Origin of the sequence: Catenovulum agarivorans YM01, assembly GCF_000281085.1 — a bacterium.
Taxonomy (GTDB): domain Bacteria; phylum Pseudomonadota; class Gammaproteobacteria; order Enterobacterales; family Alteromonadaceae; genus Catenovulum; species Catenovulum agarivorans.
Genome location: NZ_JH767526.1, coordinates 1 through 46941, shown reverse-complemented (window position 1 = coordinate 46941; position 46941 = coordinate 1). Strand labels below are relative to the sequence as shown.

46 protein-coding genes and 1 riboswitch are annotated in these 46941 nt (G+C 39.9%); of the genes, 18 read left to right on the top strand and 28 right to left on the bottom strand.

The window, feature by feature from the left end; translation table 11 throughout:
- Together WSC_RS25250 and WSC_RS0109030 are read left to right on the top strand one after the other, a co-directional pair.
- Positions 1-488 (top strand): DUF444 family protein (locus WSC_RS25250; protein ID WP_040394154.1); only part of this gene is annotated, 488 nt, incomplete at its 5' end.
- 9 nt (positions 489-497) lie between these two features.
- Positions 498-2018, top strand: a complete 1521-nt coding sequence (locus WSC_RS0109030) for a SpoVR family protein (RefSeq protein WP_016955602.1) — start codon at positions 498-500, stop codon at positions 2016-2018.
- Positions 2019-2084: 66 nt separating this feature from the next.
- On the opposite strand, the gene fadR is transcribed toward WSC_RS0109030, so the two are convergent.
- A complete protein-coding gene (fadR, locus tag WSC_RS0109025) occupies positions 2085-2807 on the bottom strand; it encodes a fatty acid metabolism transcriptional regulator FadR (protein ID WP_016955601.1) in 723 nt (240 codons plus the stop codon).
- A gap of 288 nt (positions 2808-3095) precedes the next feature.
- Between fadR and WSC_RS0109015 the strand changes: the two genes are divergently transcribed.
- The 4 genes from WSC_RS0109015 to WSC_RS0109000 all read left to right on the top strand — a co-directional run bounded on the left by WSC_RS0109015 (position 3096) and on the right by WSC_RS0109000 (position 5968).
- On the top strand, positions 3096-3869 hold the full coding sequence (locus tag WSC_RS0109015) for an alpha/beta fold hydrolase (protein ID WP_016955599.1): 774 nt from the start codon (positions 3096-3098) through the stop codon (positions 3867-3869).
- Positions 3870-3937: 68 nt separating this feature from the next.
- Positions 3938-4132, top strand: a complete 195-nt coding sequence (locus WSC_RS0109010; RefSeq protein WP_016955598.1) for a DUF2788 domain-containing protein — start codon at positions 3938-3940, stop codon at positions 4130-4132.
- Positions 4133-4153: 21 nt separating this feature from the next.
- Positions 4154-4675: a flavodoxin FldA gene (gene fldA / locus WSC_RS0109005; protein ID WP_016955597.1), complete on the top strand. Its 522-nt coding sequence runs from the start codon at positions 4154-4156 to the stop codon at positions 4673-4675.
- Between the two features lie 156 nt (positions 4676-4831).
- The gene (locus WSC_RS0109000; protein WP_016955596.1) at positions 4832-5968 is read left to right on the top strand and encodes a patatin-like phospholipase family protein; all 1137 of its coding nucleotides are present in this window, start codon (positions 4832-4834) and stop codon (positions 5966-5968) included.
- Positions 5969-6061: 93 nt separating this feature from the next.
- Here the strand turns inward: WSC_RS0109000 and asd are convergent, their stop codons facing one another.
- The 3 genes from asd to WSC_RS0108985 all read right to left on the bottom strand — a co-directional run bounded on the left by asd (position 6062) and on the right by WSC_RS0108985 (position 8768).
- Positions 6062-7174 (bottom strand): aspartate-semialdehyde dehydrogenase, encoded by a 1113-nt coding sequence (gene asd / locus WSC_RS0108995; protein ID WP_016955595.1) that lies wholly within the window; start codon positions 7172-7174, stop codon positions 6062-6064.
- A 101-nt stretch (positions 7175-7275) separates the two neighbouring features.
- Positions 7276-8124, bottom strand: a complete 849-nt coding sequence (locus WSC_RS0108990) for a pirin family protein (RefSeq protein ID WP_016955594.1) — start codon at positions 8122-8124, stop codon at positions 7276-7278.
- A 35-nt stretch (positions 8125-8159) separates the two neighbouring features.
- On the bottom strand, positions 8160-8768 hold the full coding sequence (locus WSC_RS0108985; RefSeq protein ID WP_016955593.1) for an FMN-dependent NADH-azoreductase: 609 nt from the start codon (positions 8766-8768) through the stop codon (positions 8160-8162).
- A gap of 124 nt (positions 8769-8892) precedes the next feature.
- On the opposite strand from WSC_RS0108985, the gene WSC_RS0108980 reads away from it, so the two are divergent.
- A complete protein-coding gene (locus WSC_RS0108980; RefSeq protein ID WP_026016757.1) occupies positions 8893-9780 on the top strand; it encodes a LysR family transcriptional regulator in 888 nt (295 codons plus the stop codon).
- Positions 9781-9795: 15 nt separating this feature from the next.
- Here WSC_RS0108980 and WSC_RS0108975 read toward each other — a convergent pair whose 3' ends face one another.
- Positions 9796-10647 (bottom strand): 23S rRNA (adenine(2030)-N(6))-methyltransferase RlmJ, encoded by an 852-nt coding sequence (locus WSC_RS0108975; protein ID WP_016955591.1) that lies wholly within the window; start codon positions 10645-10647, stop codon positions 9796-9798.
- 217 nt (positions 10648-10864) lie between these two features.
- On the opposite strand from WSC_RS0108975, the gene WSC_RS0108970 reads away from it, so the two are divergent.
- Positions 10865-11416: a DUF6702 family protein gene (locus WSC_RS0108970; protein WP_016955590.1), complete on the top strand. Its 552-nt coding sequence runs from the start codon at positions 10865-10867 to the stop codon at positions 11414-11416.
- Positions 11417-11451: 35 nt separating this feature from the next.
- Here WSC_RS0108970 and lysC read toward each other — a convergent pair whose 3' ends face one another.
- Positions 11452-12804, bottom strand: a complete 1353-nt coding sequence (lysC, locus tag WSC_RS0108965; protein ID WP_016955589.1) for a lysine-sensitive aspartokinase 3 — start codon at positions 12802-12804, stop codon at positions 11452-11454.
- 62 nt (positions 12805-12866) lie between these two features.
- A riboswitch (Lysine riboswitch) is annotated at positions 12867-13041 on the bottom strand.
- Positions 13042-13230: 189 nt separating this feature from the next.
- On the opposite strand from lysC, the gene WSC_RS24080 reads away from it, so the two are divergent.
- Positions 13231-14271 carry a tetratricopeptide repeat protein gene (locus WSC_RS24080; protein ID WP_016955588.1) on the top strand — a complete coding sequence of 347 codons (1041 nt, stop codon included), beginning with the start codon at positions 13231-13233 and terminating at the stop codon, positions 14269-14271.
- Positions 14272-14615: 344 nt separating this feature from the next.
- Here WSC_RS24080 and WSC_RS0108955 read toward each other — a convergent pair whose 3' ends face one another.
- The 16 genes from WSC_RS0108955 to WSC_RS0108875 form a co-directional block, all read right to left on the bottom strand.
- Positions 14616-15443 carry a flagellin N-terminal helical domain-containing protein gene (locus WSC_RS0108955; protein ID WP_016955587.1) on the bottom strand — a complete coding sequence of 276 codons (828 nt, stop codon included), beginning with the start codon at positions 15441-15443 and terminating at the stop codon, positions 14616-14618.
- A gap of 400 nt (positions 15444-15843) precedes the next feature.
- Positions 15844-16668 (bottom strand): flagellin N-terminal helical domain-containing protein, encoded by an 825-nt coding sequence (locus WSC_RS0108950; RefSeq protein ID WP_016955586.1) that lies wholly within the window; start codon positions 16666-16668, stop codon positions 15844-15846.
- Between the two features lie 520 nt (positions 16669-17188).
- The gene (locus WSC_RS0108940) at positions 17189-18013 is read right to left on the bottom strand and encodes a flagellin N-terminal helical domain-containing protein (RefSeq protein WP_016955584.1); all 825 of its coding nucleotides are present in this window, start codon (positions 18011-18013) and stop codon (positions 17189-17191) included.
- A gap of 347 nt (positions 18014-18360) precedes the next feature.
- Positions 18361-19587, bottom strand: coding sequence for a flagellar hook-associated protein FlgL (flgL, locus tag WSC_RS0108935; RefSeq protein ID WP_016955583.1), 1227 nt, complete (start codon positions 19585-19587; stop codon positions 18361-18363).
- Positions 19588-19590: 3 nt separating this feature from the next.
- Positions 19591-21639 (bottom strand): flagellar hook-associated protein FlgK, encoded by a 2049-nt coding sequence (gene flgK, locus WSC_RS0108930; protein WP_016955582.1) that lies wholly within the window; start codon positions 21637-21639, stop codon positions 19591-19593.
- 63 nt (positions 21640-21702) lie between these two features.
- The gene (gene flgJ / locus WSC_RS0108925; RefSeq protein ID WP_016955581.1) at positions 21703-22680 is read right to left on the bottom strand and encodes a flagellar assembly peptidoglycan hydrolase FlgJ; all 978 of its coding nucleotides are present in this window, start codon (positions 22678-22680) and stop codon (positions 21703-21705) included.
- Between the two features lie 11 nt (positions 22681-22691).
- The gene (locus tag WSC_RS0108920; protein ID WP_026016756.1) at positions 22692-23783 is read right to left on the bottom strand and encodes a flagellar basal body P-ring protein FlgI; all 1092 of its coding nucleotides are present in this window, start codon (positions 23781-23783) and stop codon (positions 22692-22694) included.
- A gap of 7 nt (positions 23784-23790) precedes the next feature.
- Entirely contained in the window at positions 23791-24483 is a 693-nt protein-coding gene (gene flgH, locus WSC_RS0108915) for a flagellar basal body L-ring protein FlgH (RefSeq protein WP_016955579.1), read from the bottom strand.
- Between the two features lie 25 nt (positions 24484-24508).
- Positions 24509-25297, bottom strand: coding sequence for a flagellar basal-body rod protein FlgG (gene flgG / locus WSC_RS0108910; RefSeq protein WP_016955578.1), 789 nt, complete (start codon positions 25295-25297; stop codon positions 24509-24511).
- Positions 25298-25325: 28 nt separating this feature from the next.
- Positions 25326-26090: a flagellar basal body rod protein FlgF gene (locus WSC_RS0108905; RefSeq protein WP_016955577.1), complete on the bottom strand. Its 765-nt coding sequence runs from the start codon at positions 26088-26090 to the stop codon at positions 25326-25328.
- 178 nt (positions 26091-26268) lie between these two features.
- Entirely contained in the window at positions 26269-27753 is a 1485-nt protein-coding gene (gene flgE, locus WSC_RS0108900; protein WP_016955576.1) for a flagellar hook protein FlgE, read from the bottom strand.
- A gap of 31 nt (positions 27754-27784) precedes the next feature.
- Entirely contained in the window at positions 27785-28522 is a 738-nt protein-coding gene (locus WSC_RS0108895; RefSeq protein ID WP_016955575.1) for a flagellar hook assembly protein FlgD, read from the bottom strand.
- Between the two features lie 18 nt (positions 28523-28540).
- Positions 28541-28972: a flagellar basal body rod protein FlgC gene (gene flgC, locus WSC_RS0108890; RefSeq protein ID WP_016955574.1), complete on the bottom strand. Its 432-nt coding sequence runs from the start codon at positions 28970-28972 to the stop codon at positions 28541-28543.
- On the bottom strand, positions 28972-29373 hold the full coding sequence (gene flgB, locus WSC_RS0108885; RefSeq protein ID WP_016955573.1) for a flagellar basal body rod protein FlgB: 402 nt from the start codon (positions 29371-29373) through the stop codon (positions 28972-28974). Before flgB ends, flgC begins: the two co-directional genes overlap by 1 nt.
- A 218-nt stretch (positions 29374-29591) precedes the next feature.
- A complete protein-coding gene (locus tag WSC_RS0108880; protein ID WP_016955572.1) occupies positions 29592-30425 on the bottom strand; it encodes a CheR family methyltransferase in 834 nt (277 codons plus the stop codon).
- 15 nt (positions 30426-30440) lie between these two features.
- Positions 30441-31364: a chemotaxis protein CheV gene (locus WSC_RS0108875; protein WP_016955571.1), complete on the bottom strand. Its 924-nt coding sequence runs from the start codon at positions 31362-31364 to the stop codon at positions 30441-30443.
- A gap of 206 nt (positions 31365-31570) precedes the next feature.
- Here WSC_RS0108875 and flgA point away from each other — a divergent pair, with 206 nt between their 5' ends.
- The 3 genes from flgA to flgN all read left to right on the top strand — a co-directional run bounded on the left by flgA (position 31571) and on the right by flgN (position 33093).
- Positions 31571-32260 (top strand): flagellar basal body P-ring formation chaperone FlgA, encoded by a 690-nt coding sequence (flgA, locus tag WSC_RS0108870; protein ID WP_016955570.1) that lies wholly within the window; start codon positions 31571-31573, stop codon positions 32258-32260.
- 76 nt (positions 32261-32336) lie between these two features.
- Positions 32337-32666 (top strand): flagellar biosynthesis anti-sigma factor FlgM, encoded by a 330-nt coding sequence (flgM, locus tag WSC_RS0108865; protein ID WP_016955569.1) that lies wholly within the window; start codon positions 32337-32339, stop codon positions 32664-32666.
- Position 32667: 1 nt separating this feature from the next.
- Entirely contained in the window at positions 32668-33093 is a 426-nt protein-coding gene (gene flgN / locus WSC_RS0108860) for a flagellar export chaperone FlgN (protein WP_016955568.1), read from the top strand.
- A gap of 552 nt (positions 33094-33645) precedes the next feature.
- Here the strand turns inward: flgN and WSC_RS22300 are convergent.
- From WSC_RS22300 to WSC_RS24075, 3 genes are read right to left on the bottom strand one after another with little or no spacing between them, the layout of a single operon-like run.
- The gene (locus tag WSC_RS22300) at positions 33646-34350 is read right to left on the bottom strand and encodes a FlgO family outer membrane protein (protein ID WP_016955567.1); all 705 of its coding nucleotides are present in this window, start codon (positions 34348-34350) and stop codon (positions 33646-33648) included.
- A gap of 32 nt (positions 34351-34382) precedes the next feature.
- On the bottom strand, positions 34383-34853 hold the full coding sequence (locus tag WSC_RS0108850; protein ID WP_016955566.1) for an LPP20 family lipoprotein: 471 nt from the start codon (positions 34851-34853) through the stop codon (positions 34383-34385).
- Positions 34846-35547: a FlgO family outer membrane protein gene (locus tag WSC_RS24075; protein WP_157447243.1), complete on the bottom strand. Its 702-nt coding sequence runs from the start codon at positions 35545-35547 to the stop codon at positions 34846-34848. Before WSC_RS24075 ends, WSC_RS0108850 begins: the two co-directional genes overlap by 8 nt.
- A 250-nt stretch (positions 35548-35797) precedes the next feature.
- Here WSC_RS24075 and WSC_RS0108840 point away from each other — a divergent pair, with 250 nt between their 5' ends.
- Together WSC_RS0108840 and WSC_RS0108835 are read left to right on the top strand one after the other, a co-directional pair.
- Entirely contained in the window at positions 35798-36511 is a 714-nt protein-coding gene (locus WSC_RS0108840) for a flagellar assembly protein T N-terminal domain-containing protein (protein ID WP_016955564.1), read from the top strand.
- A 1-nt stretch (position 36512) separates the two neighbouring features.
- Positions 36513-36992, top strand: a complete 480-nt coding sequence (locus tag WSC_RS0108835) for a FlgT C-terminal domain-containing protein (RefSeq protein WP_016955563.1) — start codon at positions 36513-36515, stop codon at positions 36990-36992.
- Here WSC_RS0108835 and WSC_RS22290 read toward each other — a convergent pair.
- From WSC_RS22290 to lptF, 3 genes are all read right to left on the bottom strand, one after another.
- Positions 36989-37393 (bottom strand): YbaN family protein, encoded by a 405-nt coding sequence (locus WSC_RS22290; protein ID WP_050996143.1) that lies wholly within the window; start codon positions 37391-37393, stop codon positions 36989-36991. The genes WSC_RS0108835 and WSC_RS22290 overlap by 4 nt on opposite strands.
- Before the next feature lie 82 nt (positions 37394-37475).
- Positions 37476-38540 (bottom strand): LPS export ABC transporter permease LptG, encoded by a 1065-nt coding sequence (gene lptG, locus WSC_RS0108825; RefSeq protein WP_016955561.1) that lies wholly within the window; start codon positions 38538-38540, stop codon positions 37476-37478.
- Positions 38537-39649, bottom strand: a complete 1113-nt coding sequence (gene lptF, locus WSC_RS0108820) for an LPS export ABC transporter permease LptF (RefSeq protein ID WP_016955560.1) — start codon at positions 39647-39649, stop codon at positions 38537-38539. Before lptF ends, lptG begins: the two co-directional genes overlap by 4 nt.
- Positions 39650-39964: 315 nt before the next feature.
- On the opposite strand from lptF, the gene pepA reads away from it, so the two are divergent.
- The 4 genes from pepA (at position 39965) to WSC_RS0108800 (ending at position 46696) form a co-directional block, all read left to right on the top strand.
- Positions 39965-41470, top strand: coding sequence for a leucyl aminopeptidase (gene pepA, locus WSC_RS0108815; RefSeq protein ID WP_016955559.1), 1506 nt, complete (start codon positions 39965-39967; stop codon positions 41468-41470).
- The gene (locus WSC_RS0108810; protein WP_016955558.1) at positions 41470-41910 is read left to right on the top strand and encodes a DNA polymerase III subunit chi; all 441 of its coding nucleotides are present in this window, start codon (positions 41470-41472) and stop codon (positions 41908-41910) included. The genes pepA and WSC_RS0108810 overlap by 1 nt, the downstream gene beginning before the upstream one ends.
- Before the next feature lie 26 nt (positions 41911-41936).
- Entirely contained in the window at positions 41937-44783 is a 2847-nt protein-coding gene (locus tag WSC_RS0108805) for a valine--tRNA ligase (RefSeq protein WP_016955557.1), read from the top strand.
- Positions 44784-44857: 74 nt separating this feature from the next.
- Positions 44858-46696, top strand: a complete 1839-nt coding sequence (locus WSC_RS0108800; protein ID WP_016955556.1) for a DEAD/DEAH box helicase — start codon at positions 44858-44860, stop codon at positions 46694-46696.
- Positions 46697-46941 lie beyond the last annotated feature (245 nt).

The window sequence follows — 46941 nt, the reverse complement described above, 5'->3', positions numbered from 1 at the left end:
ACAAAGCCACTAAAGACATGGCTAAGCGTTTTTACATTTTGTTATATTTATTTTTAACACGTACCTATAAAAACGTTGAGGTGGTATATATTCGCCATCATACGCAAGCAAAAGAAGTGGACGAGCAGGAGTTTTTCTACTCACAAGAAACAGGCGGTACCATAGTATCGAGCGCGATAAAACTAATGGAAGAAATTGTCGCCGACCGATACTCTCCACATGAGTGGAATATTTATGCCGCACAAGCGTCAGATGGTGATAATTGGGCAGATGATTCACCATTATGTAAGGAACTACTCAATAACAAAATTATCCCTTTTGTTCGTTATTATGCCTATATAGAAATCACCGCACGCAACCATCAAAGTTTGTGGCGTGAATATGAACAACTAGCTGCCGAACACGAAAACTTCGCCATCCAGCACATCCGTGAAGTTTCAGATATCTATCCAGTGTTTAGAGAACTTTTCAAAAAACAGGTCAAATAAGGTGAGTTTATGGCAAAAGCAAAAAAACCTTTGAGTGATGGGCCAGATTGGACCTTTGAACTGTTAGAAGAATACCATGTTGAAATTAAACGGGTTGCCGAACATTACAAACTATCGACCTACCCTAATCAAATAGAAATTATTACTGCTGAACAAATGATGGATGCTTATTCAAGTGTAGGTATGCCGATAGGCTATACGCATTGGTCATATGGCAAAAAATTTATTCAGACTCAGCAAAACTATAAACGTGGTCACATGGGTTTAGCGTATGAAATAGTTATCAACTCAGACCCATGTATTTCTTATCTAATGGAAGAAAACACCATCACTATGCAAGCATTAGTGATGGCGCATGCGTGTTATGGACATAATTCATTTTTCAAGAATAACTACCTATTTACGACTTGGACTGACGCCAGCTCAATAATTGACTACTTGCTGTTTGCAAAAAACTATATTGCTGAGTGTGAAGAAAAGCACGGCATTGATAAAGTTGAAAAAACCGTGGACGCTTGTCATGCACTTATGAATTTTGGAGTAGATAGATATAAACGCCCACAAAAGATTTCAATTCACGAAGAGCAAAGGCGACAAAAAGAGCGTGAGGCTTACTTGCAATCACAAGTGAACGATTTATGGCGCACTATTCCAAAAAAATTAGTTGAATCAGAACAAAAGAAAATTCGTTTTCCAAAAGAACCGCAAGAAAACTTGCTGTACTTTATCGAGAAAAACGCGCCCATGCTTGAACCTTGGCAACGTGAAATTGTGCGTATTGTTCGTAAAATATCACAGTACTTTTATCCACAAAAGCAAACTCAGGTGATGAATGAAGGTTGGGCAACCTTTTGGCACTATACCATACTAAACCACCTGTATGATGAAGGTTTAGTCACTGATAGATTTATGCTGGAGTTTTTACACAGCCACACCAACGTCGTTTATCAACCACCCTATAACAGCAACTACTATTCGGGCATCAACCCATATGCACTTGGCTTTAATATGATGGTGGATATTCGCAGAATTTGTGAAAATCCAACAGAAGAAGACAAACGTTGGTTTCCAGATATTGCAGGCTCTGATTGGCTAGAAACATTACATTTCGCGATGGAAAACTTTAAAGATGAGAGTTTTATTTCACAATTTTTGTCTCCTAAAGTCATGCGAGATCTCAAGCTATTTCATATTAAAGATGATGATCAACAAAACTATATTAATGTTGAAGCTATTCATAATGAACAAGGCTATAGAGATTTACGTGAGTCCTTATCGCGCCAATACAATTTGAGCAATTTAGAGCCCGACATCCAAGTACATAGTGTGGATGTAAGTGGTGACCGCTCTTTAACTTTGCGATATAAACCACATCATAGAATACCATTGGCAGAGAGCCGTACAGAAGTACTCAAACACTTGTATCAGCTATGGCAATTTGACGTTAAGCTCGAAGAAGAAAAAGCGGATGGATCAGTTGTTACTTTAGAGCGTTGCCCTAGTGTGAGCAAAAAGGTAGAGATAGATTAGTTAAAATTAAAGCCCTTCTTAAAATAAAAATACCGGTGTAATAACCGGTATTTTTATTTCAATTCTTTATTTAACCACTACTGCTTCCGCCAATGTTGGCATTTTATCTCGGTATTGTTGGAATATTTCTCCAGAGTTTATACCGTAGCGGCGAATCAGCTCTGGCGCGCCATTAAAATCCCCTTGCTCAGCGAGCAGTCTAAAATCTTGGTAGAATTTCTTGGCAAGCGCTCTTGCGTCTGGGTGGGAAAAATAAAATACACCTAATTTGTCATAAAGTGTTTTAAAACCATTAATAATCAAAACGTAAATGAGATTGTTCGAGGCCATTGCCAGCGCATGATGAAACTTATAATCATATTCTGAATAAGCTTCACCACTATCTTCTAGATTGTCCAAATTAGCTAAAAAATCTAACACTTGTTGAGGGTTATTTTTAATCGATGCACGCGCATATATAGTTGCAACATTGGTACGAGCAGACAACAAATTATCCACTAATTTATCAGCATTTTGCGTGTCTAACCTGACAACTGTTTCTAAAATATTTAACCCTGAGGTGTACCAAACATCGTTTACCTTAGTTGATTTGCCATGTTGAATGGTCAACCAGCCATCTCTAGCTAATCTTTGTAAAACCTCACGTAAAGTCGTTCTAGTTACACCAATTTCTTCCGATAACTCTCGCTCTGCGGGCAAAATAGTGCCTGGTGCGTATTTACCGTTCCAAATAGATTCAACTAAATACGCTTCTGCAAACGCTGCAGGGCTTTGAGCCTTAATGTACATATGTCTTCCCCAACCGAATTAATACTGCAACTGGTCGAGCGTTAAAACGCCCTTGTTTTAAAAAGTGTAGCAAAGAAATCAGACGGGTCTAATCTCTTGCACGTTTTAATTACAAAACGAAACCAAACCGTCCCTGTTACATCCAACCATAAGTTTTATCAGTAAAATACTCAAGAATCTAGCCTAATTTATGTATGACCATTATAAAATTTTATCATTATGTAAAATAGCTCAACTGCAATGCTCTCGTGTTAACATAGCGCAAATTGCCACTTTTAGTTTGTTTTTATGATTTTAAATTACACTCAATCTGGTACTGGAAGTCATGTTGTACTGTTGCATGGCTTATTCGGCAGCGCCGATAATCTATCCCAATTAGCCAAATACTTATCTGAATTTTTTCTAGTAACAAATATCGACCTACGTAATCATGGTGCTTCACAACATGCCGATAGCCATACATATTACGATATGGCTACAGACTTGCTAGCCACCCTAAAACATCTAAACATTGAAAGGTGCCATTTATTCGGCCATTCAATGGGTGGTAAAACAGCCATGACATTTGCAATGCTTCATCCTGAGAAAGTGGCGAGCTTAGTTGTTGAAGATATTGCCCCTGTAAGGTATGCAAACCGGCACCAAGATGTTTTTACCGCATTAAACCAGCTCGATCTTTCTCAAGTCGAAAATCGTAAGCAAGTCGTCAATCAGCTCAATGAACAAATAAATAGCTTAGGTATCAGCCAATTTTTAGCCAAAAATTTGCAAAAAGATGATGGCAATTGGCGTTGGAAAATGAACTTGGCCGTATTGCAACTGGCCTATCCTGAAATTGCTGCATTTCCTGACGACCTAGCCAAAGCATATGAAGGCGCAACCTTGTTTATTAAAGGAATGAATTCAGATTATCTAATGCCACAGCATCAAAATGATATTTTACAGCGTTTTCCCAAAGCTCAGGTTAAAGTGATTCAAGGTACAGGTCACTGGGTTCATGCAGAAAAGCCAAATATTTTTAATAAAATTGTCGCCGATTTTCTGCAAAAACAAGAGTGTTGATCATTTTTATGATATAGTTCGGCCACTAAAAATGATTCTCAGTTAACCGATTAAGTACAGCCTATCATATGACATTCGAGCAATTTGAAACTTTGAGTTTTTACCTAGGCATTTCTGGCCTATTTTTACTGATTGGGCTCGCTATCAAAGATGTATTGAAAACCGGTGATGTGCCCTTATTTGGAAAAATCATGGTTTGGCTAGTACTGTTTTTAGGATGTGCGGGTTTTCTGGTTAAAGGTTTAATACAAGTATTTTTTTAAGATTTGTAGAGAGAGATTAGCATGGCAGTTGTTGGTTTATTTTTTGGTAGTGACACAGGTAATACTGAGGCCGTTGCCAAAATGATCCAAAAAGAATTGGGTAAAGACATTGTAGCGGTTTACGATATCGCTAAATCAACTAAAGAAGAAATTGAAGCATTTGATTTCTTATTATTTGGCATTCCAACTTGGTATTACGGCGAAGCCCAATGTGATTGGGATGACTTTTTCCCAGATCTTGAGGAAATTGACTTCAATGACAAAATAGTTGCTATCTTTGGCTGTGGCGATCAAGAAGACTATGCTGAATACTTCCTTGATGCTATGGGCATGGTACGTGACATAGTTGAGCGCAAAGGCGCAACTATTGTTGGTCACTGGTCTACCGATGGTTATGATTTTGAAGCATCAAAAGGCTTAGCAGACGACGACCATTTTATCGGTTTAGGTATTGACGAAGACCGTCAACCTGAATTAACCGAAGAGCGTGTTAAAGCTTGGTGTAAACAGATTAAAGACGAAATGTATTTGTCTGAGCTGTAACTACCTTTGTTATAGGGTATTGTTTTCAAAGATAATACCCTAGCTACCTTCCGTCATTCCACAGCAAAAACTTTTCTCATTCCCTCTTATTTGACACTGTCAGCAGGCAGATTTATGTATATACTTATATTTATTACATAATAATGACAGGTGCATATGGCAGATAGATCCCGCTTTAGTTTGTTGTTGCTTGGTGGTGGTGCTAGAGCTGCTTATCAGGTTGGAGTACTTAAAGCGATTGCAGGTGAAGTACCCAGAACACATTGCACGCCATTCCCGGTAATAACAGGTACATCCGCAGGTGCAATCAATGCAACTGCATTAGCTTGTTACGCTCCTTGTTTTCATTTGGGGGTGAAAAAACTTGAGTGGGTATGGAAAAATTTCCGTACCGAAATGGTCTATACCAGTAATTTTTCTACTTTATACCGTAACGTCGTCAAGAACCTAACATCCCGTAATGAACACCCCACACTGAAACAAACCATCAGCTGGTTTGATAATTCGCCGTTACAAGCCTTATTAACTCGTTTATTAGATTTAGAGCGCATTCAACGCAATATAGACAGAGACCAATTAAGAGCTTTGGCCATTACCGCCTCGTCATACCACAGCGGCGACTCAGTGTGTTTATTTCAATCAAAAGATAATATTGAACCGTGGATAAGAGCTAAACGCCGCGGCATTCACAGCCCGATTAAAATCGAACATTTAATGGCCTCGTCAGCTATCCCTATGGTTTTTCCATCAGTTGAATTGCATGGTGAATATTTTGGTGACGGCTCTATCCATCAACTAGCACCACTCAGCCCGTCAATTCACTTAGGTGCAGACAAAATTTTTGTGATAGGCATGGAGCAACCGAAAAACCGTTTTAGCTACCAAGATGATGTTGCTATGCCACCAACTGGTGGTGCTATTATTGGCCACCTGTTGGACACTATATTTACCGAAGCACTGACTTCAGATATAGAACGTATGCAAAGAATTAATCAAACTTTGCATTTTATTCCCACTGAGTCACGCAAAAAATGTGGGTTAAAGCCTATCTCTGTCATGCAGCTCAATCCGTCGAAAAACTTTAATGAAATTGCAGCCCGTCATTACAACAGCATGCCTTTTGCCATTCGGAGCATTCTCAAAATATTAGGCATTAACAACAACACAGCGATTAATTCGAGTTTAATCAGTTACTTATTATTTGAACAAGCTTATTGCCAAGAACTAATCGAATTAGGTTTTCAAGACGCACAAGCGAAAATGGATGAAATTAAGAACTTTCTGCAGCTGTAGCTAAAACTAACTGTGAAAAATTGTTGAAGGGTAAATATTTGAGGGAATAAGCGCTTTGAGGAAAACAAAGCGCTTATTAAAGCAAGATTAGAATTAGTCTTCTAATAATATACGTAACATGCGACGTAAAGGCTCTGCAGCACCCCATAATAATTGGTCACCAACAGAGAAAGCAGACAAGTATTCACCGCCCATTGCTAACTTACGTAAACGGCCAACAGGCACATCTAACGTACCAGTTACTTTAGCTGGTGTTAACTGGTTGATGGTACTTTCTTTGTCATTCGGTACCACTTTAGCCCATTGATTGTGGCTAGCCAACATATCGCTAATTTCATCTAATGGAATGTCTTTATTCAACTTAATAGTGAATGCTTGGCTGTGACAACGCATAGTACCAATACGCACACAGATACCTTCAACTGGGATCTGAATACCTGAATGGCCTAAAATCTTGTTGGTTTCAGCGCCACCTTTCCATTCTTCACGGCTTTGGCCATTACCTAAGTCGCTATCAATCCAAGGGATTAAGCTACCCGCAAGCGGAACAATAAAGTTTTCACTTGGGAACCCTTGATCGTTTAATTGCGCAGTTACTTTGCGATCAATTTCTAAAATTGCACTTGCAGGATCAGCAAGCTCTGCCGCAACAGATTGATTTAACACGCCCATGCCAGCTAACAGCTCGCGCATGTGTTTAGCACCGCCACCAGACGCCGCTTGGTAAGTCATGGATGTGATCCAATCAATCGCTTTATTTTCAAATAAGCCACCTAAGCCCATCATCATTAGCGATACAGTACAGTTACCACCAACAAAAGTTTTAACCCCTTTGCTGATACCGTCTTTAATCACATTTTGGTTAACTGGATCTAAAATAATGATAGCTTCGTCATCCATACGCAATGAAGACGCAGCATCAATCCAATAACCATTCCAACCTGCTTGACGCAGCTTTGGATAAACAGCTTTAGTGTAGTCACCACCTTGACAGGTAATCACTACATCCATTTTCTTTAACTCTTCAATATCAGTTGCGTCTAACAAAACCCCCGCATCTTTGCCAAAATTTGGCGCTGCTTTACCAGCTTGAGATGTTGTAAAAAATACAGGTTCGATTAAATCAAAGTCTTGCTCTTCGACCATGCGGTTCATCAAAACAGAACCTACCATGCCACGCCAACCGACTAGACCAACTTTCTTCATGAAAACTTATCCTCTATGAACTGAAAGAGTTAAAAATTAAAGACTGATCATACATAAAATAGCCGCTTTTAGCTAGTAAACATTGTGTTATCGTCAATATTTTAGTCAGTGAGTACACCATTTTGATAGTCGATAATTGCCTGATTTATCTCATGCTGAGTGTTCATAACAAAGGGGCCATACTGCACTACAGGTTCATTCAAAGGTAAACCTGCAATTAACAAAATTCGGCTATTTTCTGCTACTTGAAATTCAATTGAATCACCAGCAGAAAAACGCGCGAGTTTACTTGCAGCTACCCTAACGTTCTGGGTTGAATGGCTAAACTCAACAACCCCTTCAAACACATACAGCATTAGATTATATTCAGCTGCCAGAGTTAATGAATGTTGGCTGTTAGCAACTAAACTGATGTCAGCAATAACAGGTTGAGTCACAGGATGACTGATAGCGCCTGTTATCGTCTGATTATTCAGCTTAAATTCCCCAGCTAATGCTTTTACAGATGCGCCCTCAACCTGAGTTGTTGAAAAATGACTCGCCGGAAAATCCGTATATTGCGCCGGGGTTAATTTGTCTTTGGCTGGCAAATTCAACCAAAGCTGAAAACCGTTCAATAATCCCGAGGTTTGTTTGGGCATCTCAGAGTGAATCACGCCTTTGCCAGCGCGCATCCATTGCACACCACCATCTTCGATTAAACCAACATTGCCCAAGTGATCTTGATGCTCCATTTTGCCGTTAAGCATATAAGTTATGGTTTCAAACCCTCGATGCGGATGCGGCGGAAAACCCGCTATATAGTCGGCAGATTCATCCGAGCCAAATTCATCTAACATTAAAAATGGATCGAAGCGCTCTAGCCCTCGCCCACCAAACACGCGCTTGAGTTTAACCCCAGCGCCGTCAGAGGTTGGGCGAGCTGGTATTACTTCAACTATATTTCTCATGTCCGCTCCTAAAATTTTGTAAACTTGACAGTTTACTAAACTGTCTCAACCGCTTGTTTAACTTGTTGCTTAGCTTCAACCAAGGCTTTTTCTTTATTGTCTTGCATATTCAAACCTTCAGCATAAATAAACTCAATTTGTGTTAACCCAATGAAATTTAAAAAGGTTCGAATAAACTGCACTTCTGTATCGCGAGACGTGTCTTTGTGCATACCACCACGAGTTGTCACAACAAACACTGGTTTATCTGCAATTAAACCAACAGGACCATTTTCAGTGTACTTAAAAGTCACACCCGCTCTAGCTAAATGGTCAAACCAAGCTTTAAGCATAGAAGGCACGTTAAAGTTGTACATAGGTGCGGCAATTACAAGATAGTCAGCCTCTTTAACCTCTGCAATTAATTTGTCTGAGAATTGTGTTTTAGCAATTTGTTCGTCACTCTTATCTTGCTCTGGCGTCATCAAAGCACCTATCCACTCACCATCGACATGCGGAATAGCTTGAGTCGAAAAGTCTCGAGTAATCACTTCAACGTGAGTTAATTTTGCAGATAATTGCTCAACTAAATTATCAATAATCTGCGTTGAAGCCCCATTGTTACCAAATAAGCTGCTGTTAATACGTAAAATTTTGTTAGCCATAAGTTACCTACCTTTGCTGTTGTTAATTTCTAATCGAACAATCTATGGTATAAATAATACATTCACTTTACTGGCCAAAATCGCTAATATACTGGTTAAATACATCAACTTTTTAAATATATTAATGAAACTACCTAAAACGACACTAGAACAATGGGCAACCCTGATTGCTGTACATGAAGAGCAGAGTTTCGCAGCGGCTGCAGAGCGACTAAATAAAAGCCAGTCGAGTATTAGTTACAACATAAAACGGCTAAACGAATCTTTACCAGTCGCCGTTATCACACTCAAAGGGCGTAAAGCAGAATTAACCGAACAAGGTAAAGTTTTGTTGCGTAAAGCATACTGCCTTCTAGATACAGCCAATGATATTGAAACCAGTGCACACTATTTATCCGCGGGTTGGGAAGCGGAACTGACTGTCGCAGTAGACGCTTTGATTTTTGTACCTGAAGTCTTAAATAAACTTGCGAGCTTTTCCAACCAGTATCCACAAACTCGTTTGCGAATTTTAGAAACAACATTATCAGCAACTGACGAAGCTTTGTTTGAGAAAAAAGCGCAATTGGCCTATGTTGCACGTATTCCGCAAGGTTTTATGGGTACGCCTATTGGTTCGGCGAAAAAACTGATTGTCGCGCATCCAAAACATGCAATATTCGCAAAACAACAAGTGTTAACGGAAAACGAGTTACGCCAATACCGCCAGATTGTCGTGCGTGATTCCGGCATTAAACGCAATCAAGATGCAGGATGGTTAGGCGCAGAACAAAGATGGACTGTGAGCTCATTTTCATCGTTAATTGATGCGGTTAAAAATCAAGTTGGTTTTGCGTCTATTCCTGAAAGATTTATTCGACAGGAACTAGAGAGTGGTGAATTAAAACAAGTGCCATTGCAGCTAGATAATACTCAAGTGCTCACCCTTTACCTTGTTTTGGCAGAGGGTGAAAACGCAGGGCCAGCGGCCAAAGCTCTCTACCAGCATTTGAAAGCATTGCCGCTAAGTTAATCAAGTATAGGTAATTTAAGCAGGCTCAATCAGCCATTCGACTTTAGCAAAGGCTTTATCGTCCTGCGCCAATTTTTGCGCTAGTTGCCTTGCCACCGGCTGCATAATTTTATCTAACTGGTATGGCGCATTGATCACTAACATCCCAGAGCCAAACATACCAAACTCTTGTTGCTGTTGCTCAACGGCTAGCTCTATAGATAACAGATTACTGATTGGTAAATTGGCAACTTTCTTTTTTAAATCACGGCTTCTATCTCTTTGCGCAGCTAAAATTGGATACCAAAGCAAAAAGATCCCATGTGGCCATTTTTTGATTGACTGCTGCAATGCTTTCACTGCATCGGCATAATCTTGTTTAACTTCGTAAGCAGGATCTATCAAGACTAAACCCCGCGCAGGCTCTGGTGGCATGCATGCGTTTAATCCTTCAAAACCATCACGATTATGAATAGCCACTCGCTGGTCTTTGTAAAAATTACCCTTGAGTTTAGAAATTTCATCACTATGTAGTTCCATGAAGATACATTTATCTTGCTCACGCAAAAAATCACAAGCGATTTTGGGTGAACCTGGATAAAACGCAGGTGTTTGATTGATATATTGACTCACATATTCACAATAGTCGGTTACAATCTGTTCACAACCTGCTGAATTATCCAGCAAGCGCTGAATTCCCTGCTCAAACTCAGCAGTTTTGCGTGCTTCAGCGCTAGATAAATCATATAATCCTCGACCACAATGACTGTCGATGTAAACAAAAGGTTTATTCTTTTGCTTGAGCTTTTGAATAACAGCTATCAGGGTAATGTGTTTGATGACATCAGCATGATTACCAGCATGGAAGCTGTGGCGATAACTTAACATAGAAATAATTCTGATATTTTATTTAAGATTAAAGATAACGTTAATTATTGAATTTGAACAGGAAAATAGCTTAAAAAGCAGTCTTATGACAAACAATGTTTACAAAACAACAAAAAAGTTAAAAATAAATTGAACTTTTACACTTGATTAACATCTATAAATAATACAAATTAGAAACAATTAAATAACAATTATGAGTTCTCAAGGTGATTTAGTTATGAAGCTTACATCAAACAAAGTATTAGGTAGTCTTGCCTTGATGTTTTTGCTGCCATTTAATAGTCAAGCGGATGAAAGCGCAACCAATAGTTCATCTGAGTTGTCTGTTGACGATGATACAGTGAAACTTGCGTTAAAAGTTAATCGCAAAATGATAGAGCAGGATTTACAAGAGGCTGAACATATCTCAGCAATTGATTTATCCAAACCTGCAGAATATCAATCGTATATTGACTATTATTTTCAAGAGTATTTGCCAGTTACTAAAGAAGATGGTCAACCGGTTAATTTAGCCATTAAGTCGACCAATATCGAAGGTGATACTGTCGTATTTAACTTAGAGGCTCCATTAGACAATGCCAATACTTTGAGCATTAACAACCGAGTATTATTCCACTCAAATGATGAACAAGTTAACAAAGTACAAGTACGTGACAATAGTTATACATTTACTAGTGCAGTAGACGAGCCATTAATTGTTTGGCAAAAAGATGAAAAGAGTTTAGAAAATTTACACACCTTTTCGCTACAAGATACTAATAAGGCCTAAAGGTTTAGGCCTTATTAATTTGTATCTAGCTGAGGTTAGATAGCGTCAAACAACTCTTCGTGTAAATGTTCAACCACTTTAGCAGCGTCATCAGACTGGGTTAAGAAACAGAAATTATGTGGACTTGCACCTTGGCAAATCATACGTAAATTATAGTTTTCTAACGCCGCAATCAATTTACCACCCACACCTGAATTTGCTTGTAAATGGTTACCGATAACGGCCACTAACGACAAGTTATCTTCTACGCTTACTTCACAGAATTCAGCTAACTCATCTAATACTTCCTGTTTAATACCACGTGTAGTTGTATTATTTGGATTATCAATGGTGATAGCCACAGAGATCTCAGATGTTGTGATTAAATCAACGCTGATCTTATGTTGAGCTAAAATACCAAACACTTTAGCCAAAAAGCCGGTCGCAAATAACATTTTAGGGCTTTTAACCGTTAATAAAATTTGGTCGCGACGTAACGCGATGGCTCTATATGGTGGTTTATTTTCAGCTTTGTTGCGGATCCAAGTACCACCTGCTTTTGGTTCACGACTGCTACCAACAAACACACCAGTGCCTTTACGCACAGCAGGAATTAAAGTTGCTGGATGTAAAATTTTCGCACCAAAGGTCGCCATTTCAGCAGCTTCATCAAAACTCAACTCTGGAATTGGACGCGCTTGTGCTGTTAAACGTGGATCTGTTGTATAAATACCTGTTACATCAGTCCAAATTTGTAAAGTTTCGGCTTCCAATGCTTCAGCCACTAACGCAGCAGAATAATCACTACCGCCACGGCCTAAAGTGGTTGTATTACCTTGGCTATCAGAACCAATAAAACCTTGAGTTACAAATACTGTACCTTCTAATTCAGGTGCAATTAACTTCTCAGCTTGCACACGTGTTTGTTCTACATCTGGTTCAGCTTTACCAAAATTACTATCGGTTTTTAATACTTGTCGAATATCAAAGTTAACCGCGTGCGCACCACGTTGGCGTAATACTTCAGCAAATAATAAAGATGACATTTGTTCGCCAAACGACTGAATTTGGTCTTTTAAGCGCATAGAACCAACTAGGTTATCCGAATAAGCAACCTCTTTTAACTCAGCCAACAAGTTATCTAAAGCTAAAGTGACCCATTCAGGCTTACCTAATTTATCAACAATTGCGTACTCAGTTGCACGAATTTCCGCCAAAATAGTTTCACGCTCTTGTGCAGTGACATCCATATGGGTTAAACGCACTAATTTGTTGGTCACACCTGATTGTGCAGACACACAAACAACACGAATATTTTGATCTTCTAACACTATATCAGCACAACGAGACATAGCTTCGAAGTCTGCAACACTGGTTCCGCCGAATTTGGCAACAATTAGGTTTTTCATGATTTTCCCATTTTAATAAACAAAGGGAAAGCAAGGCTGTGGAATGAAGAAGGCTTCAATTCTAGGCCGAAAGCTCTCCACCGATTCAGGTGACAGTTAGTTGGATTCAACCAAATTAACCGAAAATACTTCCACTAAGACAAGTAGTTTTCTCGGCGTATATCCCCCTGGCTAACATTCAAACAAGGCTTAGTCCTCTAATGTTAGTTACCTGAATAACGCACCTCTTTCGGTCTTGGTAGGAGTAATCACTACTCCTAGGTAAGACGCGCGCGCATTAAATAGTAAATTGCTGTAAAAATCAACATCCAGTGAAAATATTTTTAGCGCAAAACTCAGCTAAATGTTTCTTAATTAGCGGATTTAAACTAAAGTTTTTAAATAGGCGTCAGATAACAGACCAATAGAAAAATTAAGTTAGTTAGCATGCAAAAAAACAAATCAACCGAAGAAGAATTATCCTTAGACACAGACTTAGTTCCAGACAACTGGGATGAATTACCCGATCTTGAAATATTTGATGATGAAGATTTATCTTTTGTAAAACATCAAGACAAAGATCAGCAGCTAGAATCAGATGATGACCTTGTATTAGATGAGCTGGATGAAATTCTCGACGATGATTTACTAGATAATTTGCACGCAGATACTCAGGATGACGCAGCAGAATTATCGCTAGACGACGCACAATTAATCAATGATAATCTCTTAATAGATGAAGACGAGTTGCTCCAAGATAATTTGACTGATTCAACCTCGGGTGATGAATCACTTAGTGACTTCTCGCTTGACGAGGCAAGTATTGAGCAAGTTGAATTGCAAGACATAGAGCTAGACGATATTGAGCTAGCAGAAGATGAACTTGAGTTGAACATACAGCCAGACACTGCTAATGATAATAGTGTTTCACCGTCAACTCGCACTATGGATAAACTTGCCCAGCATCAAAGCGAAAAATCTAGTCCTGTTTCGGCTAACTCCAAAGAGCAACCCGAGCATGTTAATCAGCAACTCATGAACAGCCTAGATTCTTTGGCAGCCCAATTGAATCAATTAACTCAAGTTGTCAGCGACTTACTACAGCAAAAAAGTCACACTGAACCTGAACCTGTCGACGTACAAAAATTGTTTTCCACAGGTGTATATTACGCTAAACATGCAGATTATATTCATGCGGCTAAATGGTTTAGACGTGCGGCTATGGCGTCACATGGTAAAGCCATGTTTTATTTAGGCATGATGTTCATTAAAGGTGAAGGCCTGCCAAAATCTATCATTCATAGTTATGTCTGGATGTCGTTAGCTAACGTTTATGGTGTATCAGAAGCAAAAGCGGCTATGATGGATATTCAACATAGACTGACGGCGCATGAGCTTAATCAAGCACAAAGATTAGCCGCAGAAAAATATGAAGAAATAGAAAATATTCAAGCTAAATTGGCACTTAAGATACCTTCAGCAGATTAGCTAAACCAACAAGGGTTTAATTAAAACCGTTTTAGTTTGTTTTATTTGAATCGATCAAACAAAGGAAAAACCAACCAACTAACAGAAATAGCGCCAGGAGGTAGTGAGGGTTGAGGTGTTAGCCACTATTCCTGTCAGTTGGTATGCGCAAGTTAAACAATCAGGAAAGAGGGGTTTCCGTCAAATAATTGTCTAACTAATGCATTTGGTCGCAAATTGTATTTGCTAAAATGATTAAAGCAATATGCTTGCCAAAAGATCTCACACATTAGTTTAATCGGTTTTTAAATTGAACATCCATGTCCAGTCACTTAATAAACAACCAAAATGAGTTGTTATTCTGCTTAACCACCTAATAAAGATAATGCTGATTGTGGTCTTTGATTTGCTTGGCTTAGTACAGTTGTACTTGCTTGCTGTAAAATTTGGTTTTTAGTTAATGAAGCTGTTTCTGTTGCAAAGTCAGTATCACGGATACGTGAGCGTGCAGCCGAAACGTTTTCCGCAACATTGCTTAAGTTACGAATAGTTGACTGAAAGCGATTTTGCAGCGCACCTAAGTCAGCACGAGCGGCACCGATAGTAGAAATTGCAGTGTCGATTGCGGTTAATGCGGCAGAAGCGTCTCTTTCTGTTTGGACTGACAAACTTCCGATACCTAAGCCTGAAGCACCAAAGCCACCGCTACGCGACATATTTACTGAAATAGATTGCCCACCATTTGCGCCAACTAAGAATGCCGCTGAGTAAGCCCCGGTTAACAACTCAACACCGGCAAATTGCGTAGTTGAGCCAATACGGCTGATTTCAGTTTTAAGTGCCGACACTTCTTTTTGCAGTGCTAAACGGTCAGACGAGCTGTTGATACCATTTTGTGCTTGAATAGATAATTGACGAATACGTTGTAATGCAGTGGTAATTTCTTGCATTGCACCTTCAGCCGTTTGCGTTAACGAAATCGCATCGTTGGCATTACGTACCGCTTGGTTAAGACCCTCAATTTGAGTCGTCATACGGTCAGTAATTTGTAAACCAGCAGCATCGTCTGACGCGCGGTTGATACGAAAACCTGAAGATAATCTTTCAAAAGCAGTATTTAAACCTAAGTTTGAGTTAAATAACTGACGTTGTGCATTTAATGATGAAACATTTGTATTTACGAACATTGACATTTTGGTCTCTCCTAACTGAGTTTATTAAGTGCCTTATTTTTGTTGTTATCATCCGCTGACACTTAATATATCGGAGAGGCCGCGACAATCTTTATAGACTGGCAGCAAAATAATGAGGGAAAGTTTTGCCGTTTTGCGGCAAAACCTCACAACTTTGATCGGCAAATAGGCTATAACCTATTGATTTAACTAGCTCTACAACTACACTGCCCGCCTAAAAAAATTTCCGTTTTTAGAGGAAAAAAGTGCAAAAAAGTTCTAAAGGCAAAAATAAGAGCCGAGATTTACCACTCCTCGGCCCTTATTGGAGTGAGTACAACTCACCCGTTTGGCCTGAAAAACCCGTCGCACTACCTCCTGGCTATTCCCAAACGGGCGGAAGCAGAGCTTAAGTCAATAATTAACCCAATAGCGATAAAGCCGATTGAGGTCTTTGGTTTGCCTGACTTAAGATAGTAGTACTTGCTTGCTGAATAATCTGGTTACGCGTTAACTCAGCAGTTTCAGTCGCAAAATCTGTATCTTTGATACGAGAACGTGCACCAGAAACATTTTCAACAATGTTACTTAAGTTACGAATGGTAGATTGGAAACGATTTTGTAACGCACCCAAGTCCGCTCGCGCACCACCAATAGTAGAAATTGCCGCATCAATTGAAGTTAAAGCTGCAGAAGCATCAGCAGCTGTCGCAACTGACAAACTACCAATACTTAAACCTGATGCACCATAACCACCACTACGAGATAAATTCACAGAAATGGTTTGACCGCCATTTGCGCCAACCAAGAAAGCGGCTGAATAACTACCAGTCAAAAGTTCAACACCGGCAAACTGAGTAGTTTGGCCGATACGGCTGATCTCAGTTTTTAGTGCTGAAACTTCTTTTTGTAAAGCAGTTCGGTCAGCTGAAGTATTAATACCATTTTGTGACTGAACAGCTAACTGGCGAATACGTTGCAATGAAGAAGTAATTTCTTGCATTGCACCTTCAGCAGTTTGAGTTAAAGAAATAGCATCGTTTGCATTACGTACCGCTTGATTCAAACCTTGAATTTGGCTAGACATACGATCGGTAATTTGCAAACCAGCAGCATCGTCTGACGCACGGTTAATGCGGAAACCAGACGACAAACGTTCAAATGAAACGTTCAGCGCAGAGCCAGAATTAAATAACTGGCGCTGAGCATTTAATGAGGACACATTAGTATTTACGAACATACTCATAGTACTCACTCCTATGCAATTAAATGTTCAACAAATGAAGGCAAATGCCTACAATTTACTTATAAAGGGTAAAATAATAAAACTTTACTCTTCTTCATTTTTTATATCGGCATTTAAGAAAGTCTCTTTAGAAATTATTTGAACATTTTTTGATATATTTAACCAATCTAAATAAAAATAATATAAGAATTAAATTAATAATTAAATGAACTTTGTTTTATTTAATATTTTATTCGAAAAGATCAACTGAACAGTTGCAAGAATATGATATGAATAGCAAAACAGCTGGGGAAATACTTCCCCAGCAAGTCGCTACACAAGTTAGGAGAGAGTGCGCGAACTGGTTGACATACATGTGCTTGAACGATGTCGACAAAACATCTCAATCACAAATATGTATTTAAAGCACCCTGTAGCGTTTTACTCTCAAAACAAAGAGCAAAACGCAAATCCACTCGTGAATTACAGATGTATTTGTTTAGCACGAATAAATATTCGCATTAATTTAGCCATTAAATTATTAACCCAACAATGACAAGGCAGATTGAGGTCGCTGATTCGCTTGGCTCAACACTGTAGTGCTTGCTTGTTGTAAAATTTGGTTTTTAGTTAACTCTGCCGTTTCGGTAGCAAAGTCAGTGTCTTTGATTCGAGATCGAGCGCCCGATACGTTTTCAATAATGTTGCTTAAGTTTCGAATAGTCGACTGGAAACGATTTTGCAGCGCACCAAGATCAGCCCGTGCAGAGCCAATAGTAGATATTGCAGCATCGATTGCAGTTAATGCCGCAGATGCATCATTTTCGGTTTGAACCGACAAGGTACCTACTCCCAATCCTGACGCACCATAACCACCTGTTCTCGACAGATTAACTGATATCGTTTGCCCACCATTTGCACCGACCAAAAATGCCGCAGAATAAGTACCAGTTAATAGTTCAACACCAGCAAACTGAGTGGTTTGGCCGATTCGACTAATTTCTGTTTTTAATGCGGATACTTCTTTTTGTAACGCTAATCGGTCAGATGAAGTGTTGATACCATTTTGCGATTGCACCGCCAATTGGCGAATACGTTGCAACGAGGTAGTGATTTCTTGCATTGCACCTTCAGCTGTTTGTGTCAGTGAAATTGCATCATTCGCGTTTCGCACAGCTTGCTGTAAACCTTGTACCTGAGTGGTCATTCGGTCGGTAATTTGTAAACCTGCAGCATCGTCTGATGCACGGTTAATACGAAAACCAGATGACAAGCGTTCAAACGCAACATTCAGCGAATTACCCGAGTTAAACAATTGACGTTGGGCATTCAACGACGAAATATTTGTATTTACAAACATAGACATAATTACTCTCTCCTACTATAGATAGTTTTTGTACCTTGTTGTTTTAACAAAACCAGAACCACAAATTGCCAATCAATTTGTTTATACAAGCTTTTGTATTTGCCTTCCTTTGACACTTTATATATCGGTGAGAAAAACTGACTCTTTAGAGAAAATATTAAAATTTATGCTTATAAATTAATGAATTAGACTCTAAAGTTTTATTAAGACCTGCCGAGTCGGACATTAAAATAAAACTTTAGTTAAAATCTAACCTAGCCACTTTGCAGCTAAAGGCGAAAGTTTGAACGCAGAAATGCAAAAACCCGCCGAAGCGGGTTTGACTAGCAAAAATTTCTAAAGAAAAATTACAAGAAGTTAAATAACGACAAGCCGGTTATGCGGCCAAAAGTGGTATTAGAGACTTGATAAGCTGTTTCTTGTTTTTGTAATTCTGTGACTGCCTCAGCAAAGTCAGCTTCCGATACTTTTGCTTTGGCCTCTTTGACATTTATTTCCAAATCTTGGTTAGACATGTCAACACTATCAATTACATTGATACGGCCACCAATTTCAGAGCGGGCAAAACCTATATTTTCTTGCGACTGATTAATTGAAAACAAAGTTTTTTGAATAATGTCATTGAGCCCATCGCCACCCGTCTGATCATTTTGTAACCTTGAGATTAACTCATCTAAAGAATTGAGAATATTGCTTTTAGCCGGATCATTTAAGGTAAAATCAATTTGTTGACCCGCTGTAGGTGTGCCATTGACATTAAACTCAAGCCCTTTGAATTTGACTGGCTCACCAGCGGTAAAATTACCTGAATCTAACACTGTACCGCCACTATCTTGTACCTGATAAGTGCCTGCACCAAACACCACACTATAGTCGTTAGAGCCAGCTGGACTCGGTGGAATTTTTAGATAGTTTTGTTTGTGAAAGTTATCAAAACTATCACCATTGTCGAGTCGGTAGCTAGCACTTGCAGTTGATGTACCCGCAATTGTTACACCATTACGTGCAGCTGTGTCTTCAAAAATCGAAAAGCCAGATCCAGGAATACCAGATTCAACTTTGAGTGTTTCAGAAATTTGTACTTTCTTGACGTTTTCATCACCTTGATACACATAACTACCGCTGCTGTCTTGCACAAAAGGTGTTTGTGAAGATTTTGCCCCAGCAAAAATATAATCACCTTGTGAATTTTTCGAATTCATCAAGTCGGCGATTTCACCTTTAATTAATTCAAGCTCAACCGCCAATGCGCGTCTGTCGGTATAATCATGCGCCCCGTTACCCGATTGGATTGCTAAAGTATGCGCACGTGTTAACGCAGTATTGATACCAGTCAACGCGGTTTCTTGAGTACTTAATTGATTTTTTAGATGAATGGTATTTTTACCAAACTGCTCCAGCCGCGCTAAATCTTCATCAAAACGAACAACTTTAGTTGCACCAGTTGGATCGTCAGACGGCTTTAAAATATTCGTCTGTTTAGTTAATACATCATTTGCGCGTACAAGTTTTTTTTGCGTTTCCAAAATACCTTGTAAACTGCGATCATAAATAAGATTAGTGGTTAATCGCATACATTACCTCACTGCTTGTAGCAAAGAGTCAAACAAAGTGTTTGATACTGTAATGATTCTAGCAGCTGCGTTATACGCCTGCTCGTATCGAACCAAATCAGCTGCTTCTTCATCCAAATTCACACCAGACATATCCGCCACCCGCTGCTCCGACTGCTCAAGCATAGTTGTACTGGCCGTTAAATCGATTTGCGCTCGATTGGCAGTATCACCAACAAAACCAATTAAATTGGAATATGCTTCGGTAAAAGTCAGGGTATTATTGCCTGTCCCAGCAATATTACGGCGCATGGTATCGTCTGATTGTAAATCAGTTAATTTCTGGCCGTTAAAATTATCGTCCAGCGCATCTGAATTAAAACTAATATTAAATTCATCACCCGCTTGCGGCTGGCCTGAAACACTAATTTCATAGCCTGGGTAATCATCACCATGCGTTGCTGTTGGCCAAGTACCAGCTGCTTGCAACTGCGCCATAATATTGTCGCCAGAAGCAACCGTACCAATAACAGCACCCGTGCTGTCTTGAACTTCGTATTCACCAGTTAAGGTATAAACCACTTTCGCTGGCGCATCTGCATCTAACGCATTAGCTGCGTCAAAAGCACTCATATTCAGCGTCGAGTTATCCGTATCAGTAGAGGTTATATCTTGCAGCTTTATTGTGCCGTTGCCGATATTAGTGATCGGGTTTTCAACTTTTATTGGTGATGCTAATGCCAGCTGTTCTGGACGATTTAAATTCATTTCAATTTGCACACCAGCCAAACGAGTAGGACGAGCTAAAAAGCTATCGCCTGCAACAAAAGCTGTGTCTGGTGAAAATCTTAATTCTAAACCATCAGGTAACCCATCTGCGCTACCTTGATAATCAGCTGTGCTCGCAGGAATAGTAAATGGGCCACTTTGTGAACCGATTGTTTCACCTTGTTTGTATGCTTGAATTGTGTATTCAGTCGCAGAAGTAAAGGTTATTTGATAATCAAAGTTGGTGACTTCATCACCCAAACCTTCTTCGATTCGAACTTCCACATAGTGATTCGCACTACTGTTGTCATCGTAACCCAAAGCTTGCGTACTAGGTATAGTGAAAATATCACTCCCTAATTGACCGTCTAAATCAACACCTTTTTTGTTTTGCTGATTCATCGCATCAGAAAAAGCAATCGCCAATTGACCAAGCGAATTAATCGCTTCATCTAAAACTGTTGTTCTGTAATCGACCAAACCACCAATTGAGCCACCCAAGTTATCTGTACGGAAATCTTTGACCGCATTTGGGTTATTATTTATGTAGGTTTGAATTTCAGTACGATTTGGGTCTGGATCGCCAGATACAGCTTTAAATTGAAAATAGTTTGCATTAGTTACCAGCGATTGACCACCTTGGGTATTAACATAAATCGCGCCTGTATCTGCTTCTAAAGTTTGAATATTTACTTTTTCGGCAAGGCGGCGAATAACTTCGTTGCGTTCATCTAGTAACTCAGGTGCAGACTGGCCATTTACTGACGATTGTTTTGAGGCAACTATTTTTTCATTGAGTTGATATAAACCTTGAATCAGTGAATTGGTTTCGCTGAGCTCAAGTTTAATTTCATCATTAACAATGTCTTCTTGCTCTAATACCCTGTCAGTCAAACTTTGCATGCGGCTTACCAAAGCGTTGGAATCAGAGATCACCAATTGGCGAGGGGTTAATGAAGTTGGCTCGTCGTTCGCTTCGTGCAAACGCTGAAATACACCTTCAAGGCCTTTAGCAATGCTAACAGTTTGATCTGAGAAAAGGTTATCCAGCACACTGGTATTTTCAGAATAGGTTTCTAAGCGAGCGTTTTCTGTGGTGTCGCGGCGATATTGGTCTATTGCATAACGGTCAAACATGCGGATAACTTGTGGGCGACCAAGGCCCCACTCTACATAATTAGCATATTCGGTACGCTGGCGGGTATACCCCGGCGTATTCATATTCGCAATATTGTTACTGGTTGTCGCTAGTTGGTTTTGATTACCCAACAAAGCGGAAGAACCAATTTTTAACAAATCCGTCATTTAATTAAACCTTAAACCGAGCACTAGCAAAACTTTCGCTATGTTCTTTATCGGCAGCTATTCTTAAAACTTTAGCATATCTCTTGCAGAATCGAACACAGAATCTTTTAATACAGACATAATTTTGTCAGCATAGTTAGGATCTGTCGCATAACCTGCTTTTTGCAGTTCAGAAAAGTAGCTTTTAGCACTGTCGCTTGATTCAACCGCTTGTTGATATCTAGGGCTATTTAAAATGAAGTCGGCATAATCTTGCATGGATTCAGCAATATTTGAATAAGCTCGAAAATGCGCTTTTTCTTGTTGAGCAACACCATTACGATATTCCAAAGTATTGACTGTGGTTTTGTCACCACTCCAACGACCATCAGCTTTAATACCAAAAAAGTTCAATGCATTGCTGCCGTCAAGTTTTTGCATCATTTTCTGACCCCAACCAGTTTCTAACGCAGCTTGACCTATCATGGCTATCGGCGAAATACCCAGTTTGCTTGCCGCCATAGTTGCATACGGCATTAACTTGTCGACAAAATCCTGTTTATTGGCAAACTCTATATTCTCTTCGCTGGTTGTTTTGTTGGTATTTTCTGCATGCAAGGATTGCTGAGTTTGATTTGAATTTTGATTGTTCTCAGCCATTAAATTGAACTGAGCTTTTGCTTGGGCTTGCGCTCTCGCCAATTGGCCATCATTTCTAAGCGCTGATGCTGGCATGGTATTGTTACTACCTGGAGATAGTTGCTCAACAATTAAATCGGCTAAACCCAAAGCGCCACTCGAGGATAAATCAACCGCCATTTGATCATCCATCATACCACGGAAAAACTTAGTTTCTTGGCTGTTAAACGGGCTATCTTTGTCTTCCAGTACTTGTTCTGCTTGACGCATGCTTTGCAACATCATTTTCATAAAGATAGATTCAAAATGTTCAGCAGCTTTACGTAAAGCTTTTTGATCATTCGGGTTGCTCTGCGCTGCTTCGCGCAGGCCATTTAACCCAGAAAAATCTTGAACAAATTGTGCTTGATCTAACTTATCCATGATGTCACCTACTAGATAACTACTAACTCGCCTTGCAACGCACCCGACTCTTTTAACGCCTCTAATATCGCCATTAAGTCACCTGGTGCTGCGCCAATTTCGTTTAACGCTCTAACTAGTTCGTCTAGGCTAGTACCTGCATCCAATACAAACATACGCGTGTCGTCTTGCGCAACATCAATTAAAGTTTGTTTGGTTGTCACTGTTTCGCCATCAGCAAACGCATTTGGCTGGCTCACTTGCTGATTAGCGGCAATGGTCACCGTTAGTCCACCATGGGTGACAGCCGTTGGAGCTAAGCGTACATCTTTGCCTATCACAATTGTGCCAGTACGTGAGTTTACGATCACTTTGGCTGGTGCATCTGCTGGGGTAAATTCTAAATTTTCTAACGTCGCAATGTAAGAAACACGTTGGCCGATATCACGCGGCGCAATTACTTGCACTGAGGTCGCATCTAACGCTGTCGCTGAATTTGGCCCGACTAATTGGTTAATCACATCAGCCATGCGTTTAGCTGTGGTAAAGTCTGATTGATGTAAGTTAAAAGTAAGTGTATCTCCATGGCCTAAAGCAGTCGGAACCTCTCGTTCAACTAATGCACCATTTGGTATACGCCCAACCGTTGGAGTATTAACCAAGACTTGTGAGCCATCTTGCCCTTGAATACCAAAACCACCAACAATTAAACTGCCTTGAGCAATTGCATAAATTTTACCGTCAGCACCTTTTAACATGGTTTGTAATAAAGTACCGCCGTTTAAACTACCTGCACTACCAATAGAAGATACTGTGATGTCAATTTGTTGACCCGGTTTGGTAAAAGGCGGCAAAGTGGCTGACACAGCAACTGCGGCTACGTTTTTGATTTTTGGTTTGGTAGACGCTGGTAAACTAATACCAAAGTTATTTAACATGGTTCGAAAACTTTGTTCGGTAAAAGGGCTTTGTTCGCCTGTTCCCGGCAAACCCACAACTAAGCCGTAACCAACCAATTGGTTATCTCGAATACCTTGAATACTTGCGAGATCTTTAATGCGTTGTGCTTGGGTAAAAGTGCTAACAAGCAACAAGCTGATAAATAAAATAAGCTTTTTCATCATCTACCCCTTAAAACGGCCACCAAGTGGAATAGAAGAATTTGGATAACCAACCTTGTTGATTAGACTCAGCAAACGAACCTGTACCACTGTACTGAATGCGCGCATTAGCAACTCGAGTACTTGACACAGTGTTATCACTGCTAATATCGGCTGGGCGCACTATGCCAGTAACACGAATATATTCGTCACCTGTATTTAAAGTTAGCCATTTTTCACCACGTACAACTAAATTACCATTGGGTAAAATACGTGTTACATGCACAGAAATTTGCCCAGTTAAACTGTTGCTCTGGTCGGCTTTAGAATCGCCTTTAAATTCACTTTCACTGCTTAAACTTAAATCAAGCGGATTGCCACCAATAGTTGCCACTCGGCCAAGTGCTGAAAATGGCTGTAGTGACACGTCATTTTCTTTACCATATTCAGCTTTAGCTTGTTTAGACGCTGAAGTATTTTCTTTTAATACCACAGTAATGATATCGCCTAACCTTCTTGCTTTGCTATCTGAGTAAATATTATTCGGGCTAATATCTGAATACAGTGAGCCTGTCGGCACAATAGCAACAGCTTCTGGAATTGGTTCAATCGGTGCAAATTCAGGATCATCAGGAATAGCAGCTGATTCTTTGGTGGTTGCACAGCTTGCCAAACACAAAAGCATTAAGCCCGTTGCCGTTGATTTATACATTAAACTTTTCATCAGCCACCTCCAAATCACACTAAGTTTATAGCTGCTGTACCGCTTGACCCAACATTTGGTCAACCGACGAAATTACTTTAGAGTTCATTTCAAATGCACGCTGACTTTCAATCAGGTTAACCAACTCTTCGGTGACGTTTACATTGGAAGTTTCAAGCGCACCTTGAATGGTAAAACCTAAACCATCAACGCCTGGGTTGCCCTGCACTGGCGCACCACTTACCGCGGTTTCTGTATACAAATTTTGGCCGATAGGTTGTAAACCAGACGGATTAATAAAATCCGTTAAAGTTAACTGACCAACTACTACATTATCGGCTTGACCCGGTAAGGTAACACTCACTTCACCATCTTGAGAAACAGTGATAGATTGTGCATCAGGTGGAACTGTGATGTTTGGTTGAATTAAAAAACCAGCACCTGAGGTAACCATTTGCCCGTCTGCATCTAAGGTAAATTGACCATTACGCGTATAGGCTATGGTGCCATCAGGCTGAAGGACTTCAAAAAAGCCTTTACCTTGCACCATGACATCCAGTGCATTATCAGTCGTTAAAGTATTACCTTGCGAAAAGTTCTTTTGGGTGGCGACAACTTTAGAGCCAGCGCCTAACATTAAACCATTTGGTAACTCAGTATCTTGTGATGAGCGGCCACCCGGTTGGTTAATGTTTTGATAGAGTAAGTCTTCAAAAATAGCACGGCTCTTTTTAAAACCAATGGTGCTCGCATTAGCCAAATTGTTCGAGATAACCGAAATATCGGTTTGCTGCGCATCAAGCCCAGTTTTACTGATCCAGAGTGCTGAATGCATATTTCACCTCCTGAGTAATTAAACTCAATTAAAAAACTCTCATTAACATGTCAGATTGTTGGTCGATTTTTTCTGCTTGTTTCATCATTTTGTTTTGCATCTCAAATTGACGCTGCAATGAAACCATATCAACCATAGCGGTTACCGCGTTGACGTTGCTCGACTCCAATGCACCTTTGATAATGCGTACATCAGGTGATGCTTCACAAAATCCACATTGGGCAAAAGCATCTAACTCTTTTGGTCTAAATAGACCGTCGTTGCCTTTATCGAGATCAAAATCATTGTCAGGTTTTATCAATTTAATCCGGTCGACTTCCTCTAAAAAGTTTGCCGGCGCACCTTGCGGACGAACAACAATTGCGCCATCTAAACCAATTTCAATTTTGTCGACTGGAATAGGCAATAAAATAGGTCCACCTTCACCAATAACCGGCTGACCTGTAGATGTTGTTAACAAACCTTCTGGGGTTATTTGTAAATTACCTGAACGTGTATAGGCTTCTTGGCCATTTTTATCTTCAACCGCCATCCAACCATCACCTTGAATGGCTATGTCTAGATCGCGACCTGTGGTTATCATGGTGCCACCCGACATATTTTGCGAAGGACGTTCAGCCATTGAAAATACACGTGTTGGTAGCCCTTCGCCAAAAGCTTGCATACTGCGCGCTTGTACAAGATCAGCTTTAAAACCAACCGTTTTTACATTCGCTAAGTTATTGGCTTGGACAGATACCGCCATCAGATTTTGTTTGGCGCCACTCATGGCCACCCACAACATTTTATCCATGTTAACCGCCGTTCTGACAATAGTTTGACATAGAGTTGATTTTGCAAGGTTAGTGCCAACTGGAGAAATTAAATACATTTATTTTCATGAAGAAAGTCATAAGCTTACGACTTTTATAAATAGAAAAACGAGCAGCCATTTTTTTGACTGCCCGTTTAAAGAAGAGGTAAAAATTAAATTAACGAATTTGCAGTATATTTTGCTGTAACTGCGAGTTAACGTCTAATGCTCTTGAGTTAGCTTGGAATGATTTTTGTGAAGTAATTAAATCCACCAGCTCTTGAGTAATATCAACGTTGGATTGCTCTAACGCAGAAGAAACTATAGTACCAAAAGTACCTGTATTCGCTTCACCCGCTAACGGCTGACCAGAGTTAATAGTTTCTTTCCAACTAACATTACCAATTTGTTGTAAACCTTGGTCGTTAGCAAATCGAACCAAAGCCACACGGCCTAAATAATCAACTGTACCATTAGAATAGTTCGCCGAAACTAAACCATCATCTGCAATGGTTACACCAGTCAAACGACCTACCGTAGCACCATCTTGTTCAAGTGATGTTACTTCAAATGCGGATGCAAATTGTGTTGGTTCAGTAAAATCTAAAATAATACTTTGGGTTGCATCAGCACCATTGGTTAACACTTGAGCTTCCGCTGGCGCAACACCATCATCAGTACCTAATGGTTGGCTGCGAACAAATGGCTCTGAATCTGTACCTGGGATATATCCGTTGACCGATTGAATTTCACCTTGGCTATTAAATACCAAAGGAACACCAATAAAATCACCATCTCCCGCCGCATAACCTGTGGGCGCCGCAGTAATATGCCCACCGCGGGTAATACCATTACCGGTTAAGTTGCCCGTATTGGCAGCATCACTGGCACCAATATCTACAGTGCCGTTAACACCATTACCCCCACCTAAATCGACAGGAATCGGATTCCCATTTGCATCAGCATCCATTGACATGAATACATACCAGCGATTAACTGGTGGTGACGAGCCAGCCGCAGCTGCATCTTTAACAAAATAGGTTGTTTGAATATGACTTTCACCTAATGAGTCAAACACTGTCACAGACGAAGATGCATGATAAGTGGTATTGTCATTTGGGTTAAACAATTGTGGATCTAACGGTGTTGAGGTTGAATCAACGTTAAAGGTCATTTCAACTTCACTGGTTGCCACTGGCACACCAGCTGAATCTGGAATACGCAAAGTTTCAGTCGTAGATAAGGACACACCTTGTGATGTCCCATCTTCGTTTACTGGGTAAACTTGTAAATAATGACCTTGGTTTGAAACCACAAAGTTATCATCATTCAATTTAAAGTTACCAGCACGAGTAAACGACATATCTCGCGATGCTAAATCAGGTGTCATAGCGAAAAAGCCATTACCGGTAATCGCTAAATCTAGCGAGTTATTGGTAAACTTTAAGCTACCTTGGCCAAATTGCTGGGCAACTACTGAGGTTAAACCACCATCACCCACCTTAGTTTTGCCTGCACCAAATACAGATGTTGCAAATACGTCACCAAACTCCGCGCGGCTTTCTTTAAAACCTGTGGTGTTGGCGTTGGCAATGTTATTTGCCGTTGTATTTAAATCTTTCTGTGATACCGAAATACCACTTAACGCTACGTTAAAAGACATACCTTGTTACCTCTTCGTTTTTTGAACCTAATTAAGGCGCAACCTCAATAATGTCATCCATTGAGTAATTGCCTAACCCGGCTAAATTCATATCTAGTGCATTACCGGCACCAAAGCGCACACTGCTAACTGTTGAGTATGAGCCGTTTGTAATACTTGTTCTTTGACCCGATGACGGATCAATCCCCGTGGCTTTAATTGTGTATAAACCTGCAGGCATTTGTTCACCAGTACTGTTTTTTCCATCCCACGTATAAGTTAGCGGGCCTTCAGAAGTCGCCCCTAACTCTAACGTCTGAATGGTTTTACCTGAGCTGTCTTGAACATTGACACGAATGTCATTCATGCCACCTTCAAACAACAATTGTGCTGGCATCATGTACTCTTCTTCACCCACTTGGAAAAGCGCGGCCTGCTCTGATTCAACTAATACTTGACGACCAACCATAGATGAAGCTTGCAATGCTTTATTAGAAGTTTGATTAACTGTGTTGTTGGCCAGAAACTCACTAAATTGACTGGTAAAAGTGTCAAATTTATCACCTAAGTCGGTAATACCTTCCGCCATAGTGAAACTGGTCATCTGTGAAATCATTTCTTCGTTACTAGCAGGGTTAGTTGGGTCTTGCGCAGCTAACTGGGTAGTTAACAACGAGAAAAAGTCCTCTTGTCCCATAGTGTTACGCTCAGATTCACTCTCGTTCTGAGTTGCCGTGTTTGAGCGTAGACTTTCCAAATAACTCGCAGCGCTGGTATCAATCGTTGACATAAATATAAACCCCTACCCTTATTTACCTTGGCCGATTTGCAAGGTACGCGATAACATTTTCTTGGCGTTGTCAGCAATTTGAATATTGGTTTGATAAGCACGTGAAGCCGAAATCATATTGGCCATTTCTTCCATGACATTTACGTTGGGCTTATAGATATAACCGTTTTTGTCCGCCATTGGATGATTCGGGTTATATTCAATATTAAGTGGTTTATCACTTTCAACTACACCCATAACTTTTACGCCAATGCTTTCACTGTTTTCCATATTGCTACTCGCTCGGGACATTTCGGCGGCAAAAACTGGATGACGTGCTCGGTAAGTTTGATCAACCGATGAACTGACACTGTCGGCATTAGAAAGATTACTGGCAGTGGTATTTAAGCGCACAGACTGCGCACGCATAGCAGAGCCAGAAATATCAAAAACGTTAAATAAACTACTCATTAGCCTTGCCCACCATTAATTGCTTTTTTCAAACCAGTAATTTTGTCAGTCATAAACTGAACACTGGCATTAAAGCGTAATTGATTTTGTAGAAATTCATTTCGTTCTGCTTGCAATTCAACCGTATTTCCATCACCAGTATCTGGTTGGGTTGGTGTTCTAAATTGCAATCCATCATTCATAGTCGACTGAACATTAATGTGCTTTTCGCTAGTACGCTCTAAAGAAGTTGTATACTTTCTTCTCTCGCCAGCTAATGCAGCTTGAAAGTCAAAATCTCTAGCTTTATAACCAGGCGTATCCGCATTTGCTATATTGCTCGCTAAAACTTCTGAGCGTTCGATGCGCAGCTGGATAGCTTGCGGGTGCACACTAAACGCTTTATCTAACGAAATCGCCATTTTTTTGTCTCCTATGTTACTTACACTAGACAAAGCAACTTAGATGCCAAATTTACAAAGGCTTAGGTAAAACGCGAATCAACAACCAATAAAACAAATTAATATCAGATACTTAAATAAAATAAGAGTTTAAAGTAGATGGCTAAAATTCAAGTTAAAACAAGACGTTTTTTTGATTTTTGGCAGGTAAAAACAATAAAGCGGCAAGGATTGCCGCTTTATTTTTTCTTAGGACGGTAAACAATTCCTGGGTTACAACGCTGCATTTCAAAATCTTCACTTAGGCCAGTAATAGATTCAGAAGCACCTAAAAACAGATAACCATCTGGATTAAGTGCTTGGGCAAATTGACGGAGTATTTTCGCTTTATTTTCAGCAGAGAAATAAATTAATACGTTTCGACAAAAAATAATGTCAAATTTGCCTAACAAGGAATAACTATCTAACAAATTCATTTGTCGGAAGTTAACCAAATTTCGAACATTATCACGTAAACGCATAGTGCCAGCTTCAGCGCACGGCTCGAAAAATTGCTGTTTGCGCTGTGGCGATAAACCTCTAGCCAAGGCCAGCGAGTCGTACACACCACTTTTACAAATATCTAGCATAGACGGCGAAATGTCTGTACCTAATATATTGACTCGCGCGCCCATACGTTTCTTTTGTTGGTATTCCAAAGCTGTCATAGCAATTGAGTAAGGCTCTTGACCCGAAGACGAAGCCGCAGACCAGACTTTGATACCACCAGCTTTACCGTCGTATTGAGGGAAGATGTCTTTAACTAAAACTTCAAATGGGTAAGAGTCCCTAAACCATAGAGTTTCGTTAGTTGTCATGGCATCAACAACAGCAGCGCGTAATTGGCGCTCTGTTATATTCATCGCACGGTTAACTATTTCACCTAAACTCTCAGCTCTAAACTTTGACAATAAAGGTGACAATCTACTTTTGACTAAATACTGCTTGTTTGTACCCAGCACAATGCCACATTGATGCTCAAGAAAAGTACAAAATTTATTGTAGTCGTCAGTTCCAATGGTTTTATCCAACACAGAGTATTCCTAATCTTAAACATTCAACCATTTTTGTACCGCACCAGCCAATTCGTCTGGATTAAATTTGGCAATAAAGTCATCAGCGCCAACTTTATCAACCATAGCGTGGTTAAACACCCCACTCAAAGAAGTGTGTAAAATAACATGTAAATTTTTAAGTTTTGGATTATTTTTAATTTCTGCAGTTAAGGTATAACCGTCCATTTCTGGCATTTCAATATCAGAAATTAATAAAGCGACTTTGTCAGTGACATCACCCGTTTCTTGAGCTAACTCAGTTAGTTTAATTAACGCATCTTTGCCGTTGATGGCTAATTGCATATCTATGCCCAAACCTTCCAACGCACGCTTAACTTGGTTACGCGCCACCGACGAGTCATCGGCAATAAACAAGACTTTGTTGGTATAATCTTTGGTGACAGGGTTTGATTCCAACACCTCTTTACTAACTTCGGCATCAATTGGCATGATTTCATGTAAGATTTTTTCTACATCTAAAATCTCGACCAACTCTTTATCAACTTCGGTAACTGCGGTTAAATAACTATAACGACCAGCACCTTTTGGTGGTGGCATAATTGATTCCCAATTAATATTGATAATTCGCTCAACCGAAGAAACCAGAAAGCCTTGCACCGAACGGTTGTACTCAGCAATTACAATAAAACAATCTTCGGTATTTTGAATTGCTCGGCCACCTGTTGCCATACCTAAATCAATCACTGAAATAGTTTGGCCACGAATATGCGCAACACCACGTATATATTTATTTCGTTTTGGTAGCGAAGTCAGTTTTGGACACTGTAGTACTTCCCGAACTTTAAACACATTAATACCAAACCTTTGTTGGCCTTGTAATTTAAACAGTAAAAGCTCTAGCCTGTTTTGACCAACCAGTTGTGTTCTTTGATTTACGGAATCTAGTACTCCGGCCATTTTTATCTCCAGATTTTAATAGAGTAGATAGCAGTATTGCCTCTATCAGTTTCGGCACAATGTTTGCCTAACTTAACCCTAAATGCAGAAAAAGTTACCAAATCAACAAATATTTGACAGATATTAGATTCATTTATAACGCTTTTTTTTAATTAAGCATAGTCGAATATTTAAAAAGTGGAACTTAAATTAGTTAGGTAAATATTATGAAGTTAACTACCCATTTATTGTGCTATTTATTCAGTATAATGTCTTTTACGTCAATGGCGAATGTCTATGATAAAAAACAAATAGAGTTGCTTGCAGAAGAGCATGCGCTGTCTATTTATCCGGCTGAAGCCGATGAACAACTTGAGGCGTTTGCATCACCGATTGATAGCAGATTAACCATTAAACCATGTGATAGCGAAATTACCGCTCAAGTGCCCAACTTTAACAGCTACTCAAAAAATATGACTGTGCGTATTCGTTGTGAGGGTGACGACGGTTGGGGGTTATATGTGCCAGTTCAAGTCAAAATTATGACGCCTGTGATTGTCGCGGAAACTTATATCGAATCTGGGCAAACCATCACACAACAAGACTTAAAAGTGGCAATGATTGAAAAGAATCGTTCAAGAAATGGCTTTATTGCCGATATAAAAAGCATAGTAGGCAGCAAAGCAAAAAGGCAAATTCGCTCGGGAGAGGCTATAATTAGCAAAAATATTTGTTTTGTCTGCCAAGGAGAACTGGTTACAATAGAAGCGGTATCTAACAACTTGAGTGTTAAAACAACCGGCGTCGCCCTGTCTGATGGCAGTTATGGTGATACTGTGAGTGTAAAAAACCGTAGTTCTAACCGGGTCATTCAAGGACGGGTCAGCTCTGTATCAGAAGTGCAGATTTTTTTATAAAACTAGCTATTAATTGCTAAAGTTTTTAAACTTATGGCCGATACAGATAGTGAAGTTAAATTTTTAGGTAAAGATCATGGCTATCAATGTAAACAATCTGAACAATAATCAGGTTGGTAAAGCAGCGGCGGAGGCGCAACAAAAAGCGCAACAAGGCCAGCAAACAGCCAACCAAACAAACACTCAAGCTGCGCAAACAGGTGCGCCGCGCCAAGACTCTGTGTCGCTTACACAAACAGCACAGAACTTGAATAATTTAACCAAAAAGGCTAACGATGCCTCAGGGTTTGATCAAGAAAAAGTGGACAAGTTAAAAAAAGCAATCGCTTCTGGCGAATACAAAGTGAATGCAGAGAAATTAGCTGCTAACATTATTGCAAGTGAAGGTAAACTTTTCGGTTTATAAGATGACAACAAACGCGGTTGATTTATTACAGCAACAACAAGATAACCTAAACCAGTTAATGGGTTTATTGGATAGTGAGCTGTCTGCGTTTAAAAATCGTCAAGCCGATGAAGTTTACCAAATTGCCCAAAGCAAAAACGAGTTGATCAACCAAATCCAGCAGATTGATAAATCAATTGCCGAGCTGGCTGATTTAGACCATTTAAAAACTCAAGATGATTTTGCTGCTAAAGTTGAGCAAATAGAAATGACTCTAGCACAAGTTAAAAGCAAAAATGCCATTAATGAACGTGTGATTCGCACTAGCCTTAACAATGTGCAACGCTTAAAACAATCCATTCTCGCGTTAAAAAACTCCGACGCTATGACTTACGACAAACAAGGTCAAGCGAAAACCCAAACCTTGGGTAAAGGTATTAAAGCTTAGTTCTTTCGTAGAATAGTTCCCCCCGCACTCTGGTATACCCTGCTTTTGAAAAGAACTCGCTACTCGCCTAGTGGAAAATGAGTCCATTTGAAGCATAATTTTATAAAAACGCTATGCGCCAATCCATGGCCGCTCTCAAAAGATATCCTTATCTTTTGAAGTTTTATAAAATTATGCTTCAAACAGACTCATATCAGGCGATTGAGTAGCTGCTGTTTCTCACTTCGATTTAACCTCTGCTGCACATAATCAAATTTTGGCTTTTTATAATTAACAGCGGGAATGGTCTAAGAAAATGTTAGAGCAATAACTTAGAGCAAAATTTCTTTTTCAGGGATGAAAAAGCGAAGCGTACATGGAAGTATTCACAGCGGTTTTGCGAAAGTTATGCTCTAGCAGTTTCGCCATATTGCAACACTTAAGAAGCGCTCACCCCACCAATACAAACTCTAATATAACTTGGAATATAGTTTGACAGATAAACTAAGGTTGTGTTGTGCATTGCATACAAGACCCCCACTACTAAACACAAAGCACATCAGCGCCCTCGACTTACTCCTTGACTAACTTAATGCCATCTTTCTGCTTACTCGGCATCAATTGCTGCGCAACATTATGCGGAATAAAACCTTGTGCTGAAGCAACAATTGCACGCGACTCAATACCAACAACGCGCGCAACCACTTCAACACCATTGTCTTTGTAAGTAAAAGTACCGGTTAACACATATTCAATTGGATGCCACTGACGTAACTCATCAATATCACGGCTTAGCGCAAAATCACCTGTTTCGGTAACGCGAATTGTCCCAGTCGCTTTATAATCAACAACCGACAAACCCAACACCATAGCTTGATGTTGAAAACTTTCCGCTAAATGAATACCGAATAAATTTGTCTCTTCTAAATTGGAATCAACCGGCACAAAACTCGCAACCGCAACAGGTGTTTTATCAGTCACATAGCGCATATTCTTAATCAGCTTAATCGCCATAGCCTCAACATAATCACTGATGGCTAGACGCGTATCAGAACGAATATGGCTATTTTGTTGGTTTAAAAACCTATGTGGATCGCGCGCCCAGTGATTTAATAACGCAGGATCTTGATGACCATTAAAACTTTCTAGCGACAAACGCGTATTCGTTTCCGGTTCAATTTGCTCTTGCTGCGCCCAAGGCGACGTAACCTGGCAAGCAGACAAAGCCAACACAGAAAGTATCGGCGCTGCAATTTTTAGATTTTTCAAGGTTTTCATAATGTCCTCACTTTCAATTCGAAAGTTGCCGCTTAATGGTATCTTGCATCTATTATGCGAGTTTGCCCATTGGTAAAGGCTCTGATGCGATACAAATCGCGTAAATTTAATTCTAACTCAGTGATATACACACCATCTAAGTGATAAGTTTTAATAATACGTGCACCTTTTATCACCCCTTGCACCGAGGCTTTAACGCTCTCATTACCGAGCACTAAATCACTGACTTTTACCTGACTATTTAATTTATAACCATGAACTTTTTCAGTTAAATCTCTATATGCATCTAGTTTAGACGCTTTAATCGCTTTAACCATTTTAGTCGATTTATCTTGGCCTAGCTGACTGTCAATTGGCGCATAACCTATAGCAGAAACAATATAATCTTGTTCTGGTAGATCGTATTGCCATTGATAATGTTTATTTATCTCAACCGTAGGCATAGTATTTTGGCAGCTGACAATAACCAATAAACTGGTTAATAAAACTAAGAGTCTAATCATATTGAGCTCCATTAACCTGAGGTACACGTGCCCGTTCCCCTTTATGAATTAACATACCATCTTGGGTCATAATTTCTTGACTCGAATAAAATACATTGTGTGGTACAAAACCTTGCGCTGATGCAATAACCTGCTTACTGCTACTATCCATAATTCGTACATTCACCACAGCGCCGTTTTGATGCATAGATAAAGTACCGGATAATAAATACCTAACATCAACATGGCTATTTAGTTTATTAATGTCGCGGCTCCAAATTTTATCGGCCTGCTTACCAACTTGAATGTCGCCCGTTAACTTAAAATCAACCACTGAATAGCCGCGCTTTTGCAGCTCATAAATAAAACTTTCTTCTAACTGACCACCCAAAGCTTTTAACGGATGCCCTTGCCCATCGATAATCTGACGGTTTGCTTGCTCAACAAAATGGGTAACGGCAACATTACCGTATAAACTTTCAGGACGGACATTTAACAATAGCTCATCCGCTAGCATAAAAGCATAAGCTTTTATTGATAGCTGACTGACACTAGGCTGATAATATTGTGGCACTTCCTGAGGCATTTTCTCCGGCACTATATAACTATGGGTCGATTTGTATGCACATCCACTTACAAGTAAAACACTTGCAGCAACCAAGGTTATGTTTAATGAATTATGCCAGGCCATAAAATGCTCACGTAAATTAGTCAAAAATTACTTCTTGGCTGGATTACTGCAAAATTAGTTCCAAAATTATAATAAGCATATTTATTAATTGCTTTAGCTCCACAAGCAAATAATTTTTTCTTTTAAATCAAGCTCTAGCTAACAATAGTGTAAGTTTTACACTCAATGAGTGGTTTTGGCACAGTCTTAGCTTTATCTAATCAATAAAGCTAATTTTGGCGATTTAAAGGTTAATTCGTCAATTAAATGACTGTTTGTGATAGGTAGTCGAATAATGAAAGTTTTGACAAAAATAATCTTTAGTATGCTGCTAACTCTGCCGTGGGCGAATTCTAGTTACGCAGCTTGGTATCAAGCTAGCGCGTCCAGCCGCGTGATCAATGGCAATATTGCTCAAGCGCGGCAAGCAGCGATTGAAGAAGCTGTTAAACAAACTTTGTTGTTTTCTGGTGCTTCTATCACTAGCTCTCAACAAGTAACTAACGGATTATTGACACAAGACATGTTTATGGTTCGCGCTAGCGGCGTGGTCAATGAAATTGAATTATTGGACGAGTCAATTAATAAAGGTGAGCTATCGGTCACTGTGCGGGCAGATATATTTGCCGATACTCGGCAATGTTATGCCTCTGACTACAAAAAAGCCATCGCAGTACTGCCATTGCAAATCAGACATAATGAACATGCAAAAATCGGTGGTCTATATCAATTAGGCATGGTGTTAGGTGAACAAATTTATCAACAAATGAGCAGTCATAGTCGGAATGTTGAAGTAAGAGATTTTTACCAAAACCCTATTTTAAATACCCAAGAAAACAAAAAAGATCAGGTATCGAGCAATCAATCCGCAGCAATATTGCAACAAATAGCGCGACAAACCGATAGCCAATTGGTTATTTCAGGTGAATTGGTCGACTTATCTATTGGCAGCACTTCCAACCAACTCACCCAATGGTTTAGTAACCAAACTGCGGAAAGATTTTTTTGAAATGCGTTTGTATTTACACGATGCCTTTACTGGAGAGCGTATTCAACAATTTGATTATTTTGACCAAACCATGTGGGAGTTTGATTTAAAACAAAGAGTTGATCTGACAAGTCGGCGTTTTTGGTATAGCGCTTACGGGCAAATCATTAAACAATCGGTAGCTAAAGCTGTCTCTGAAATTGATGGTTCGCTTGCGTGTGTTGCAGCTAAAGCAAGAATTGTGGATGTTGATGCGCACCAAGTCCGATTTAACATAGGTCGTAACAACAATGTGCAGTCTGGAGATATTTTTACCATTTTACATCAAGCGAGTTTTGTTGATAAAAATGGTATTAGCCGTCCACATTTTATTGTTAGTCGCCATCAAATAGAAGTGACTCAAGTGTATGGGCAGTCAGCTATAGCTGTTAGTCAAAACAAAGAATTGTTAGCGAACATTCAAGCAGGTGATATTGTTCGCCCATTCAGTGTAATGGACTAATTAACCTCGTGTATCACCTGTGATGACGAGGTCGGCGCATTTGGCATGCGCCACAAGTATAAAGATACACAAATAGCAATACTAAACAACATAGCGGCTAACCAGACTTTACCTATAATCAATGCCGATATTGTCATACTCAGCCAAATTAAACTAATAGCGCGAATTTTAGTTTGTTTTTGAATACCTCTATAAGCTTGATAATCGCGGATCATTTGTCCGAAATATTTTTGTCGAAGTAACCACTGATGAAAACGCGGTGAAGATTTAGCAAAACAGCCTGCCGACAATAAAACGAATGGTGTTGTTGGCAACACAGGTAATACAACACCGGCAACCGCAAGCGCGAGTGACACCCATCCTGCAACAATTAAACTTATTCTTACGACAGTCTTAAGCATAGATTGAATACTCCAAATTCACCGCTAGCTAAATTAACACTAGCAGCAAGATAAAAAGCAGACAAATAATTCCGACAAAAATTTATCTGCGTTTTAAATAATGCATAGCAACTAGAGTAAAAACTAAACTTGGGATCAGTGCACCTAATACTGGCGGGAAGTTAAATACCAGGACCACAGGGCCAAATATTCGGTTGGCAATAAAAAAGCCAAATCCTGTCATAACCCCCATCAAAATGCGCGCGCCCATAGAAGTACTGCGTAATGGGCCAAAGATAAAAGACAGTGCAACCAGCATCATAACGGCAACCGTCACTGGCTGAAAAACTTTACGCCAAAATGCCAATTGATAACGAGTTGGGTCTTGCTCATTACCAGCAAGATAATCCAAGTGGTCGTGTAAATCAGTTAACGACCAAGCTTCAGGTGTGGCATTAGCAACCGTTAACTTATCTGGGGTCAACTTACTTGACCATGACTGCTCATCAGTGTCAAAACGAACAATATGTTCAGCAAACAATTGAGTATTGTTCACTTGTTTAAGATGCCAACCATCAGCTGTATATTCTGCTTGTTGCGCGTAAGTTACTTGTTGCAACTTCTGCGCGTCGTTAAACTGATAAACAGTCACTTGTTGTAATGCTTCAGGCTGCTGCCCATCACCAACAAATACAAAATTATTGCCATCTTTTAACCACATGGCTTTTGGTTGCAAACTATTACCTGTGCCGTATATCGCGTCATCGCGCACCTGCTCTGCTTTAACTTCTAATTTAGGTGCAACAAACTCACCTATCAAGAGCACAAGTACAACCATAAGTATGGTGGTTTTCATTGCTGATTTAACAATGTTGAGTTTTGACCAACCTGCAGCCTGCATCACAATTAGCTCAGAGTTGGTAGCGAGTGCACCTAAACCTAATAATCCACCTAGCAGCGCAGCCATAGGGAAAAAAACTTCAATATCACGCGCGATTGAATACACCACAAATAACGAAGCTTCCGCCATGGTATAGGTGCCGCGGCCTATGTATCTCAGTTGTTCAACAAACCGAATTAAGCCACTTAATGCGGTTAAAACTAAGATAGAGAAGAAGGTTGAGCTGACAATGGAGCGACCAATATAAATATCTAAAATTTTAATCATGCTAACCGTCGTCCTTTTTTAAGCTTAAATAACAACTGACGACCTAAAGTTCTTTCCATGGTAAACAGGTATCCACCGTACATCAACGCACCTGCGTGTATCCACCACAAGCCTATGCTTGTTGGCAACTTACCATCTTCAAGGGCAGATTTACCTGCCATTAATAACAAGAAATAACATAAATATATTGCAAATGCTGGGACCATTTTGGCGTATTTACCTTGGCGAGGGTTTACTCTAGCCAAAGGCACGGCGATTAACGCAACAATCAATACAGTTAATGGCAATGAAATGCGCCATTGTAGTTCTGCGATATGGCTAAGTTCATTCGACTGCCATAACTCTTGTGTGGAAACAGCCATTAATTTTAATCGGCGCTCTTCAAGCGTTTGCTCTTTAACCACCATGCGGTATTGGCTAAAGTCGGTTATTTGATAGTTTAAGCGGTTGGTGCCGCCAGAATAGGCTGTGCCGTCTGACAATACCAGCTGTTCTGTACCGTCGGCGAAAGTCTCCATTGTGCCTTTATCTGCGTAAACAACATGAAACTCATTATCAAAGTTGGTGTCAGGGTTGACCTTAGCAACAAATACTCGATCGAACGAGTTGTCCTGTTCGCTTTCGTGAACAAATATAACGGCTTTTTTGTTGCTTGATTCTTTAAATTGTCCAGGGACGAGTGAAGATATCCCTACGTCAGAGCGAATTTCTTCACGTAAACTTTCGCGTTTTTCATATGATAAAGGAGTTAAATACAAAGCAAACAGGCCAGTGATTAAAGCAACTATTAATGCAAACGACAACGTAACCCGTGTGATATACCACTCACTGATACCACAGGCTTTAAATACCGTCATTTCGCTGTCGGCATACATTTGACCATGAGCAAGAAAAATACCGATAAACAAACTCAAGGGTAAAATTAATCCAGCCAGTGGTGGCATGCTTAATGTCAGCATGTCGAAGACTAAAGAAGTTGGAACTTTGCCGTCCATTGCGTCATCTAAAACACGCATTAACGTCTGTGAGCTAAATATGGCTAACAATACGCTGAATACAGCGAACTGGGCTTTAAAAGTTTCTGAAAAAATATACCGAAAAATAATCAAACTTTTATCCGTTTATTGTCTATTTTGCTGCAAACCAACAAAAATTTAAGTAAACTCGTTGTTTTCGCAAAGTTAAGCACCATTTTAGGCAAATGCGTGGCAATTTTGTCCTACGCAGCCCTGTTTAACATATCAGCAGATAATAGCAGTTTATCCGCGATTTGAATTGCTTTTAGCTAGGCTTGCAACAAATTATATAGCTTCTTCAAGAAAAGTAATCCCTTGATATTGCCCTACAGGCAAAAAAGACTATGTTTAATGGGTGAAATTGTCAGTTTGTAAGCTAATTAAGCTAAAGCTATTTTAGGAGTCATTATGGAATTTAGTGTAAAAAGTGGTAGCCCAGAAAAACAACGCAGCGCTTGTATTGTTGTGGGTGTATTTGAGCCAAGACGCTTAACCGCTGTAGCTGAACAGCTAGACAAAATTAGTGATGGTTATATCAGTAACCTGATTCGTCGTGGTGATTTAGAAGGCAAAGCCGGCCAAATGTTATTACTTCACCACGTACCTAATGTATTAAGCGAGCGTGTATTACTGGTTGGCTGTGGCAAAGAACGTGAATTAGACGAACGCCAATATCGCCAAATTATCGCTAAAACAATTAATACCCTAAATGAAACTGGCTCAATGGAAGCTGTATGCTTTTTACCAGAATTGCACGTTAAAGGCCGTGATATTTATTGGAAGTTGCGTTTAGCTGTTGAAGCAACGCAAGATTGTTTATATACATTCGACCAATTAAAAAGCAAAAAAGATGAAACTCGCAGACCACTGCGCAAAATTGTCTTTAATGTGCCAACCCGCCGTGAATTACATTTAGGCGAAAAAGCAATTGAACAAGCATTAGCAATATCTACAGGTAAAAAAGTCTGCCGTGATGTCGCCAACATGCCACCGAATATTTGCAACCCAGAATATTTAGGTCAACAAGCTCTAGCTTTAGCTGAAAACTATCAGACTATTGATACATACCTGGTTAAAGAAGCTGATATGGAACAACTTGGTATGGGCTCATACCTAGCTGTTGGCCGAGGCTCTGATAACGAATCTGTCATGTCTGTTATCCAATACCAAGGCGCAAGTAAAGATGTTGCGCCTATCGTATTGGTCGGCAAAGGTTTAACCTTTGACACAGGTGGTATTTCAATTAAACCTAGCGAAGCTATGGATGAAATGAAATACGATATGGGCGGCGCAGCTTCAGTATTAGGTACTATGCATGCATTAGCACAGCTTAATTTACCGATTAACGTTGTTGGTATTTTAGCTGGCTGCGAAAACATGCCTGGTAGTAACGCATATCGACCAGGGGATGTATTAACCACTATGTCTGGACAAACAGTTGAAGTGTTAAATACCGATGCTGAAGGCCGTTTAGTATTATGTGATGCCCTCACTTATGTTGAACGCTTTAACCCTGATGTAGTCATTGACGTTGCAACATTAACTGGCGCTTGTGTGATTGCATTAGGCAAACACGCAACAGGATTAATGAGCAATCACAATCCACTAGCACATGAATTGATGAATGCATCAGAGCAATCTGGTGATAGAGCTTGGCGTTTACCTTTATGGGATGAATATCAAGAACAATTAGAAAGTCCGTTTGCGGATATGGCCAATATTGGTGGTCGTCCAGCAGGTAGTATTACCGCGGGTTGTTTCTTGTCACGCTTTACCCGCAAATATAACTGGGCACATTTAGATATTGCAGGTACAGCTTGGGTAAGTGGTAAAAACAAAGGTTCAACAGGTCGCCCTGTGCCTATGTTAACCCAATATCTAATTGACCGCGCGGCAGAAGTAACCAACAGTTAATGACTCAAGTAACTTTTTACATAGTAGAACAACAGCCGGACGTGAATGTTTCGGCTGTTGTGCATTATGCCTGTGAACTTGCTTCGCAGCATTATCGACAAAACAATCGCGTGTTTATTTTTGCCGATAATCAGCAGCAAGCAGAGCAAATTGATGAATACCTGTGGCAATTCGATCCTGCGAAATTTGTTCCACACAATTTACTCGGCGAAGGTCCTAAATACGGCTCACCCGTCGAGATTAGCTGGCAACCACCGCGTGGACGCAAAGATGTGTTGATAAATATCAGCCAAGAGATGCCAGCTTTTGCCAAACAATTTAAACAAGTATGCGATTTTGTACCGGCAGATGAAGCCGAAAAAGTACAAGCACGTGAACGTTATAAACATTATCGAGCTGCAGGTTTTGCATTAGCAACTACACCTGCAACAACCAATTAATACAGTATTAGAGTAAGACACCGGCTATGGAAACTAAATTTAATCCATCCAATATCGAAAAAGCCCTTTACCAAGCTTGGGAAGAAAAAGGCTATTTTAAACCGTCAGGCGAAGGCCAAGCGTACAGCATTATGATCCCACCACCCAATGTCACTGGTAGTTTACATATGGGTCATGCTTTCCAAGACACCATAATGGATACACTAATCCGTTATAAACGTATGGATAAATTTAACACCTTGTGGCAAGTCGGTACTGATCATGCTGGTATTGCTACACAAATGGTTGTTGAACGCAAACTAGCAGCAGAAGAAGATAAAACGCGCCACGACCTAGGCCGTGAAGCTTTTATCGACCGTATCTGGGATTGGAAAAAAGAATCAGGTGGCACCATTACTCAACAATTGCGTCGTTTAGGCGCATCAGTTGATTGGGATCGCGAACGTTTTACTATGGATGATGGTTTATCAGAAGCGGTTAAAGAAGTATTTGTTCGTTTGCACAAAGAAGATTTAATCTATCGTGGTAAACGTTTAGTTAACTGGGACCCTAAACTACACACAGCGATTTCAGATTTAGAAGTAGAAAACAAAGACAAAAAAGGCCACATGTGGAATTTCCGCTACCCATTAGCGGATGGTATCACCACTAAAGATGGCAAAAACTACATAGTTGTTGCCACTACTCGTCCAGAAACCATGTTAGGTGACACGGGTGTAGCGGTTAATCCAGAGGATGAACGCTATCAAGATTTAATCGGCAAAGAAATCATTTTACCAATTGTTGAGCGCCGCATTAAAATTGTCGCCGATGAACATGCTGATATGGAAAAAGGCACAGGTTGTGTGAAAATCACCCCTGCGCACGACTTTAACGATAATGAAGTTGGTAAACGTCATCAACTTCCTATGATCAACATATTCGATAAAGACGCAGCTATTTTAGCCCAAGGTGAAACCTTCACCTTTGATGGCAAACCACTTGAATTAGACGCGCCAATTCCTGAACGTTACCATGGTTTAGACAGATTCGCTGCGCGTAAAGCCATAGTAGCTGAATTTGAGCAGCTGGGTTTGTTAGAAGTTATTGAAGATCACAGTTTAACTGTACCATATGGCGATCGTTCGGGTGTTGTTATTGAGCCCTTGCTAACTGACCAATGGTATGTACGTGTTGCTCCATTAGCAGAGCCTGCAATTGATGCAGTTAAAAATGGCGACATTAAGTTTGTTCCACAACAATACGAAAACATGTATTTCTCGTGGATGAATGATGTACAAGATTGGTGTATTTCACGCCAATTGTGGTGGGGCCATAGAATTCCAGCTTGGTACGATGCCGATGGCAACGTATATGTAGGTCGTGACGAAGCTGAAGTACGTCGCGAAAACAATATCGCGGCCGATGTAGCCTTAACCCAAGACGAAGATGTTTTAGATACTTGGTTCTCATCTGCCCTTTGGACCTTCTCAACCTTAGGTTGGCCAGAGCAAACACCTGAGCTTAAAACCTTCCACCCTTCTGAAGTGTTAGTCACAGGTTTTGACATTATTTTCTTCTGGGTTGCCAGAATGATAATGATGACAATGCACTTTATTAAAGATGAAGATGGCAAAGCGCAAGTGCCTTTCAAAACAGTTTATGTAACTGGACTTATTCGTGACGAAAATGGCGACAAGATGTCTAAGTCTAAAGGTAACGTGTTAGATCCTATCGACATGATAGATGGGATCGACCTTGAATCTTTAGTGACTAAACGTTGTGGCAACATGATGCAGCCACAGCTAGCGAAGAAGATTGAGAAGAATACACGTAAAACCTTTGAAAATGGTATTGAAGCACATGGTACTGACGCATTGCGTTTCACCTTAGCAGCTATGGCTTCAACCGGCCGTGATATCAATTGGGATATGAAACGCTTAGAAGGTTATCGCAACTTCTGTAACAAGTTATGGAATGCCAGCCGTTATGTATTGATGAACACAGAAGAACAAGACTGTGGTTTAAATGGCGGTGATATTGAATTATCGTTGGCCGACAAGTGGATTTTAGGCCGCTTGCAACAAACGATAGAAACATCACGTAAATATATTGATAGCTATCGTTTCGATTTGTTAGCGCAAACCTTGTATGAGTTTACCTGGAATCAATTCTGTGACTGGTACTTAGAGTTAACTAAACCAGTATTAACCAATGGTACAGAAGCGCAGCAACGTGGTACACGTAATACCTTAATTCAAGTGCTAGAAACTTTATTAAGATTAATGCACCCAGTTATGCCATATATCACTGAAGAGATTTGGCAAAAAGTAGCACCTTTAGCAGGTGTGACGGGCGAAACTATTATGCTGCAAGCCTATCCACAATTTGCTGCGGATAAAGTCGACGAAGCAGCAATTGCTGACGTTGAGTGGTTAAAACAATTTATTTTAGGTATTCGTAATATTCGTGGCGAAATGAACATTTCACCAAATAAACCTTTAAATGTATTGTTGCGTAACTTAAATGCAGACGACCAACGCTGTTTAGCTGAAAATCAAACCTTCTTACAGTCTTTGGCTAAACTTGAATCAATTGAAATTCTAGCCGCTGACGACAAAGGCCCAGCTTCAGCAAGTGCTTTTGTTGGTGATATGCAAATACTTATCCCAATGGCGGGTTTAATTGATAAAGATGCCGAACTAGCTCGCTTGAAAAAAGCCATGGATAAAGCTGAAGGCGAACTTGGTCGAGTGCAAAACAAACTTTCTAATGAAAAGTTTGTCAACAACGCTCCTGCACATGTATTGGACAAAGAAAAAGAAAAGTTGGCCGAGTTTGAAGGCGCTTTAACTAAGCTAAAACAGCAATATGATGAAATATCTGCGCTGTAACCTATTAGCTTAGAACGAGAGTGTAATAGAGTGATATACCCGCTCTATTACACATCTTTCTAACCCCAGTAAACATGGCATATCAACTTCGTCCTTATCAACAACAAGCTGTCGATGCAGCAATCGAACACTTCAAAAAGTCAGCCAAATCAGCTGTAATTGTTCTGCCAACTGGCTCAGGTAAAAGTTTAGTTATTGCTGAACTTGCGAAAAAAGCCAAGGGTAAAATATTAGTTCTGACTCATGTCAAAGAATTGGTTGAACAGAACCATGCTAAATATCAAAGTTACGGCCTGACCGCCGGGATCTTCTCAGCAGGGTTAAATAAAAAACAAACCCAATTTAAAGTAACCTTTGCTAGCATTCAGTCGGTAGCACCAAACTTAACGAAGTTCAGCGAACAATTTTCTTTAATCATTATTGATGAATGCCATCGCATAGGTTTACCGTCCGAAAAACTAGTAAAGCCCACTGAAGATTTAACCAACGAGACCGCGGGTAAAAAACTTACGGGTTTTTCCACTGAAACTGCGCATAATCAATACACTAAGGTGCTTAGTCACCTACAGCAGCTAAACCCTAATTTAAGAGTATTAGGCTTAACAGCCACCCCCTACCGGCTTGATACAGGCTGGATATACAGATACCACTACTATGGATTTGCCCGCAGCGAGCATACAGTGCAATTTGAACATTGTATTTTTGAGCAACCACTGGCTATTATGATCAAACAAGCTTATTTAACTGAACCTAAATTAGTCAAAGCAGCAACTGAGCATTATGATTTTTCATCCCTTAAAGCAACAGCCAATGGCGAATATAAACCTAATGATATAAATCAATTAGTCGCTAAATACCCAAGAGTCACCCAAGCTATTTGCGAACAAATATATCAGCATGGACAAACTCGCCAAGGCATTATGGTGTTTGCAGCGACAGTTGAACATGCACAAGAAGTTTTTCATTATTTAAGCCAATTTAGCCCTGAGCAAGTCGCTTTGATCACTGGCCAGACAGACAACAAACAACGTGATGATTTAATCGAAGCTTTTAAACAAAAAAAGCTTAAATATCTAGTAAACGTTTCTGTTTTAACTACTGGTTTTGATGCGCCCCACGTCGATTTTATTGCCATTTTACGTCCTACCCAGTCCGTTAGTCTTTACCAACAAATTGTCGGTCGAGGGCTCAGATTAGCGCCAAATAAAAAAGATTGTTTGGTGATAGATTATGCTGGTAATGATTTTGATCTCTATTATCCTGAAGTTGGCTCTGTTAGACCGAACAAAGGTACAGTGCCGGTACAAGTGCCCTGCCCTGTATGTGATTTTCAAAATATCTTTTGGGGAAAAGTGGATACTGATGGTGATTTAATCGAACACTTTGGCCGTCGTTGTTGGGGATTAATTCAGCAAGATCCACCCATTCAATGTGACTATAGATTCGTTTTTAAACAATGCCCTAAATGCCAGCACGAAAATGATATAGCAGCCCGTTACTGCCAAGCTTGCAAACAAGTATTGGTTGATCCAGATGAACAAATAAAAGACGCACTTAAACTAAAAGATGCTATGGTTATTCGCTGTGCAGGAATAACCGCTGAAATTAAAGGACAAGTACTTTATATACAATATTTTGATGAAGACGGCAGTGAGCTAAAAGAAAGCTTTAATTTTAATTCTAAGCGCCAACGCGAAGTATTTAATCAAGAATTCTCTAAAAGAATTGGCTCTGGAGCGTCACCAAAACAATTTGATCAATTAACCGAGTTAGCACCTCACTTAAGTATGTTGCCCCACCCTGACTTTGTAATAGCCAAACAGGACAAAAAAGCTAAACAAAAAAACTGGCTAGTCAGCACCCGTATTTTTGATTATCAGGGTAATTTTAGAAAGGCTAATCAGATTAATTAATGATAAGTTAGCAGAAGATTTTCACGGGTTTATTCAGAATTTATCTTGAGTTAGATCTGATTTGGACAGCATTTATAGAAAAACCGGACATACCAGATGCACAGCAACGGATGGAAAAAGCCCGCCTCGAATATTTACAGACTATAAACGAAAAAACCCCAACTCATTGAGTTGGGGTTCTTCTTAAATTAAAGCCTGGCAGTGTGCTACTCTCACATGGGAACTCCCACACTACCATCGCCGCT

Excerpts from the sequence above, each read along its gene's own strand:
- WSC_RS0109030 (WP_016955602.1), top strand. The coding sequence starts at position 498 with ATGGCAAAAGCAAAAAAACCTTTGAGTGATGGGCCAGATTGGACCTTT.
- fadR (WP_016955601.1), bottom strand. The coding sequence starts at position 2,807 with ATGTACATTAAGGCTCAAAGCCCTGCAGCGTTTGCAGAAGCGTATTTA.
- WSC_RS0109015 (WP_016955599.1), top strand. The coding sequence starts at position 3,096 with ATGATTTTAAATTACACTCAATCTGGTACTGGAAGTCATGTTGTACTG.
- WSC_RS0109010 (WP_016955598.1), top strand. The coding sequence starts at position 3,938 with ATGACATTCGAGCAATTTGAAACTTTGAGTTTTTACCTAGGCATTTCT.
- fldA (WP_016955597.1), top strand. The coding sequence starts at position 4,154 with ATGGCAGTTGTTGGTTTATTTTTTGGTAGTGACACAGGTAATACTGAG.
- WSC_RS0109000 (WP_016955596.1), top strand. The coding sequence starts at position 4,832 with ATGGCAGATAGATCCCGCTTTAGTTTGTTGTTGCTTGGTGGTGGTGCT.
- asd (WP_016955595.1), bottom strand. The coding sequence starts at position 7,174 with ATGAAGAAAGTTGGTCTAGTCGGTTGGCGTGGCATGGTAGGTTCTGTT.
- WSC_RS0108990 (WP_016955594.1), bottom strand. The coding sequence starts at position 8,124 with ATGAGAAATATAGTTGAAGTAATACCAGCTCGCCCAACCTCTGACGGC.
- WSC_RS0108985 (WP_016955593.1), bottom strand. The coding sequence starts at position 8,768 with ATGGCTAACAAAATTTTACGTATTAACAGCAGCTTATTTGGTAACAAT.
- WSC_RS0108980 (WP_026016757.1), top strand. The coding sequence starts at position 8,893 with ATGAAACTACCTAAAACGACACTAGAACAATGGGCAACCCTGATTGCT.
- WSC_RS0108975 (WP_016955591.1), bottom strand. The coding sequence starts at position 10,647 with ATGTTAAGTTATCGCCACAGCTTCCATGCTGGTAATCATGCTGATGTC.
- WSC_RS0108970 (WP_016955590.1), top strand. The coding sequence starts at position 10,865 with ATGAAGCTTACATCAAACAAAGTATTAGGTAGTCTTGCCTTGATGTTT.
- lysC (WP_016955589.1), bottom strand. The coding sequence starts at position 12,804 with ATGAAAAACCTAATTGTTGCCAAATTCGGCGGAACCAGTGTTGCAGAC.
- WSC_RS24080 (WP_016955588.1), top strand. The coding sequence starts at position 13,231 with ATGCAAAAAAACAAATCAACCGAAGAAGAATTATCCTTAGACACAGAC.
- WSC_RS0108955 (WP_016955587.1), bottom strand. The coding sequence starts at position 15,443 with ATGTCAATGTTCGTAAATACAAATGTTTCATCATTAAATGCACAACGT.
- WSC_RS0108950 (WP_016955586.1), bottom strand. The coding sequence starts at position 16,668 with ATGAGTATGTTCGTAAATACTAATGTGTCCTCATTAAATGCTCAGCGC.
- WSC_RS0108940 (WP_016955584.1), bottom strand. The coding sequence starts at position 18,013 with ATGTCTATGTTTGTAAATACAAATATTTCGTCGTTGAATGCCCAACGT.
- flgL (WP_016955583.1), bottom strand. The coding sequence starts at position 19,587 with ATGCGATTAACCACTAATCTTATTTATGATCGCAGTTTACAAGGTATT.
- flgK (WP_016955582.1), bottom strand. The coding sequence starts at position 21,639 with ATGACGGATTTGTTAAAAATTGGTTCTTCCGCTTTGTTGGGTAATCAA.
- flgJ (WP_016955581.1), bottom strand. The coding sequence starts at position 22,680 with ATGGATAAGTTAGATCAAGCACAATTTGTTCAAGATTTTTCTGGGTTA.
- WSC_RS0108920 (WP_026016756.1), bottom strand. The coding sequence starts at position 23,783 with ATGATGAAAAAGCTTATTTTATTTATCAGCTTGTTGCTTGTTAGCACT.
- flgH (WP_016955579.1), bottom strand. The coding sequence starts at position 24,483 with ATGAAAAGTTTAATGTATAAATCAACGGCAACGGGCTTAATGCTTTTG.
- flgG (WP_016955578.1), bottom strand. The coding sequence starts at position 25,297 with ATGCATTCAGCACTCTGGATCAGTAAAACTGGGCTTGATGCGCAGCAA.
- WSC_RS0108905 (WP_016955577.1), bottom strand. The coding sequence starts at position 26,090 with ATGGATAAAATGTTGTGGGTGGCCATGAGTGGCGCCAAACAAAATCTG.
- flgE (WP_016955576.1), bottom strand. The coding sequence starts at position 27,753 with ATGTCTTTTAACGTAGCGTTAAGTGGTATTTCGGTATCACAGAAAGAT.
- WSC_RS0108895 (WP_016955575.1), bottom strand. The coding sequence starts at position 28,522 with ATGTCAACGATTGATACCAGCGCTGCGAGTTATTTGGAAAGTCTACGC.
- flgC (WP_016955574.1), bottom strand. The coding sequence starts at position 28,972 with ATGAGTAGTTTATTTAACGTTTTTGATATTTCTGGCTCTGCTATGCGT.
- flgB (WP_016955573.1), bottom strand. The coding sequence starts at position 29,373 with ATGGCGATTTCGTTAGATAAAGCGTTTAGTGTGCACCCGCAAGCTATC.
- WSC_RS0108875 (WP_016955571.1), bottom strand. The coding sequence starts at position 31,364 with ATGGCCGGAGTACTAGATTCCGTAAATCAAAGAACACAACTGGTTGGT.
- flgA (WP_016955570.1), top strand. The coding sequence starts at position 31,571 with ATGAAGTTAACTACCCATTTATTGTGCTATTTATTCAGTATAATGTCT.
- flgM (WP_016955569.1), top strand. The coding sequence starts at position 32,337 with ATGGCTATCAATGTAAACAATCTGAACAATAATCAGGTTGGTAAAGCA.
- flgN (WP_016955568.1), top strand. The coding sequence starts at position 32,668 with ATGACAACAAACGCGGTTGATTTATTACAGCAACAACAAGATAACCTA.
- WSC_RS22300 (WP_016955567.1), bottom strand. The coding sequence starts at position 34,350 with ATGAAAACCTTGAAAAATCTAAAAATTGCAGCGCCGATACTTTCTGTG.
- WSC_RS0108850 (WP_016955566.1), bottom strand. The coding sequence starts at position 34,853 with ATGATTAGACTCTTAGTTTTATTAACCAGTTTATTGGTTATTGTCAGC.
- WSC_RS0108840 (WP_016955564.1), top strand. The coding sequence starts at position 35,798 with ATGAAAGTTTTGACAAAAATAATCTTTAGTATGCTGCTAACTCTGCCG.
- WSC_RS0108835 (WP_016955563.1), top strand. The coding sequence starts at position 36,513 with ATGCGTTTGTATTTACACGATGCCTTTACTGGAGAGCGTATTCAACAA.
- WSC_RS22290 (WP_050996143.1), bottom strand. The coding sequence starts at position 37,393 with ATGCTTAAGACTGTCGTAAGAATAAGTTTAATTGTTGCAGGATGGGTG.
- lptG (WP_016955561.1), bottom strand. The coding sequence starts at position 38,540 with ATGATTAAAATTTTAGATATTTATATTGGTCGCTCCATTGTCAGCTCA.
- pepA (WP_016955559.1), top strand. The coding sequence starts at position 39,965 with ATGGAATTTAGTGTAAAAAGTGGTAGCCCAGAAAAACAACGCAGCGCT.
- WSC_RS0108810 (WP_016955558.1), top strand. The coding sequence starts at position 41,470 with ATGACTCAAGTAACTTTTTACATAGTAGAACAACAGCCGGACGTGAAT.
- WSC_RS0108805 (WP_016955557.1), top strand. The coding sequence starts at position 41,937 with ATGGAAACTAAATTTAATCCATCCAATATCGAAAAAGCCCTTTACCAA.
- WSC_RS0108800 (WP_016955556.1), top strand. The coding sequence starts at position 44,858 with ATGGCATATCAACTTCGTCCTTATCAACAACAAGCTGTCGATGCAGCA.